We start from the raw sequence: 56,243 nt of genomic DNA, 5'->3' as shown, positions 1-56,243 counted from the left end.
GAGGTGAGTCTGTGCGGCGTCGACCTGAGGTTCCCGCGGTTCGTGAGACGGCAGGCGAGGTGGTCCGGGCACGGCTCGCTGCCGGCGACCACGTGCCGCGCTGGGAGACGCCGAACCGGGCGGCGCGCCGCCGTCCCGAGGGGGTCACCGTGCGGCGTCGCGACCGTCGCTCGAAGACGCTGCTGTGGCCGGTCCGGATCGGCGTCGCCGTGGTCTCCTGCGCCGCGATCGCGCTTTCGGGGCTGGTGTGGGCCGAGACCCATCACCTCGTCGACGGCTTCACGGTGTCGAGCGCGCTCGGCGCGGACGCCCCGCACTCGTCCGGCGGGGCGGAGAACATCCTGCTGATGGGACTGGACACGCGCAAGGATCTGAACGGGCAGGACCTGCCCGCGGACATCCTCGAAGAGCTGCACGCGGGCGACAGCAGTGACGGTGGATACAATGCTCACGCACCGCGAGCCCCGAGCCCGTAGGCAGAGGCACGGCCGAGGAGGCTGCTCGCCGCAGCGATCGGAAGAACATTGTGGCGTTCTCCATCCCGCGCGACGACCTCGTCCGGATGGACGGACTCGACGTGCCGGAGGCGAAGATCAAGGAGGCCTACGGCCGGACCAAGGCGAGGACGGAGACCGAGCTGCAGAACGAGGGCGTCACCGATCCGCACGAGCTCGAGACCCGGGGGCGCGAAGCGGGACGCGACGCGACGATCAGGACCGTTCGACGACTCACGGGCGTGCCGATCGATCGTTTCGCGGAGATCAGCCTGTTCGGCTTCTACGACGTCGCAAAGTCCCTCGGCGGGGTCGAGGTGTGTCTGAACCACGCCGTCTCCGACAGCTATTCGGGCGCGCACTTCAAGGCCGGCAGGCAGACGCTGAACGCCAAGCAGTCCCTGGCCTTCGTCCGGCAGCGGCACGGCCTCGACAACGGCGACCTCGACCGGACCCACCGGCAGCAGGCGTTCATGCTGTCGGTGCTGAACGGGCTCCGCGACGCGGGCACGTTCACCAGCCTCGACAAGGTCAACGGTCTCGTCGACGTCGCGCAGCGCAACGTGGTGCTGTCGTCCGGATGGAATCTCGTCGACTGGATCCAGGAGATGGGCACGGTGGAGGGACAGCGGATCACGTTCACCACGCTCCCCGTCGTCCGCTACAGCACCTTCGACGGCCAGGACGTCAACATCGTCGACCCGGCGGCCATCCGACAGCGGGTGCAGAAGGCGTTCGGGGTGAAGGCAACTCCTGCGGCGCCCTCGACGCGGTCCGCCGCCACCGCGGATCCGACTGTCTCGGATTCGACTGCCCCGGAGACGAACTCGACGACTGATGCGCTCACGACCGCGGCGACGGCCGACGCCCCGCAGCCCGACTCCGGGAGTCCGGTGTCGAGCAGTGCCGGTGTGCCGTGCGTCAACTGACCGGTCCGACTACGAAAGCCGCCGTCGATTCTGCGGTGTGCAGAGTCGACGGCGGCGGTTCGTCAGGCGGCCGATCGGGTACCTGTCACCAGTACCCGTCGGGATCGCTGTCGGGGGACTCGCTCGGGATGATGCCTTCGGCGACACCGTGGTCGATGCTGGCCGACAGCCGCGGGCAGGTCGGCAGCAGCGCCGCATTGCCGCCGGCGGCTCGGATCTCGCCGATGTGCGAGCACCGCGCGAGCGCATCGTCGTTCCACTGCACACTGGTGTGGTGCGCACTGGTCTTCTTCACCAGCACGTGCGCGTGGCAGGTGCGGCATTCGATCTCACTCATCCCGCCGGTCAGATAATGCCTGCGGTCCCGCGCGGTGGCATCGGCGATCGCGGCGACGCGGTCGGGATCGTCGGCCCACAGCGGGGCCTTCGCCCAGCCGGAGGCCGTGTCCCGTTCGTCGGCGCGAGTCATCAGACCGACGCGCCCTCGGAATCGTTCGCCTCGGCAGCAGCCGCGGCGGCCTCCTTCTCGGCCTTGATCCGCAGGTTCTCCTGAACCTCCTTGTTCCAGGTCTCCTGGGCCTTGGCGGTGTCGATCTCGTACTCGAAGCGGCCCGACATCTCCTCGGTGACGTCGTCGGCGTCGACGTAGAACTGCTCGTACCAGCGGCGCAGCTGGTAGACCGGGCCGTCCTCCTCGACGAGGAGCGGGTTGTCGATCCGGGTCTTGCGCTTCCAGATCGCCACGTCCTGCAGGAAGCCGACCTCGACGCCCTTGGTGATGGTCTTGACCATGCCGTCCGTCTGCTCGGGCGAGAGGCCCTCCGGGATCTTCGCCATCACGCCGTACATGAGGACGAACGAGTTGGCGTCGATCGGGTAGTGGCAGTTGGTCAGGATGGTCTCGATCGAGTACTTGCCGTAGTACTGGACCATCGGGTTCAGCATGTACGACGGGCCGTAATACGCGGCGATCGATTCCAGGCGGGTGTCGCCGTACGCCGTCGAGATGCCGACGTCCGGACGGCCGTGGCTGTTCATGTACTGCGCCGCGACCTGGCCCTCGAACACGTTCTTGAAGTAGTCCGGCAGGGCGTAGTGCACGTAGAAGAAGTGCGCCATGTCGACCACGTTGTCGATGATCTCGCGGCAGTTGGAGCCCTCGATCACGATCTTGTTCCAGCTCCACGCCGTCCACTCATCGGTGCCGAACTCGGCGAGCTCGGGAATGATGACGTCCTCCGGCGGCGGGTTGCCCTCGGGGTCGTTGTAGACGAAGACCTGCCCGTTGCGCGTCATCGTCGGCCAGGTCCGGGTCTTGGCGAGCTTGGGCTGGCGCTTGGCGTACGGCACCTCGGCGCAGCGGCCCTTGCCGTTCCACTGCCATCCGTGGAACGGGCAGGAGACGTTGTCGCCCCTGACTGTTCCCATCGACAGGTCGGCGCCCATGTGGCGGCAGAATGCGTCGAGGGTGTGGATGTCGCCCTTGCTGTCGGCCCAGACCACGAGCTTGGTGCCGAAGATCTCCAAAGCGTGGGTCTCGCCGTCGTTGTACTCGTCGATCAAGCCGATGCAGTGCCAGCCGCGCGCGAAGCGGGTCGGGGGCGTGCCGGTGTCGATCTCCCGGATGTCGGTGTCAGCCATCTTCTCGGCCTCCTCGTCGGTGTCTGTTCTGGGCGTTGGCCCTCTGGCTCGATAGTAGAACATGTTTCAGCGAAATGAGAACGTGTTCTAGTTTAAAACGAGAACGTGTTCTAATATTGGTCGTAAGTCGAGCACGACACACGAACAGGAGTGACAGATGTCAGCACAGCGGAGCGAAGCGGCACAGCAGGTTCTGGACAAGATCGATGCCCTGCTGCCGGATCTCGCGCAGCGCGCCCAGTCCACCGAGGATGCGCGCCGCATTCCCGCGGAGGTCGCGGACATGCTCCAGGAGACGGGCTTCTTCAAGCTCCTGCAGCCGTCGCAGTGGGGCGGCCACGAAGCGGACCCGGTGACCTTCTACGAGGCGGTGCGCCGACTGGCCACCGCGTGCGGTTCCACCGGCTGGGTCGCGGGCATCGTCGGTGTCCACAACTGGCATCTCGCACTGTTCACTCAGCAGGCGCAGGAAGACGTCTGGGGCGACGATCCGAACGTCCGGATCTCGTCGTCGTACGCGCCGATGGGCATGGGCGAGGTCGTCGAGGGCGGCTACAAGGTGAACGGCGCATGGGCTTGGTCGTCCGGCTGCGACATCGCGGACTGGGTGGTCGTCGGCGGTCCGGTGATCAAGGACGGTCGGCCGGTCGACTTCGTCAGCTACCTGATCCCGCGCAGCGATTACCACATCAAGGATGTCTGGAACGTCGTCGGCCTGCGCGGCACGGGCTCCAACACCATCGAGGTCAAGGACGTCTTCGTCCCGACGCACCGCGTGCTGAGCTTCGGTGCGATGAGCAAGGGCACCGCGCCCGGACTGGAGCGCAACACCGCGCCGGTCTACAAGATGCCGTGGGGCACGATTCATCCGTCCACCATCTCGACGCCGATCGTCGGCATGGCGTACGGCGCCTATGCCGCGCACGTCGAGCATCAGGGCAAGCGTGTGCGCGCCGCATACGCGGGGGAGAAGGCCAAGGACGATCCGTTCGCCAAGGTCCGGATCGCCGAGGCCGCCTCGGACATCGACGCCGCGTGGCGCCAGCTGTCGGGCAACCTGCAGGCCGAGTACGACCTGATCGTCGCCGGTGAAGAGGTGCCGATGGAGCTGCGTCTGGCTGCCCGCCGCGACCAGGTCCGCGCGACGTCGCGCGCCATCGACTCGATCGATCTCCTCTTCGAGAACTCGGGCGCGCACGCGCTGGAGAACGGCACACCGATCCAGCGTTTCTGGCGCGACGCCCACGCGGGCCGCGTCCACGCCGCGAACGATCCCGAGCGCGCCTACCAGGCGTTCGGCAACGGCGAGTTCGGCATCCCGATCACCGACACGATGGTGTGATGGTGCGGAGCACCAGGTTGAGCCGACTTCCGAGGCCGAAGGCCGAGGCGTCGGTCGAAACCAGGTGACATGCGCTGGAACCCGGTTGGGGGTTTCGCTCAACCGCCAGTGGGTTTCGACTCGCTCCGCTCGCTCAACCACCGAGTGCCTCGTTCAACCGGCGAGACTCGCTGACCCCCCAACAACAACCCAAGGAACATCGAATGACTGACGACCAGAGTCCGATCCGGTCTCTCGGCTACATGCGGATCGACGCCACCGACATGGACGCGTGGCGCGAGTACGGCTTGAAGGTCCTCGGCATGGTGGAGGGCTCGGGATCGATTCCGGGCGCGCTCTACCTGCGGATGGACGACTTTCCGGCGCGACTGGTGATCGTGCCGTCGGACCGTGATCACCTGGCCTGCTCGGGCTGGGAGTGCGCGACGGCGGCGGGCCTCCAGGAGGTCCGCGACCGGCTGTCGGCCGCGGGCGTCGAGTTCCGCGAGGGCACGGCGGACGAGATCGCCGATCGTCGGGTTGACGAGTTGATCGTCTTCGCCGACCCGGACGGCAATGTGCTGGAGGCTTTCCACGGGGTCGCGTTGCAGCATCGTCGGGTGGTGAGTCCGTACGGTCACACGTTCGTCACCGGCGAGCAGGGGCTGGGGCACGTGGTGCTGACGACCACCGACGACGCGAAGGCGCTGGCGTTCTACCGGGACGTCCTCGGGTTCCGTCTCCGCGATTCGATGCGGCTGCCGCCGCAGGTCGTCGGCCGTCAGGAGGGTGAGGAGCCGGCGTGGCTGCGCTTCTTCGGTTGCAACCCGCGCCACCATTCGCTGGCGTTCCTGCCGATCCCGAACAGCACCGGCATCGTGCATCTGATGGTCGAGGTGGAGAACTCCGACGACGTGGGCCTGGCCCACGACCGCGCGTTGCGGAAGAAGGTGCCGATGTCGGCGACCCTGGGTCGCCATGTGAACGACCTGATGCTGTCGTTCTACATGAAGACCCCGGGTGGTTTCGACGTCGAATTCGGTTGCGAGGGGCGACAGGTCGACGATGACGAGTGGATCGCTCGCGAGTCCACCGCAGTCAGCCTGTGGGGTCACGACTTCACAGTCGGATTGAAGTAGTCGCACGCTCGGGTCTGCCGAGCCCGACCGGCGGTTGAGCGAGCGGAGGGTCTCGCTCAACCGCTTTCGCGCATCACCGAATCAACGCCCGAACGCCCGCCGGAAGCGGGCGGCACAGCAACCGAAGGGAATCCGACATGACACCGCACTCCCCGTACGGGACAGACGATTTCGACTCCCGGCAGTTCCGGACCGCGATGGGGCAGTTCTGCACCGGCGTCACGGTGATCACCACGCTCGACGCGGAGGACAAGCCGGTCGGCTTCGCCTGCCAGTCGTTCGCGGCACTGTCGCTGGACCCGCCGCTGGTGCTGTTCTGCCCGCAGAAGACATCCCGGACGTGGCCGGTGATCGAGGCCCGCGGGCAGTTCTGCGTCAACGTGCTGTCGAATCGGCAGCAGGACGTCAGTGCGACCTTCGGCGCTCCCGGCGACGACAAGTTCAAGTCCATTGATTGGGACGCTTCGCCCACGGGGCTTCCGGTGTTGCGCCACAATCTGACCTGGGTCGAGTGCACGGTCGAATCCGTCACCGACGGCGGCGATCACTGGATCGTCATCGGTCGGGCACAGACCCTCGGCGATGTCCTGCAGGACAAACCGCTGCTGTTCTACCGCGGCGGCTATCTCTCGACCGAGCATCCCCGAGTGACGCCCGTGCAGGCCGAGCTCGAGAACTTCCTCACCTGGACCGGAGGCGACACGTGGCTGTGACAGACCGACCAGCGGCAGACCCGGCAGCGATGGATCAGGCCTCCGTATCGGTGACGGCGCCCTTCACCGCGGCGATCGCGGAGGCCGAGGCGCTGATCAACGGTGCGGACTTCGCCGAGACGGATGCGGAGCGAGCCGAGGGGCTCGACTACCTCGCCGGCGGGATCTCGTCGATCCTGCAGGTGGCGCGGGCGGGCGAGAAGTCGCACCCGTACTTCGTCACCTCGACCGGCCCGTACTCGAAGATGGGACTGGACAACCCGGACACCCTCTACTACCACGCCACCGTCGAGCCCGACGCGACATACGTCGTCCGCGGCGTGCGAGGCACCACCGCCGACCTCGCCTTCCAGGTGCTGCGCGGCAACTACACCGCAGACGACGTTCCAGGCGGTGAGGTGGCGTTCGACGACCGCGTGATCCCGATCGCCGACGACGGCAGCTTCGAGATCACCTTCGGGCCCGAGCGGCCCGACGCCGCACCCGGCACTCACTTCGTGCTCGGGGAGGGCGCGACGATGCTGTCGGTCCGTGAGGTCTACAGCGACTGGGCGACCGAGGTCAAGGGCTCGATCACCATCGAGCGCGTCGACGCGGTGGGCGTGCCGCCGGTCGAGCTCACGACGGCGCGGATCGCCAAGCGCTACGCGATCGCCGCCAAGATGCTCACCGCGCGCGTCAACACGTGGTTCAACTTCCCGAAGTGGTTCTATCTCGGGGAGCCGGTCAACACCTTCACCGAGCCGCGCACCACGCCCGGCGGACTGTCGACGCAGTACTCGTCGGTCGGTCACTTCGACCTGCCCGCAGGGAAGTCGATGGTGGTCACCGTGCCCCAGTCCGATGCGCCCTACCAGGGTTTCCAGCTCGGCAGCATGTGGTACATCTCGCTCGACTATGTGAACCACCAGACGTCGCTGAACTCGGCGCAGGCGCAGGTGGATCCGGACGGGATGATTCGCATGGTCATCGCCGCCGAGGATCCCGGAGTCGCCAACTGGGTGGAGACCACCCACCGGCGTCGGGGGATCCTGCAGTTCCGCTGGCAGCGCACCGATGCGCCGATCACCGCGGAGCAGGGACCGACAGCGGTGGTCGTGGACGACGCCGACGTGCCCGCACACCTGCCGTTCTACGAGACCAACAAGATCGACGCCGCCGGCTGGGCCGAGCGGATCGCAGTGCGCCAGCGGGCATTCGCGCGCCGGATGCTCGGATAGAGAGGAACCGTTCGATGACAGGACTGCTCGACGGCAAGGTCGTCGTGGTGTCGGGAGTGGGGCCGGCGCTGGGCCGCGCGGTCTGCGTGCGATCCGCGGCCGAGGGTGCGCGCGTGGTGCTCGCGGCGCGGACCGAATCGCGGCTGGACGAGATCGCGGACGAGATCCGGGCGGCGGGCGGCGAAGCGCTGACCGTGCCGACCGACATCACCGACGACGCCGCTGTCGAGAACTTGGTCGAGCGGACCGTCGCCGAGTTCGGGCGCGCCGACGCCCTGGTGAACAACGCCTTCGCGCTGCCGTCGATGAAGCCGTTGGGCCGCACCGACTTCGACCAGATCACGTCGAGCCTGGACCTCACCGTGCTCGGGACACTTCGGGTCATCAAGGCATTCACGCCGGCGCTGAGCGAGGCGAACGGGTCGATCGTCAACATCAACTCGATGGTCATCCGGCACTCGGAGCCGCGCTACGGAAGCTACAAGATGGCGAAGTCGGCCCTGCTGTCGATGTCGCAGACGCTCGCCACCGAGTTGGGCGGCGAGGGCATCCGCATCAACAGCGTCGCACCGGGTTACATCTGGGACGACCAGCTCAAGTGGTACTTCGGCGAGGTCGCCAAGAAGTACGGCATCACCCCGGAGCAGGTCTACGAGCAGACTGCGGCGCGCAGCGACCTCAAGCGGCTGCCCGAGCCCGCGGAGATCGCGGACGCGGTGCTGTTCCTCGCCTCGGACATGGCTCGCGCGATCACCGGCCACACCCTCGACGTCAACTGCGGTGAATACCATGACTGACACGCGTACTTCGATCGGTACCGCCGACGAGCTGCACGAGGCGGCGATCCGCACGGTCGGACTCGACGACTTCGGCGGCGACGACTACCGCGAGGGGCTGGAGGTCCTGCTGTCGTCGTACGCGAGCTCGGCGGAGCTGGAGCCGTTGGGCAGCAAGATGTTCCGCTACTTCCTCAAGGGCGCGCTGGTGGCCCGGCTGCTGAGCGAGGCGGGCTGGAAGGCGAACCCCGGCTACACGGACGTTCCGGTGGAGCGGCCGGTGTTCGTCACCGGGCTGCCGCGGACCGGCACGACCGCGCTGCACCGGCTGCTGGCCGCCGATCCCGCCAACCAGGGCCTCGAGATGTGGCTGACCGAGTTTCCACAGCCACGTCCGCCGCGCGACCAGTGGTCGTCGAATCCGGTGTTCCAGCAGATCGACGCCGGTCTGTCGCAGCACCACATCGAGAACCCCGAGTTCATGGGGCTGCACTACATGGGTGCCGCCGAGGTGGAGGAGTGCTGGCAACTGCTCCGGCAGTCGCTCATGTCGATCTCGTATGAGTCGCTCGCGCACATTCCGGAGTACTCGGAGTGGTTGTCGCAGCAGGATTGGACGCCCGCGTACGCCAGGCACAAGCGGAACCTGCAGCTGATCGGATCCAACGACGTCGGTCGTCGGTGGGTGCTGAAGAACCCGAGTCATCTGTTCGCCCTGGACGCCATCATGGAGGTGTATCCCGACGCGATCATCGTGCAGACGCACCGCGCGCCGGAGACCATCATCGGATCGATGTGCAGTCTGGCCGAGCAGGCGACCGCGGGCTACTCGCGCGCGTTCACCAACGAGCGGATCGGCGCGACCCAGCTCGACCTCTGGTCGCGGGGGCTGCGGTCGTTCTCCCAGGCGCGGCGCAAGTACGACCCGGCGCAGTTCGTCGACGTCGACTTCGCGGATCTGCGGTCGGATCCGTTCGGCACGGTCGCCCGTGTATACGACGCGATCGGCACCGAGTACACCGGTCAGGCCCGGGCGGCGATGGTCGCACTGGACGAGGACTCGAAGTCGGGAGACCGGCGGCCACAGCACAAGTACGCACTCGAGGACTACGGACTGTCGCCGGACCAGGTGAAAGCGGCCTTCGCTTAGACCGAGCCCTCCCGGACCCGTGCTCCGAGCGCAGTGACCGCATGGTGGTCACTGCCCTCGGAGCAAGCGTTTCTCAGAGTCCGTGGCTGTCGAGGAACTGCTCGATGGCGGCGGCGAAGACCTCGTTGTCGTCGCCTGCGACCATGTGGCCCGCGCCGCTGACGTCCGCGATCTCGGCGTGCGGGATCAGTTCGCGCATGTTGTCGACGCCCGCGTCGCTGACGACGTCCGACTTGCCGCCCCGGACGACGAGCGTGGGTGCGATGACGGTTCGTGCCGCGGCGGCGAGGCGTGCCGGGTCGGTGTGCCTGCGGGGTTCGTCGCCCTCGCCTGAGGCGATGAACGCCGGATCCCAATGCCAGTACCAGCGACCGTCGTCGTGGAGCCGGACGTTCTTGCGGAGGCCGTCGAGGTTCTTCGGGCGCCTCCGTTCCGGGTTGTACGCGGCGATCGCGTCGGCGACGTCGTCGAGGCTTGCGAAGCCGTCGACGTGGCCGGTCATGAACTCCTTGATCCGGTCGATGCCCTGCTGTTCGACGTTGACGACGACGTCGACCATCACCAACGCGGCCGCCGTCTCCGGCTGCTCGCCGACCGTGCACAGCCCGGTGATCCCGCCGAGCGAGGCGCCGATGATGACCGGCTTCGACGGCAGATCGGCGAGGACGGCGCGCAGGTCGGCGACGAAGGCCTCCAGCGCGTAGTCGCCGTGCGGCGCCCAGTCGCTGTCGCCGTGGCCGCGGGAGTCGAGGGTGTAGACGTCCCGGCCGCGAGCGGCGAGCGCCGCGGCGGTCCGGTCCCACGAATGCCGGGTCTGGCCACCGCCGTGCAGTAGCAGGACGGGTGCCTGCGCACTGACTGCGTCGTCCGCGGGCGGCCAATGGTCGCCGCGCAGGGTGACGTCGTCGGTGGTGGTCGAGAAGGACTGAGGAGCGTTGTCTGGCATGACGCGTCCCTTCTGGGGGAGGGGAGAGAACTTCTCTCTTGTGGTTACTACATATCGATACGCGGGCCGCGGCCGGGTGTCCGCGACAAGGTGTGATCCGGTGTCTCCGGAGCAGTTCACGAAATCGTTTGGTGATCAGCCGCACATCTGAATTCGGTTGACCGAATCTTTCGTGAACGCCTAGCCTCAATTCATGTTGCGAGTGGGGCGTCGACGCGCGTCGATGAGGGCTGTCGGTCTGCTGGGGCCCGCCTTCGTCGCGGCGATCGCGTACGTCGACCCCGGCAACGTCGCGGCCAACATCACGGCGGGCGCCGAGTACGGCTACCTGTTGGTCTGGGTGCTCGTGGTGGCCAATGTGATGGCAGTGATCGTCCAGTACCAATCGGCGAAGCTCGGTGTGGTGACGGGCAAGACACTGCCGCAGACACTCGGCGAACGACTGCCGCGCCGGTCGCGGCTGCTGTTCTGGGCGCAGGCCGAACTCGTTGCGGGCGCCACCGACATCGCCGAGGTGATCGGCGGGGCCATCGCGCTCAACTTGTTGTTCGGCCTGCCGCTGCCCGTCGGCGGAGTGATCGTCGGCGTGGTGTCCATGGGCATCCTCACGATGGCCGACAGTCGATGTCAGCGGCGCTTCGAGACCGTGATCGTCGGTCTCCTGGCCGTCATCGTGATCGGGTTCCTGACGGGGCTGCTGGTGACCCCGCCGGATGTGGGCGGTGTGCTCGGCGGACTGGTCCCGAGACTGGCGGGACCCGAGACGGTGCTCCTCGCCGCATCGATGCTGGGCGCCACCGTGATGCCTCATGCGATCTATCTGCACTCGTCGCTGGTGGTGGATCGGCACGGACAGCCGGTCGGGGCGGGTCGCACGCGAAGACTGCTCTCGATGACCAGGGTCGACGTCGTCGTCGCGCTGGTGATCGCCGGGACGGTGAACATCGCGCTGCTCGTACTGGCGGCGACGAGCCTCTACGGACGCGACGGGACCGACAGCATCGAGGGTGCGCACGACGCCGTCAGGGATGCGCTGGGCCCGGTGGTCGCGGGGGCGTTCGCGGTCGGCCTGCTGGCCTCGGGGATCGCGTCGACCTCGGTCGGTGCCTATGCCGGAGGCGCGATCATGGGCGGCCTGCTCCAGCGGCGGATCCCGATGCTCGTTCGGCGGTCGGTGACGCTGATCCCGGCCGTGATCATTCTGGCGACGGGTGTGAATCCGACACTCGCACTGGTCATCTCCCAGGTGGTCCTGAGCTTCGGCATCCCGTTCGCGATCATCCCGCTGCGCCGGTACACCGCCGACCGTGCGCTGATGGGGGAGTTCGCCGACGGCCGGCCGTTGCGCTGGGGGTCGGCCGCGGCCGCGATCGCGATCGTCGTGCTGAACGTGGTGCTGATCGCGCTGACGTTCGCGTAAGTGGTGGGTTCCAGCGCGACTCGTTGGGTTTCGACTCACTCCGTTCGCTCAACCAGCGGTGAGAGGCAACGCAGCGATGGGAGGCCGCCACTCGCTGGTTGAGCGAACGAAGTGAGTCGAAACCGCTGGCGGTCGGCGGGGTCGGTCTTCGTTGGGAGGCCGCCACTCGTCGGTTTCGACTCGCTTCGCTCGCTCAACCAGCGGGCTGGGGTCCGCTACAACGACACCTGGGACAGGGCCTGGTGCGGCTGACCGAACAGCTGGGCGTCGGCCTGGGCACGCTTGAAGAACAGGCCGATGTCGTGTTCCCAGGTGATGCCGATTCCACCGTGCAACTGGATGGCCTCGCCGGTCACCGACATGTAGCTCTCGGAGCAGTACACGTGGGCGGCGGCGGCGAGCTCGGCCGCGTCGTCGCGGCCGGCGACCACGGCGTCGATCGCGGCGGCCGACATCGACCGCATCGCCTCGACCTGCGCGTACATGTCGGCCATCGTGTGCTTGAGGGCCTGGAAGGAGGCGAGGGTACGGCCGAACTGCTTGCGCGCCGACGTGTGTTCCACGGTCAGTTCGAGGGCCCGTGCGGCGCCGCCGACCTGTTCGGCCGACAGCATCGCCCAGGCGAGAGTCCGAATGCGGTCGGCGATGTCGGACGGCGAGGCGATGGTCGTCGAGACGACCTCGTCGAACGTCACCCGCGCCAACGGGCGCGTCGGGTCCAGGACCGGCAGCGGGGTGACCGTGACACCCTCGGCACCGGCGTCCACCTCGTGCAACGTGTGCGACGAATCGGTGCTGCCCGGGCGGCTCGCGATCACCAGGAAGACGTCGGCGGTCTCGCCGTCGATGACGTACTCGGCGGTTCCGCTCAGCAGGCCCGCCTCGGCGGTGACGCCAGGCTTCGACCACCCGGCGGCGCTCGCCCAGCAGAGTGCGCCGATCGTCTCGCCGGAGGCGAGCCCGGGCAGCAGACGGGCGGCGGCTTCGCCGTCTCCGGAGGCCAGAACCGCACCTGCGGCCAGCACGGCCGACGAGAACACCGGGACCGGTGCCAGGGCGGCGCCGACCTCCTCGACGGCCAGCGCGGTCTCAGCGAGGCTCGCGCCGGCGCCGTCGTGCTCCTCGCCGACGGCCAGCGCGGCGACGCCGATCTCGGCGCACAGCGTCTCCCAGAGCTTGCGGTCGACGCGACCCTCGGTCGTGATCGCGGTGCGGACCGCCGCCGAGTCCGACCGCCGGCGGAGGACGTCGCGGATGGATTCGGCGAGGGCGGCGCGGTCTTCCGCGCTGATCGGCTCCGGGGTCGTCACAGCGTCTCCAGAATCAGGGCGCGGTGCTCGGCGGGGGTGCCCCAGGCCGACACCAGCGCACGGGTCTTCGTCAGGTAGAGCGACAGATCGTGCTCGGCCGTGTAGCCGATGGCGCCCAGGACCTGCAGGGCGCGACGCGATGCCAGGTAGGCGGCGTCGGCGGCGGCGACCTTGGCCGCGGAGACGTCGCGGGCCACGTTCACGTCGCGGTCGGTCGAGGCGACCGGGGACTGCCAAGAGGCGTTCCCGTCGAGTCCGACAGCGGCGCCGTGGACCAACGGACGCGCCATCTCGATTGCGATCGCCACGTCGGCCAGGTGATGCTTCACCGCCTGGTACGAGCCGATGGCACGGCCGAACTGCTTGCGCGCCTTCGCATAATCGGACGCCAGATCGAGCATCGCCGATCCGAGACCGATCAGCTGCGCGGCGGTCGCCAGAGCGCCGAACTGAGCGACGGTGGTCTCGTCCGCCGCGCCGAGCGCGGTACCCGCGGTGACGTCGGCGACGGTCCGCGTCGGGTCCACCGACTCATGCTCGGCGATGACCTTGGCGGTCGACAGGGCGCCGTCACGCAGGAGGTACACGTCGGCGTCGGCCGGGGCCGCGGCGCGGAAGGCGGTGGCCGCCGCCGCGATCGTGGCCGGGCGGCCGCTCAGCAGCGTCTCGAGGGCGGTTCCCGCGCCGGCGGCGGCGAGTGCGGCCGGGACGGCGGCGAGGGTCTCGGCGACCGGGCCGGGGAGCGCGAATCGACCGACCTGTTCGGCCGCGACCACCATCTCGGTGGCGCCGGCTCCGGAGCCGCCGAGTTCGTCGTCGACGATCAGGCCGGTGATGCCCGCCTCGGCGAGCTGACGGTAAACCGCGAGAGCCGGGGCGCGATCGCCCTCGGACCACGAGCGGGCGACGGCCGAGCCGCCGGCCTTCTCGCCGATGGCGGCGACGGTCGCCGCGAGGTCGGTGTGGATGTCGTTGAGCAGGAAGTCCATGGTTTATCGGTCTCCGCGGGGCAGGCCGAGGAGTCGCTCGGCGATCACGTTTCGCTGAATCTCATTGGTGCCGGCGTAAATCGGGCCCGACAGTGAGAAGAGGTAGCCGTCGGTCCAGGCGTCGGTGAGTTCGGCGTCCGCACCCTGGAGGTCGAGCGCCGTCTCGTGGGCGGCGATGTCCCACTGCGACCAGAACACCTTGTTGATCGACGACTCCATACCGAGCTGGCCGCCTGCGGCGAGTCGGCTGACGGTCTGGTAGGTCGACAGTTCGTAGGCGCGTGCGCCGATCCACGCGTCGACGACGCCCTTGTCGGTGGCGGCGGTCGAGCGGGCGTCGGCGCCGCGGTCCTTCCACAGGTTCACCAGGCGGGCGGTGGCGGCGAGGAAGCGCCCCGGCGACCGCAGCGAGAGGCCGCGCTCGTTGGCGGCGGTGCTCATCGCGACCTTCCAGCCGTTGTTGACCTCGCCGATGACCCCCGAGTCGCCGGGGTTCGCGGGGTCGTCGGGCACGAAGACGTTCTCCAGGAACAGCTCGGCGAACCCGGCCTCGCCGTCGAGCTGGGCGATCGGGCGCACGGTGACGCCCTCGCTGCGCAGGTCGAACATGAAGTAGGTGATCCCCTTGTGGCGCTGGGCCTCCGGGTCGGTGCGGAACAGTCCGAAGCCCCAGTCGGCGAAGCTGGAGCGCGAGCTCCAGGTCTTCTGTCCGTTCAGCAGCCAGCCGCCCTCGGTCCGGGTCGCGGTGGACCGCAGCGAGGCGAGGTCCGAGCCGGCCTCGGGCTCACTCCACGCCTGACCCCAGATGTCCTCCGACCGCGCCATGCGCGGCATGATGCGGGCCAGCTGCTCGGAATTCGCGTGCTCGAAGAGGGTCGGCGCGAGCAGGAAGATGCCGTTCTGGCTGACGCGTCCGGGCGCGCCCGAACGGTAGTACTCCTCCTCGAAGATCAGCCAGTGCAGCAGCGGCTCGTCGCGGCCGCCGAACTCCTCCGGCCAGCTCACCACCGACATGCGGTCGGCCGCCATCTCGGCCTCCCACTTGCGGTGCGCCTCAAAACCTTCGGCGGTGTCCATCGAGGGCAGCGGCTCAGCCGGCACGTGCTCGGCCAGCCAGGCCCGGACCTCGGTGCGGAACGCCTGCGCGGCGTCGTCGAACAACAGCTCCATCAGGCCTGGCCCTTCTTCTCTGCGGCGTTCTTCATGCTCTTGGCGTCCATGCCACCCAGCGAGTCACCGGAGTCGGCGTCGTTGGCGGCATGCGCGTAGTGGTGCCAGCCGAACACCGAGTCCATGGCGTTGCGCATGCCCATCTGGTCCTCGCAGATGTTCACCGCCTTCTTGCTCAGGAACAGTCCCTGCATCGGCATCTCGGTCATCTGTGCGCACAACTCGTCGACCTTGGCGCCCAACTCGTCACGCGGGACGACGTGGTTCACCATGCCCCAGTCCAGCGCCTGAGCAGCGGTGAAGCGCTGGCCGGTGAACAGGATCTCCTTGGCGCGGCGAGCCCCGAGGACGTAGGCGTGCGCGAAGTACTCGACGCCCGGGATGCCCATCCGGGCGACGGGGTCGGAGAAGAACGCGTCGTCGGAGGCGACGATGAAGTCGGCCGACCACGCCAGCATCAGTCCGCCGGCGATGCACGCGCCGTGCACCTGGGCGATGACCGGCTTCGGGATCTCCCGCCACCGGCGGCACATGCCCATGTAGACCTCGATCTCGCGGGCGAGGCGCTGATTGCTGTCGAGCGGCGCGTCGTCGTTGCGGGTGTGATCCCAGTGCAGCGTCGCAGTGTTCTCGTAGTGGACGTTGAAGTCGCGCTCGGGCGTCCCGATGTCGTGGCCGGCCGAGAAGTGCTTGCCGTTCGCCCGCAGGACGATCACCTTCACCGCGGTGTCGTCGACGGCCTTGCGGAACGCCGCGTCGAGCGAATACGTCATCACCGAGTTCTGCGCGTTCCGGTAGTCCGGGCGGTTCAGCGTGACATAGGCGACGGCCCCGGCGGTCTCATACGCGACGGGCGAGGTGTCGGGCCCGAGGTCGTCGGGCCCCAACGGGGGAGGGATGACGGCGTTGCTCATGCCTTCAGACTCTAACCTAGCAAGTGCTTGGTTGGTAGCCGGGGTCGCGGATGAGCGATGGCGTCACATGCCGAAGGCGATGTGGAATGACGTGCCCTGATGGTGCTCTATTTGATGTAGATCGTAAGCAACATCAAATAGGGAGTATTCTCATGTCACCTATCTGCTGCAAAACGCGAAGGGAGTGGGATGGCGTACCGAACTCTCAAGTCGATCTTTCATCAGCGGGACCGTGCGGGCGCGGATGTTGAGGAATCGTCCCGACGTGAGTCGCCAGCGACGATCAGTTGGGACCTGCGGATCGGCGATCACCGGATGTTCGCACTCATCACTCCCGAGGTCGCGGCCTTGATCGAACGGATCATGTCGTACGAACCCAGGATCCGGCACGAGTGGGACGGCCTGCCCGATCGTGCACGCGACGATTACCTGGACCGCATGATCGTCGACGAGATCCAGGCGACCAATGAGATCGAGCAGGTGCGATCCACGCGCAAGGAGATCAACGACGCGCTGCGAGCGCTGGCAGACGAACGGCAGACCGGCAGCAAGCGGTTCATCGAGATGGTGCGCCTCTACCTAGACATCGGGAAGCCGGAGGCGCGGGGCCCGGAGTCCTTGGACGACATCCGCTTCGTGTATGACGCGGTGACGGCGGGCGAGATCAGTGACGACGACGCACCAGACGGCGAGCGGTTCCGGAAGGGGTCGGTCTCCATCGAGTCCGGCACCAAAGTCGTGCATACGGGACTGGTGCCGGAGTCGGCGATCGACCAGGCGCTGACGTTGATGATGAGTCAAGGGCGAGACGAGTCCGTCCCGCTGTTGGTTCGAGCCGTCGTCGCGCACTTCATCTTCGAGTACACGCATCCGTTCTACGACGGCAACGGCCGCACGGGCCGGTACCTCTTGGCCTTGGATCTCCGCCAGGTACTGGCGCCGTATGCGAGTCTGGCCCTGTCGGCGACGATCGCCGACAACAAGGACCGCTATTACCGCGCATTCGCCGAAGCGGAGGACCCTTTGAATCGCGCAGATCTCACGATGCTCGTCATCTCGATTCTGGAGATCATTGCGGAGGCCCAACACCGGCTGTTGATCGACCTGTCGGATCAGCGGGCGAAGATTGATGCGCTCGGCGCGCGAATTCGGGATCTGCTGGACGACCAGTTCCCCGAAAGGCTTGGGCTCGATCCAGACTCTGACCCATCGTTGCGCCGTACGGACATCGGCGCACTGTTCTTCGTCCTGGGTCAGGCATGGTATTTCGATGCGAACCGGGCGGTCAAGCTGCAGACGCTGACTCGGGCGGCAGCTCGATCGACACAGTTCGTCCGCCGGCGGATCCAGTCGCTCGTCGACGCCGGCGTGGTCGAGACCGTGACCCGGAAGCCGCTGCGCTTCCGGTTGACTGAGGCGGGCGCGGAGCTTCTCGAGCTCGATCGGGCGACGTCGTAGTCGACGCGATCGGGCTCAGTGCGCGGCCAGTCCCATTCCGACCGGCGCACTGACGATGAGGATCGCCAGTATCGCGAGGTACGCGTAGGCGGCGAGGGTCCGTCGTCGTGCCAGCGTGCGGCCGATCCACCACGTCGTCGCCAGCACGATCAACAGCAGGACGGCGCCGACGTCGACGATCACCGTCGACGAGCTCAACGAGCCGAGCACGACGACCACGTTCGCAACCAGCCAGCCGGTGAGCTGCAGGACTTGGAGTTGAGCCGGCACGGGTGCGTCCAGTCGCTGCTGCGCAGCGCCGATCACGATCAATGCGACGCCGCACACCAGCACCAGGTAGGCGGCGAGCCAGCTGCCCTTCGCGAGGTCGAGCGGGCCGGTGACCGCGCCGACCAGACCGCCCGCGACGACGAAGGCAGCGCCGCACGCGGTGAATGCGTCGACGCGCACCGCGAGCGCGGTCACCGTGCGGCCGCGGTGATCGAGGCCAGGCAGTGGTCGCCGTCGACGAAGGCGTCGAGGCGTACCCGAGAGGCGTCGAGGCCGTGCGCGTCGAGGACGCCCTGCATGATTCCGCGGTGGATCGAACAGGTCACGCCCGGATGATCCTTCGCCAGTTCGAGAAAGGGACAGCGGTTCAGTCGGATGCCGTCGTCGACCGGTTCCGGCGCGAAGCCGAAGTCGTCCAGGACCGACATCAGGTCGTCGACCGGATCCGCCGAGCCGTGTGCGCGGCGCGCACCCCAGGATCGGCCCGCGGCGGTCGCGTGTTCGACGGCTCTCGGCAGTTCGGTGAGCGCCTGGATCGCGACTCCGGCGAGGAGCTCGTAGTTCCGGGGGCCGGATGGGTCCATCGCCGGTCGGGACTGATAGAGCAGCCGCGGTCGGCCGGGGCCGTCGTGTCTGGCGGTCTCGGTGACGACGAGACCGTCGTCGACCAACGCCCGGAGGTGGAACCGGACGGTGGTCGGCGCGATGCCAGTGGTCATCGCCAGGTCGGCGACGGTAACCGGCGCGTCGGCCTCGTGCAGGGCGGTCAATACGGCGTCGCGCATGCGGTCAGTGCTCGATGTCCTGCGGCGGCAGGGACGCGACGAGCGGTCCGTCCGAGCCGACCGGTCCGATCTTCGCCGCGCCGCCCGGAGATCCGAGCGGCGCGTCACGGCCGGGCAGTGTCGTCACGAAGAAGTCGGCGTTGTCGGTGGTGTACGGCGTCCACTCGTCGGGCAGATCGTCCTCGTAGAAGATGGCGTCCACCGGACACACCGGCTCGCAGGCACCGCAGTCGACGCATTCGTCGGGGTGGATGTACAGGCTGCGGCCACCCTCGTAGATGCAGTCCACCGGGCACTCCTCGACGCAGGCCCGATCCATCACGTCGACGCACGGCAGAGCGATCACGTAGGTCACGCGATCACCGGCCCGGACGGAAGGGCTCGATGGTGAGCGACGGTTCCCGGTGCGAATGAACGGTCAGGTAGTTCAGCCCGTCGGGCCCCGAGGTGAACGAACGATGCGAGTGATGCGGGAGCCACAGCAGGTCGCCCGCGGTGATCGCGACGTCGCCGGTCTCGGTGCCGAGCGTTCCGGATCCGGAGATCACGTGCACCAGCACGTCCACTTCGCCGCCCCGATGGGTGCCGATCGCGCCGCCCGGTGCCAGGCGGATCAGATTGGAGTCGAGGCCGCGGCCGCCGAAGTCGAGCTTCCAGGCGACGTCGGCGGCGTCGACCTCCCGCTGTGTCAGCTGGGCGGTGTTGCCGAGCTTGCGGGCCGGCGCGGCCTCGGTGGCCTTGCTGATCCGGATCCGGTAGTTCCGCTTCTCCCGAACGAGGTACTCCCAGCCGTAGCCGCCGGGCAGCTTCTCTTCGAACTCGTCGTGCAGATGCCGTGGGTCGTGATCGTTGACCAGCACGATCGCTTCGCCGATGTCGAGCGACTCGAAGATCCCGAAGATCTTCGGGTGTCGCTGGGGCTTCGGGATCTCGCGAACATCGAGGGTGACGTCGGACATCGGCTGATCCTCCCAATAAAAACAAAATGATCTTGTAAAAAATCTAGCGCGGTCGGTCTGGATGGGCAATCGCGGGTCCGGCCTCAGCGCTGTATCGCGGTGCTGACGGTGCCGGCGGCCGCACGCGCGGCGGTGCCGAGTTCGGTCAGTTCGTCGGAGCTCATCGTCGAATCGGGGCAGGCGACGATCGAGGCGATCACGGAGCGGTCGGGGCCGAAGATCGGTGCGCCGATGCTGACCGCGCCGACCTCGCCGGTCAGCTCGTCCGGCAGGTAGTCGATCGCGGACAGCTCCGACACCAGCTCCGACATCCGTGACCGCAGCTGCGCGGGCATCTCGTCCAGACTGCCCAGGGTGTCGATGATGGCGCGGTGGTGGCCGGTGGTGCGCTCGATCGAGTACCCGCGCTCGCGGACCGCGTCGAGCACCGCCTCCAGTCGTGGCCGCTGGTCGTGGGGGGCCTGTTCCAACCATCGCTCTCGCTCCTCGGCGTCGGCCCAGGCCACGAACTCCCGGCACAGCGGTGGTCGGAGGTTCATCCGTCGCAGCGGTGGCACCCAGGAGTCGGGTGACGAGTCGGGGGTGACCTGCTCGGCGACGGTGACGACGTCGGCGGCGCGCCTGGCGAGGAACGCGGGGACGCCGGTGGTCCGGACCAGCTCGCGCATCGCGGGGATCGCGGCGGCGGCGACCAGATCGAGGCGGGCGGCGCGACGACTGACGGTGAGGAACTCGGGGCCGAGGGCGAAGGAGTTGTCGCGGTGCCGGGTCAGCCAGCCGAGCGCACACAACTGCGTCGCGACCGCGTGGGCGGTTCCTCGGGGGATGCCGGTGATCCGCACGATCTCGGCCAAGGTGAGGGTCTCGTCGGCACGGTCGACGAGAATCGACATCATCTCCACCACCCGGCGGGTGGGCGGAGACGATTGACGCTCGGCGGTACCGTCGCCTACCGTATCTGTCATATTGCCAACACTAAGTGTCGAATATTCGACAGGTCAAGGGGAGTGGTGCCGATGATCACATCGCCCGACGGAACCGTCCCGGCCGCCCCCGCGGGTGCAGGCCGACGATACGAGCTGACGACGCTCGAGGAATTGGAGGCCGAAGCCGTCCACATCTTCCGTGAGGTCGCGGCGACCTTCGAGCGGCCCGCGATGCTGTTCTCCGGCGGCAAGGACTCGGTGGTCATGTTCCACCTCGCGCAGAAGGCGTTCTGGCCCGCGCCGGTTCCGTTCCCGCTGATGCACGTCGACACCGGGCACAACTTCGACGAGGTCATCGAGTACCGCGATCGGGTGGTCGAGCGGACCGGTGTGAGTCTGATCGTCAGCAGCGTGCAGGACGACATCGACGCCGGACGCGTCGTCGAGCAGACCGGACCGGGGACCTCGCGCAATCGGCTGCAGACCGCGGCCCTGCTGCGCGGGATCTCGGAGAACCGGTTCGACGCCGTGTTCGGCGGTGCACGGCGCGATGAGGAGAAGGCCCGCGCCAAGGAGCGGTTCTTCAGCTTCCGCGATTCCTTCGGCGCGTGGGATCCGCGCAATCAGCGGCCCGAACTGTGGAATCTCTACAACGGGCACTGCGCCCGCGGCGAGCACATCCGAGTGTTCCCGCTGAGCAACTGGACCGAACTCGACATCTGGAACTACATCGCGCAAGAGGCCATCGACCTGCCGTCGATCTACTACGCGCACGAACGCGAGGTGGTACCGCGCGACGGGATGCTGCTCGCCAAGACCCGGTTCCTCGAGACCTATCCCGGCGAGACGGCGCACACCGAGCGCGTCCGATTCCGCACCGTCGGCGACGCGACCTGCACCGGCTGCGTCGAGAGCGACGCGGACACGCCGGAGAAGGTGATCGCCGAGGTCGCCGCCACCCGCGTCACCGAGCGCGGCGCCACCCGCGCAGACGACCGCATCTCCGAAGCCGGGATGGAAGACCGCAAGAAGGAAGGCTACTTCTGATGAGCTCCGACACTCAGGCAGGTGCCGACGTCGTCGACGCCGAAGTGGTCGCCCCGGGTGAACTGCTGAGGATCGCGACCGCGGGCAGCGTCGACGACGGCAAGTCGACGCTCATCGGCCGGCTGCTGTACGACTCGAAGTCGATCCTCACCGACCAGCTCGAGGCGATCGAGCGCACCAGTGCCCAGCGGGGCGATGAGTACGCCGACCTCGCGCTCCTCACCGACGGGTTGCGCGCTGAGCGCGAACAGGGCATCACCATCGACGTCGCGTACCGCTACTTCGCCACGCAGGCGCGCAAGTTCATCATCGCGGACTCGCCCGGGCACGTGCAGTACACGCGCAACATGGTGACCGGGGCGTCCACCGCCGATCTCGCGATCATCCTGATCGACGCGCGGAAGGGGGTGCTGGAGCAGACCCGCAGGCACGCCTTCCTCTCGTCGCTCCTGGGCATCCCGCACCTCACGGTGTGCGTCAACAAGATGGACCTCGTCGACTACTCGCGCGAGCGGTTCGAGGAGATCTGCGACGAGGTGGTCGCGTTCGCGGCGAAGCTGAACGTCACCGACATGAGCTTCATCCCGATCTCCGCACTCCGCGGCGACAACGTCGTAGACAAGTCCGAGGAGATGCCCTGGTACACGGGCCGTCCGCTGCTGAGCCACCTGGAGAACGTCTACATCGCGTCCGACCGCAATCTGCGGGACGCGCGATTCCCGGTCCAGTACGTGATCCGGCCGCAGCGCAGCGACGGATTCGATCACCGGGCGTTCGCGGGCACCGTCGCCGGCGGGACGTTCGCCGTCGGCGACAAGGTGGTCGCGCTGCCCGGCGGCTTCGGCACCACGGTGAAGCAGATCTGGGGTCCGGGCGGCGTCGAACTGGACGAGGCCTTCGCCTCCCAGGCCGTCTCGATCGCCTTGGCGGACGAGATCGACATCGTCCGCGGCGACATGCTGGTGCGTCCCAACAACCGTCCGCACGTCGGCCGCGAACTCGACGCGATGGTCTGTTGGTTCTCCGAGTCCACCACGCTGACCGCGGGCAGCACGTACCGGATGTTGTGCGGCACGCGCGAGACGCGGGTGCGGGTGGAGGGCCTCAACTACCGTCTCGACGTCAACACCCTGCACCGTGACGAGGACGCGACAGGCCTGGCGCTCAACGAGATCGGACGACTGTCGCTGCATGCACAGCACCCGGTGATGTTCGACGAGTATCGCCGCAACCGGGCGACGGGGAGCTTCATCCTGATCGATGAGGCCACCAATGCGACGGTCGCCGCCGGAATGATCAGCGCGCCGTTGGCCCGCGACAGCCAGGTGGTCTGGCAGTCGAGCAAGGTGACTCGCGAGAACCGATCGCACCGGGGCGCGACTCTGTGGCTCACCGGACTCTCGGGCTCCGGGAAGTCGACCATCGCGACGGAGTTGGAACGGCGAATCGTCGCCGAGGGGCGACCTGCCTACCTGCTCGACGGCGACAACCTGCGCCACGGACTCAACGGCGATCTCGGTTTCAGTGACAACGACCGCCGCGAGAACATCCGCCGTACAGCCGAAGTCGCGTCGTTGTTCGCAGATTCCGGTGCGGTCGCGCTGGTGTCGCTCATCAGTCCGTTCGCCGCCGAGCGCCGCCGGGCCCGCGAGATCCACGAGGCAGCCGACCTGCCGTTCTACGAGATCTTCGTCGACACTCCGCTGGACGACTGCGAGGCCCGCGACCCGAAGGGGCTGTATGCGAAGGCCCGGTCGGGGGAGATCTCGCAGTTCACCGGCATCGACTCGCCGTACGAGGTTCCCGAGCACCCGGACCTGGTGGTGCATCCGGCGGATGGGTCGCCCGCGGCGATCGCCGAGCGGATCATGCGCGATCTGGGACTGTAGGACCTGCACCCGCGATGAGTCTGCGCCCTCCACGGGCGCAGACTCATCGCGATGCGGCGGTCAGTCCGGCAGCCTCGTCGTGCGCGTGACCTGACGGAACTCCGGGAGCACTCGCGTGCAGTGCGACAGCGTCCAGCCCGCGGCCTTCGAACGGCTCGAGGAACTGAGCTCGTAGAAGCCGGACAGGCACGGACGCGGGCTCTTCGACGACCGGATCGACCTGCCCATGCTCTGCACGGTGAACGCGGTGAACCAGGCGTCGGAGGACAGCACCGACCCGCCGGAGGTGCGCGCCAGCGACGCCGCAGCCTGCATGGGGTCGGAGGCGACCGACTGAGTCGTCACCGGATCCAAGTCGAACTCCAGCACCCGTGCGGTCCGCGTCTCGGCCTCGGCAGACGGCGCGGTGACCAGTCCCGTTCCCGCCAGTGCCGTGACTGCCGCTGCGACGGTCACGGAGATTCGCATGATCGCTTTCATCGTTTCCTCCCCTGGGCGGGTCTCCGCCTCCCCGCCGGACACTACGCGAACCCGGCATCCGCGTCAGGCACGGCGCACGGTTCGGTATCGGGTGGCGACCCGGACGAGCCTTGTTCACACTGGGACTCGGTGCTGGGTTCACAAACGATCTGCCGGAACCGGGGGATGCCGATGATCGAGGAAGTCGCTCGACCGAGTCTGCTGACATGCTGTCGGGCGGTGGCGGGGCTCCCGCTCGGCGTCGTCCGACCACGACGACCGGACCGGCGACTTCTGGCGTCGATCACCGACCATGGAATCCCGTCGCCGGGAACCGTCGTTGACATGGCCAGACTGCCGCAGCGAGCACGGTTTGTCCCGACGCTCGCGGTCGCCGAGGGTGTCTGGCGGCCCGCGAGGACGCCCAATCTGATCAATGCCTTCGTCGTGCGTCACCCGCGGGGCACGTTCCTGGTCGATCCAGGGGTCTGTGTGAACGTCCACGAACGAGCGGTCTCAGACGTTCCGTGGGCGCTGCGCGTGGCCGTCCGGCCCCGTCGCGATGTGATCGACGTCCGGCAGGCGCTGTCGGCAGTGGGCATCGAAGGCCGGTCCATCGATTTCGTGTTGCCGACTCACTTGCACTGGGATCACGTCGCCGGACTTCTCGACCTGCCAGGACTGGCAGTCCACCTTCATCGCCAGGAGCATTCGTGGATGACGAGAGGACCGGTGGCTCCGCAGGGCGGTGTCCGTCCTGCGCTGCGCGACCGCCCGCTCAGCCTCTACGACCTGGACGGCCCGCCGGTCCTGTCCTTTCCGCGCAGCCACGATCTGTTCGGCGACCGATCAGTGCTCCTTGTCGACCTCGCCGGTCACACTCCGGGAAGCATCGGGATTCTGCTGCAGACCGAGTCCGGGCCCACGTTGCTGGCCGGTGACGCCGTATGGGGCCGAATCCAAGTGGATCGGTTGCGGCAGAAGGCCTCCTATCCGGCGTTGCTGGCAGATGCCGACCGCGACATCGCCTGGGAGACGCTGCATCGCCTGCATGTCGTGCGGCACCGGGTCGCGATCGTTCCGAGTCACGATGCCGGTGACGCACAACCTGGCATCCGCGTCAGATCGACGCCGCCCGGGCCGCCCGCACGTCGTCACCCGTGATCGTCATCAGGTCGGCGTCGGTGAGCGTGTCGAGATCGGAGGTTCTGGCGAGCCGCAGTTCCCGCTCCTCTTCGGCGGCTTCGACGATGTTGCGGACGAACCGTCCGTTGCCCGCGACGTCTGAGGCTCTGCGGCCGCCGGAGACGTCGTCGTAGAGGTCGGCGAACAACTGCTCGAGTTCGGCGGCGGCGTCCGCGGACAGCCGGGCGTCGCGACGGCCGGCGATCGACTCCGCGATTCGGATGAGCTCGCCGGGCGTGTACGAGGTGAACTTGATCCGCCGCGCGAAGCGAGAGGCGAGGCCTTCGTTGGACGCCATGAGCCGGTCGATCTCGTCGTCGTAACCGGCGACGATCACGACGAGGCGGTCCCGGTCGTTCTCCATCCGCGCGAGCAGGGTGTCGACGGCTTCGCGGCCGAAGGCGTCGCCGCCCGCGAGGCCCTCCTGGATCAGGGTGTACGCCTCGTCGATGAAGAGGACGCCGTCGAGCGCGGAGTCGATGACGGCGGAGGTCTTCGGAGCCGTCGACCCGAGATGCTGGCCGACCAGATCGCGCCTGCTCACCTCCACCACGGTGTCTGTGGCGAGGAGGCCGAGCGCGCGGTACAGCCGGGCCACCAGTCGTGCGATCGTGGTCTTGCCCGTTCCCGGTGGCCCGGTGAAGGCCAGATGCAGGCTGCGCGACTGCGTACGCAAACCCTTCTCCGCCCGCAACTGAGCGAGCGTGACGGCGGCGCGCAGTCGTTCGACCTGGTCCTTGACCGGCCCGAGTCCGATCTGCGCGCCGAGTTCGTCGGCGACCGCCCGCAACGCCGACTCGTCGACACCCGACTGCGGCACGACCGCCGTCGCGGGCGCGGTCTCGTCGACGCGCTCGATCGTCAGCTGCAGCGTCGGATCGGCCAGGGCCCTGGCGGCATCGGTCAGGCCGGAGTCGAGGGCGTAAGCCTCCTCCAGGCACGCGCGGGCCGACGGCTCGTCGCCTCGCGCTCGATGAGCGAGTCCGATGGTGAACAGCGCGTGCGGTCGGCAGGTGGTCAGTACCGACGCCTCGGCATTGCCGAGTCGGCGCAGCCCCTCGTCGAACATGCCGAGCTGGACGCATGCTGTGCCGAGCATGAAATCGGCTGCCGCGCACAGGTACTCATCGGTCCAGTCGGAAGACGGCGCCAATGTGCTCAGGACTGCTCGCCATCGGCGTCTGCGCACTTCGAGGATGCCGCGGCAGAACGCCGCGGTCGGTCCGCAGTCTCCGGACTCGTTCAGGACCTGTTCGGCACCGTCCACGTCGCCGCCGGCCAGCAGCGAGGCCGCATAACCCGCGGCGACGTCGGTGGACGTCGTGATCGGCAGGTCGATGAACATGCCGCTCGCCAGGTGGCCCACCAAGGCGCCCGCGGGCATCCCGAGCCGGCGCTGCTCCGCCCCGATGGACTCGCGCGCCCGGTACAGGCCGAGAAGCACCGGACCGGAGCGGTCGCCCGCGGATACCCGGCCGAGCCACGCGTCGCCGAGCGTCGGATCGAACTCGGTGGCGCGAGCGAAGGCGGCTCGCGCTCGATGCGGGTCCGGCGGTGGACCTCCGGTCAGCAGCCCGGCCGCGGTCAGCCCGGCGACGAAGTACTCGCGTGCGCGCTGCCGGGCCTCACCCGGCGCACGTCGCGAAAGAATGTTCCCCTCGATCATGTGGTCCCCCCGAACCTGTTGTGCGCCGACTGTATCCGCCGCCTCCGACAATCGCGGGCGGACCGGGAGAACTCGGTCCGCGGTCCGTCTCGGACGGACGTGCGGGTGGCGTGGCGCACCCCGGTCGGAGGCGTGACCATCCAGCGGCGAAACCTCGCATAGAATGGTCGCCGTGAGCGCTCAGGTCGATACCGTTTCCAACGCCGCCGATACCCCCGATCAGCCCCAGCCGTTTGCTGAGCTCGGTCTCAAAGACGACGAGTACGCGCGGATCCGGGAGATCCTCGGCCGCCGTCCCACCGACGCCGAGCTGGCGATGTACTCGGTGATGTGGTCCGAGCACTGCAGCTACAAGTCGTCGAAGGTCCACCTCCGATACTTCGGCGAGACCACCACCGACGAGATGCGGGCGGGCATGCTCGCGGGCATCGGCGAGAACGCAGGCGTGGTCGACGTCGGCGACGGCTGGGCGGTGACCTTCAAGGTGGAGTCGCACAACCACCCGAGCTACGTCGAGCCGTACCAGGGCGCCGCGACCGGCGTCGGCGGCATCGTCCGCGACATCATGGCCATGGGCGCGCGACCGATCGCCGTCATGGACCAGCTGCGGTTCGGTGCGGCCGATCACCCGGACACCCGACGCGTAGTGGACGGCGTGGTCCGCGGTGTCGGCGGCTACGGCAATTCGCTCGGCCTGCCGAACATCGGCGGGGAGACCGTCTTCGATGCCAGCTACCAGGGAAATCCGCTGGTCAACGCGCTCTGCGCCGGCGTGCTCCGGACCGAGGACCTGCACCTCGCGTTCGCGTCGGGTACCGGAAACAAGATCATCCTGTTCGGCGCGCGCACCGGACTCGACGGCATCGGCGGCGTCTCCGTCCTCGCGTCGGAGACCTTCGACGACGACGGCGGCCCCAGCCGGAAGAAGCTCCCCAGCGTTCAGGTCGGCGACCCCTTCACCGAGAAGGTGCTCATCGAGTGCTGTCTGGACCTCTACCGCGAGAAGCTCGTCGTTGGCATCCAGGACCTCGGCGGAGCGGGGCTGTCGTGCGCGACCTCGGAACTGGCCGCGGCAGGTGACGGCGGCATGCACATCGCGCTCGAACAGGTGCCGATGCGCGCCGAGGGCATGACGCCCGCGGAGGTGCTGTCGTCGGAGTCGCAGGAGCGCATGTGCGCCGTCGTGCGGCCCGAGGACGTCGACGAGTTCATGGCGGTCTGCCGCAAGTGGGACGTCCTGGCGACCGTCATCGGTGAGGTCACCGACGGCGAGAACCTCGAGGTCACCTGGCACGGCGAGACCGTCGTCGACGTCCCGCCGAAGACCGTCGCCCTCGAGGGCCCGGTGTACAACCGCCCCGTGCAGCGTCCCGACTGGCAGGACGAGGTGATCGCCTCGACCACCGCCGGACTGAAGCGCCCGGAGACCTCGGACGAGCTCCGAGAGACGTTCCTCAAGCTGCTCGCCAGTCCCGCGCTGTGCAGCCGGAAGTTCATCACCGAGCAGTACGACCGCTACGTGCGCGGCAACACCGTCTTGGCCGAGCACGCCGACTCCGGCGTCATCCGCATCGATGAGGAGACCGGCCGTGGCATCGCGCTCTCGACCGACACCTCGGGGCGGTACACCTACCTCGATCCGTATACCGGCGTGCAGCTCGCGCTCGCCGAGGCGTACCGCAACGTCGCGGTCACCGGCGCCGTGCCGCGCGCGGTCTCCAACTGCCTCAACTTCGGCTCGCCCGAGGACCCGGCCGTGATGTGGCAGTTCAGTCAGGCCGTGCGCGGTCTCGCCGACGGCTGCGCGAAGCTCGGCATCCCGGTGACCGGCGGCAACGTCAGTTTCTACAATCAGACCGGATCGACCGCGATCCTCCCGACCCCGGTGGTCGCGGTCCTCGGCGTGATCGACGACGTCCGTCGGCGCACCCCGACCGACATCGGCACCGAGCCCGGCGAGACGCTGATCCTGCTCGGCGACACCCGCGACGAGTTCGACGGCTCGATCTGGGCGCAGGTGGAGCACGACCACCTCGGCGGTGTGCCGCCGAAGGTCGACCTCGACCGCGAACGGCTGCTCGGCGAGATCCTGGTCGCGGCATCGCGTGACGGGCTCGTCTCGGCGGCGCACGACATCTCCGAGGGTGGCCTGATCCAGGCCGTCGCGGAGGCCGCGCTGGCCGGTGAGACCGGCTGGCGCATCCTCCTCCCCGGGGGGGCGGGGCGGCCCGGCTGCCGCATCCTCCTCCCGGAGGGCGCGGACCCGTTCGTCACCCTGTTCTCCGAGTCGGCGGGCCGCGTGCTGGTCGCCGTCCCGCGGACCGAGGAGTCGCGGTTCTGCGCGATGCTCGACGCCCGGCAGATGCCGTGGACGCGGATCGGCGTCGTCGACCAGGGCAGCGATGCGCTGGAGGTTCAGGACCACTTCGAGGTGAAGCTCGACGAACTCCGCGAGGTTCACGAGGGAACTCTGCCCGCGTTGTTCGGGTAGCCGTTGGTCGACGGAGAGCAGCTGACGCCGGCGGTGTCGCGGAGGAGTCCGCGCGCCGCCGTTCGTCATTCGTCGATGTGGTTCGGTTCCGCCGTCACCAGGGTGATGCGTGTGCTCCGGATCGATCCGCCCGGACTGGTCGTGGGCACGGTGTTCTACATCTGGTCGCTGACCCCGTCGCTGCTGCCGCGGCACTGGGCGTTTCAGGGGCTGATCGGCGGCATCGCGGGCGCCATCGGCTACGCCGTCGGCGCGGTGTCGGCCGTCGCGGTGCAACGCCTGGTTCTCACTCGCGCGGCATGGTGGCCGCCGCCGGTCCGGGTCCGCCGGGCCCTCCGCATCGGTGTCCCGGTGATCTGCGTCGCGGTCTCGCTGGTCGCGCTGTACTTCGCCGTCGACTGGCAGGATCAGCTGGCGGAGCTGATGGGCACCGAGTCGCCGACCTACCTCGGCTATCTGCGGGCACCCGTCCTCAGCGTGCTGATCGCGATCGCCGTCGTCGGCGTCTTCCGGATCCTGCGCGACGTCGGCGGCTGGCTGGCCCGCAAGCTCAACCGCGTCTTCCGCATTCCGCGGCGGGCCGCGACCGCTCTGTCGCTGGTCGTGATGCTCGTCGTGATCTACACGCTGATCGACGGCGTCGCGGTCCGCGGCAGCTACGCGGCGATGAACGCGATCTTCAGTGCGTCCAACGACACCACCCGGGACGGCGCCGAACAGCCGACGCTGCCGGAGAAGTCGGGCAGCACGGCGTCCGCGGCACGGTGGGAGACCCTGGGTTTCGAGGGCCGCAACTTCGTCTCCGGCGGCATCCGCGCCGCGCAGCTCGCGGAGTACAACGGCAAGCCCGCGAAGGAGCCGATCCGCGTGTACGCGGGGCTGGAGTCCGCGGACGGTCCCGACGCGCAGATGCGGCTCGTGGTCGACGAACTGGAACGCACCGGGGCGTTCGACCGCAAGGTCCTGGTCGTCATTCCGACGACCGGTACCGGTTGGGTGAATCCGACCGCCGCACAGACCTTCGAACTCGTCGCGAACGGCGACAGCGCCCTCGTCGCCGCGCAGTATTCGTATCTGCCGAGCTGGGTGTCGTTCCTGGCCGATCGGGAGAAGGCGGCGGAGGCCGGACGCCGACTGATCGACGCCGTTCGCGCCCGGTGGTCGACCAAGCCACCCGGGCACCGACCGAAGCTCTACGTCTACGGGGAGAGCCTCGGCACGCAGGCCGGGGAGGGGGCCTTCGACGACCTGAACGCGATCCGATCGACGGTCGACGGAGTGCTGTGGGTGGGTCCGCCCAACTCCAATCCGCTGTGGCGGGCGCTCGTCGACCGGCGTGATCCGGGCAGTCCGGAGGCCGAGCCGACGTATGCGAACGGTCTGGTGGTGCGGTTCGCCAACGATGCGGAGGGGATCGCGCGCAATCCAGACCCGTGGCTCTCCCCACGAGTGCTCTACGTCCAGCATCGGACCGATCCGGTGGTGTGGTGGTCGCCGGAGCTGCTCTACCGGAAACCGGCCTGGCTCTCCGAGCCCGCGGCCGGCGATCGCACGCCGGCGATGCGCTGGTACCCGATCGTCACCTTCTGGCAGGTCAGTGCCGATCTCGGCAACGCCGCCGGAGTCCCGGACGGGCACGGACACAATTACGGAACGGTCATCCTCGACGGGTGGGTGGCGGTCACGCAGCCCGACGGATGGACGGCTGCGGACACCGAACGCGTGCGAGGGGCGCTCGAGGACCTGCGCGGGCACGACGGACCGGAGAAGTAGCCGCCGACCGAATGACGCCGTGTCGCCGGGCCGGACCGTCGATTTGTACTATGACGCGGCGGGCGCGCGGTGCGCCCGGGAGGGGCAGAAGAAGACATCATGACGAACACGCCGGGCGACGCGCAGCCGGACCGCCAGCCGGACCCGTTCGCACAGACGCAGGTCGGGCCGGCGATGCCCGCATCCGAGCCGCTGCCGCCCGCCGTCGACCAGTTCACCCCCAATCCCTTCGGGACCGAGCCGTCCGCGGCCGGTCAGTACCGCGACAGCGCTTCTCCGCAGAACTCGTACGCGGCGCCGCAGTTCGGACCGGCACAGTACGCCTCGCAGCCCGGCGGCTGGACCGCGATGCCCGACTCGGCGTACGCGCCCGGCTACCCGCCGCTGGCGGGCCTCGGCAACGGAGATCTCGTCAGCGCCGGTCGAGTCCGGCCTGCGACCATCGGCCAGCGGTTCCTGGCGCGGCTCATCGACTGCGTGATCTACGGCATCGTCTTCGCAGTCTGCGTCATCCTCGGACTCGGCGCCGTCTCCGCGAGCTCCGATTGCCGCACCAACGAGTTCGGCGTCGAACACTGCCAGACCTCCGCGGCCGGTGCGGCGGGCATGTTCATCGCGGTCGGAATCGTGTTGCTCTTCGGCCTGCTGTACGAGTGGCTGATGATCGGCCTGGTGGGCGCGACGCTCGGCAAGATGGCGATGAAGATCAAGGTCGTCGATCAGGTGAGCGGAGCGACGATCGGTCTGGGATCGGCTTTCGTCCGACAGATCATCCCGTTCATCGGCGGCTTCTTCTGCGGCGTCGGACAGCTCGTCGTCTACCTGTCGCCGCTGTTCGACAACTCCGACCGAATGCAGGGCTGGCACGACAAGGCCGCGAACGATCTGGTGATCGTGCAGCCGTGACGACTCGGCGATGATGGTGCCGTGATGACTCGTTGGGACGACGGTCCACAAGCGTCATCGACCACTCGGAAACGGTCGTCGACGCTCCTTCGGCATCGGGTGCTGACGCCACTCGCGGGGCTCGCCGGTGCAGCGGCTGTCTGTACGGTCGTCTGGATCGGCGATCCGACGACGCCCGGCGGATTCCTGCCGCCGTGCCCGACCAGGCTCCTGCTGCACATCGACTGTCCCGGATGCGGATCGACCCGGGCGCTGTATTCACTGGTGCACGGCGACGTTCCGGTCGCTCTCGGCTACAACGCGCTCGGTGTGGTCGCGTTCGTCCTGATCGCGATCGCCTTCGTGATGTACACCGTGGGCCTGTGGCGCGGCCGCCGCATCCGGAGCCTCCGGCATCGTCGACTGGCTCTCGTGATCGGCCTCGCCGTCGTGACCGTCTGGTTCGTGATCCGGAACATCCCGGTCGAACCGTTCGCCGGACTCAAGGTGTGAGTGACTGTCCGTCGGATTGTCGGACATGATCTTCGCCGGATCCGTGCGTGACGGAGACCGTCGCGTCCCCCGATAGCTCTCGGCGTCACCCGGCGGCATCGGACCTGACATGAAGGGTGACCCTACGGGCGTTGCCCGATATCGGTCATTCGCCGCGCCGCGTCGTCGAATGCGCGCTCGGCCGCGTCGCGCGATGTGCCGCCACCGACCGCCAGCGAAATCAATGCGGCGCGGGCGACGAGGTCGTGCGCGCCGCTCAGGTGGCCCGCGATGGAGAGCATCGCGAGTCCGTGGACGGTGCTCCAGGCGACTCCGGAGCGGATGAGGATGTCGCCCTCGTCGGTACCGGGCTCAGTGACTCGGCGCACCGCGTCGGCCATCACCTGGAAGGCCGCGCGTCCGGCCGCCGAGTCAGTCGGATTCCCGTGCTGTAGAAGCGATTTCCGCTGAGATCCGACCCATTCGGGCGAGGTGTATTGGAACATCAGGGTGTACAGCAGCGGGTGCCCGGTGGCGAACTTCAGATAGGCCAGGCCCTGGCACATCAAATCGACGACCGGGTCGTCGGACCCGCCGACATCCGCCAGCGCCGCACCGAACTCGGCGAAGCCCCGCTCGCACACCTCGCCGGCGACCGCGCCGATGCTGCCGAATCTCGAGTACACCGCCATCGTCGACGTTCCCGCAGCCTCGGCCAGCCGACGGACCGTCAAGGCTTCCACACCCTGCTCGGTGACCAGTCGATACGCGGAATCGGCGAGGGTCGTGCGCACCGGATCCGGTCGCGGCTCTTCACGTTCACTCATAACGGCGTTATTCTCACCCTATAACATTGTTATAGGCAATCCGGAGGTGAGCGGAATGAGTACCAATCGATTCCTGGCCGGCGAGTTCGAGCCGGTCCGCGCCGAATACACCGAACACGACCTCGCGGTCACCGGGACACTTCCCGACTGGCTCGACGGGCGCTATCTGCGCAACGGACCGAACCCGATCGCGGACGTGGACCCCGACACGTACAACTGGTTCACCGGGGACGGGATGGTCCACGGCATCCGGCTCGCGGGCGGCGAGGCGCTCTGGTATCGCAACCGCTGGGTCGATTCGGAGTCGACGCAGCGGCGTCTGAATCGGCAGGCACCCGACGTCGCGGGCCGGTCGATCATGCGCGGCATCGGGGCCAACACCAACGTCATCGGCTTCGGCGGGCGCACGCTGGCGCTGGTGGAAGCCGGTCTGCCCTGCGCGGAACTGTCCGACGAACTCGAGACGCTCGACGTCTGGGACTTCGACGGAACCGTTCGCGGCGGCTACACCGCGCACCCGCTGGAAGATCCGGTGACGTGTGAACTGCACGCGGTGAGTTACCACTTCGGCATGGGGGACAAAGTCCGGTACTCCGTGATCGGGACCGACGGACGACTCCGGCGGCACGTCGACATCACGGTCGGCGGCAGCCCGATGATGCATGCGTTCTCGCTCACCGAATCGACCGTCGTCGTCTACGACCTCCCGGTCACCTTCGATGCGGAAGCGGCGACGACGGCGACCGTGCCGCGCGGCGTGCGACCGCTCGCCAGGCTGGCGATGTCGGCGCTCGTCGGCCGGGTGCCGACGCCGCACGCGATCGCCTCGCGCCTCCCGCCCGGTCGGCCGGGCGCATTGCCGTACCGCTGGGACCCGGACTATCGCGCGCGGGTGGGGCTGATGCCGCGGGAGGGTGACGACGCCGACGTCGTCTGGATCGACGTCGATCCCTGCTACGTGTACCACCCGCTGAACGCGCATGACGTCGTCGGCGGCGTCGTCGTGGATCTGGTCGTGCACGACCGCACGTTCGACCGCGACCGGACCGGGCCGTCCGAGGGCAGGCAGCATCTGGAGCGGTGGACGATCGACCGCGAGCGACGCACGTGCAGGCGAGAACGACTGTGGGATGCGGCGGTCGAGTTCCCGCGCATGGACGACCGCTTCACCGGCCGCGCGCACGACTCGGGCTGGCTGGTCGGCAGTGAAGACGGCGGAATGTTCGGCTCACTGCTCGCACGAGTGGCCGCAAGCGGCGGTGGGCCGGTCGTCCGACGATTCGCCGACGGTGTCACGCTCGGCGAGTTCACCTTCGTCCCGCGGGCCGACGACGCGGTGCAGGGCGACGGCGCCGTCGTCGGGTTCGTCACCGATCTCGCGGCGAACTCGACCAGCTTGGCCGTGCTCGACGCACAGACCCTGGAGGACATCGCTTCGGTACGACTGCCGCATCGGGTTCCCGCCGGGTTCCACGGCAATTGGCTGCCGACGACCTCGCAGTGAACCGCCGCGCGCCGGGCGGTGGACCCGATAGCGTGGCGCGCATGACGCTGAAGGTCGTGGAGTGGTCGACGGGCACGGTGGGCAGGCATGCGATCGCGGGGATCGACGCCCATCCCGAGCTGGAGTTGGTCGGCGTGTGGGTGTCGGATCCCGCGAAGGTGGGCCGGGACGCCGGGCGTCTCGCCGGGCTGGACCGCGACCTCGGGGTGATCGCCACCGACGATCGGGAGGCGCTGATCGAACTGCGGCCCGACGCCATCGTGCACACGGCGATGACAGACGACCGGGTCGCGGAGGCGATCGCCGACCTCACGGCGTTCGTCGCGGCAGGCATCAACGTGGTGTCGTCGGGCCCGGTGATCCTGCAGTATCCGTACGGGGTGCTGCCCGACGAGATGGTCGAACCGATCCGCGACGCGGCCGTCGCCGGTGGCGCGAGCCTGCACGTCAACGGGATCGATCCGGGCTTCGCCAACGACGTCCTCCCGTTGTCGCTGACCAGCCTGTCGCAGGAGATCGACGAGGTCCGCTGCCTGGAGATCGCCGACTACTCCACCTACTACCAGCCCGTGGTGATGGGTGAGATCTTCGGATTCGGCAAGCCGATGGACCACCAGCCGATGCTTCTGATGCCGGGCGTGCTGTCGCTCGCGTGGGGGAGCGTGGTCCGCCAGATCGGTGCGGGCCTGGGTCTGACGTTCGACGAGCCGCTCGTCGAACGCCACGAGCGCGTGGCCGCCGACCGGGACTACGAGACGGTGTCGGTGCCGATCCCCGAGGGTGCGATGGCGGCACTGCACTTCGAAGTGGTGGGACAGGTGGACGGTGTCGATCGCGTGGTGCTCGAGCACTACACCCGGACTCATCCCGAGCAGTGCCCCGACTGGCCGCGGCCGAACGAGGGCGACGGCTGCTATCGCGTCGTCGTCACCGGCGAGCCGACGATGACGGTGGAGATGTCCCACCACGGCCGCGACGGCGACCACAACGTGTCCGGGATGATCGTGACAGCCATGCGGCTGGTCAATTCGGTGCCCGCTGTGGTGGCCGCCGATCCTGGTCTGGTGACCGCGCTCGACATGCCGCTCGTGACGGGCCGCGGCCTCGTCGGCGGGGCGTGAGCGGCGGCTACACCGACCATGCGTGCACGGGTTCGCCCTCGTGCATCAACGTCGCGTAGTCGTTCACCATGCCGCGTAGAGCCTGCGTTCGCGATTCGCCCGCGTCCTCGCGCGCCTGAACCGCTCGCCGCTGCCACACCGAGCCGGATTGCCTTGTGGCGCAACGCCCTTCGATGACACCGAGGTATCGGCGCTTGGCCTGCTCAGACAGTCCGTACGCCGTCAGTCCGCGTTCGGCGATCGGCAGCAGACGACGCAGGACCAGCTCGTCGGGCCGGATCCAGCCGATGTTCGGCCAGTACAGCTGCGCGCCGAAACCCCACCGGGCGCCTGCCGACAGATTCTCGTGGGCGGCGTCGAACGACATCTGCGACCACACCGGGAGGTCGCTCTCGACGAGGCCGCGCAGCAGACCGTAGTAGAACGCCGCGTTGGCCATCACGTCGACCACCGTGGGACCGGCGGGCAGCACGCGGTTCTCCACGCGGAGGTGGGCGTGTCCGTCGACGACGTCGTACACGGGCCGGTTCCATCGGTACACGGTGCCGTTGTGCAGTCGCAGCTCCTCGAGGTCCGGAGTGCGTCCGGCGTCCAGCTCGGCGAGTGGATCGACCTCGGTGGACACCGGCAGCAGGGCGGGGAAGTACCGGGTGTTCTCCTCGAAGAGGTCGAAGATCGTGTTGATCCACCGCTCGCCGAACCACACGCGCGGTCGTACGCCTTGGTTCTTCAGTTCCAGCGGCCGGGTGTCCGTGGCCTGCTCGAAGACGGGGATGCGGGTCTCGTGCCAGAGAGCCTTGCCGTCCAGGAACGGCGAATTGCCCGCGATGGCGACCTGCACTCCGGAGATCGCCTGAGCCGCATTCCAGTGCGCCGCGAAGTCTTCGGGAGCCACCCGCAGATGCAGTTGCAACGACGTGCAGGCGGCCTCGGGGAGGATCGAGTCACTGGTGGTCGTCAGGCGTTCGGCGGGCCCGCCCGGCGACATCGGGATCCCGGTGATGTCGAGTTCGAGGTCCTCGCCCCGGGCGGCGAAGATCTGTTCGTTCAGCAGTGCGTAGCGCGGATTGGTGGAGATCCACTGATGTGCGAAGTGCTCGCTCCCGAGTGTCGGCAGCATGCCCACCATGATCAGGTGGTTCCCGGTCGACGCCGCCCGGGCCTCGGCACGGTTCAACGAGCTCCGCAGGGCCTGCTCCAGTCCGACGGTGTCGGCGCCGACGAACGGACGCGGCGAGACGTTGATCTCGATGTTGAACTGGCCGAGCTCGGTCTGATAGGCCGGATCGGCGATGGCGTCGAGGACCTCGGTGTTCGCCATCGCGGGTTCGGCGTCCGAGTCGATCAGATTGAGCTCGACCTCCATGCCGAGCAGCGGTTCCGGAGGCCGGCCGTGATCGGTGAACACTCCGTCGGCGAGCATGCGCGCGATGGCTTCGGTGCCGCGGGACACCTGCGACCGGAAGCGCACCCGATCGGCTCCGCTGAACTTCTGGTGGCTCACTTCGGCGCCCATGGAGTCATCGTGCCCTGACCACTCACCGGCACGGGCCGGTTCGAGTCATTCGGCGTCGTGATTACAGTGTTCGCATGGCGCTCCCGATGACTGCTGACCTGCACACCCACACGGCGTTCTCCGACGGGACGGACTCACCGGCGCAACTGCTGGCGGCCGCGCGCGAGGCCGGTCTGACGACCATCGCACTCACCGACCATGACACCGCGGGCGGCTGGGACGAGACCGCTGCGCAGGTGCCCACGGGGATGCGCGTGCTCCCGGGGGCCGAGTTCTCCACCAAGCATCCGGACGCCGACGGCGCCCTGGTCTCGGTGCATCTGCTCGGCTACCTGTTCGACCGTCACGACGAGGGCGTCGCCGGCGAGTGGAAGCGGATGAAGGATGAGCGCGCGGGTCGCGGGGCGCGGATCGTCGAGAACCTCATCGACGGCGGATACCCGATCACGCTGGAACGGGTTCGGGAGATCGCCGGCGTCAGCAGCATCAGTCGCCCACATATCGCACGAGCGCTCATGGAGGCGGGAGCGGTCGAGTCGGTGGGGGCGGCCTTCGACGACCTGCTGCACGACGGCAGCCCCTATTACACGGCGCTGCGCTCCACGAGCCTCGCCGAGGGCGTCGCGATGATCTCCGCGGCGGGCGGCGTGCCGGTGATCGCACACCCGCGTGCGCGGGTGGCGGCTCGAGTGCTGACCGCCGACGTGATCGAGTCGCTGATCCCCGCCGGTCTCGCCGGTCTCGAGGTGCGTCACCCCGACCACGATGAGGCCGCCCGTTCGGAGCTGGCGGACATCGCATCGAATCTCGGTCTCCTGCAGACGGGGTCGAGTGACTATCACGGCGCCAACAAGGTGCTTCGCATCGGCCAGGAGCGGACGCCGGACGATGTCGTCGACCGGATCGTCGAGCTCGGCGCGGTGGCGCCGTTCACCGGATGAGTCCGGGCGGGGAATGGTGACCGGTCCGGTGACGTTGTCCCCTCCGTGGCACCACGAGACAAAGCTGATCCGGCGCAGACGCGGGCGGCCGTGCTGGCCGTCGCCGACTGGCTGCGCGACGACACCGCACCGACGCCGGGGCGGGCGGCGCTCGCGGCGGCCGTCCGGCTGACGGCGAGGACAGTCGCGCAGGACGCACCGGGGAACTCGGTGGAGCTGCGGGTGCCGCCGTTCGTCGCGGTGCAGTGCATCGAGGGGGTGCGGCACACTCGCGGCACACCGCCGAACGTCGTCGAGCTGGCGCCGCGCGACTGGCTGCTGCTGGCGACCGGCCTGCTCGACTTCGATGAGGCGCTGTCGGCGCACCGGGTCAGTGTGTCCGGTCACCGGGCGGGCGACGTCGCGGGCCTGCTGCCGGTGGTGCCGCTGAGCATGTGACCTGCGCGGCTTCGGCCGCGATGGATTTCGAGTTGTCCCGAGCGAAGCCGTAGACTGTGGTAACGGTAACGCCCGCCGAGCCCATGAAACCGGAGCGTCTTACGTGACCGAGATGTCGATTCACTCGCCGAACCTGCTCAATCAGACCGGATGTGGCGGATCGTCGCACCCGATTCCCGATGCGGATCAACCCGAGAACGAGCCCCGCGAAGAGTGCGGTGTGTTCGGTGTCTGGGCGCCGGGCGAAGAAGTCTCGAAGCTGACCTATTACGGCCTCTACGCGCTGCAGCATCGCGGGCAGGAAGCCGCGGGCATCTCCGTCGGCGACGGATCCCAGGTGCTGGTGTTCAAGGACTTGGGCCTGGTCAGCCAGGTGTTCGACGAGCAGACCCTCGCCTCGATGGTGGGGCATGTCGCCGTCGGCCACTGCCGCTACTCGACCACCGGTTCCACCACCTGGGAGAACTCCCAGCCGATCTTCCGCAACACCGCGGCGGGCAGCGGTGTGGCACTCGGTCACAACGGCAATCTGGTGAACACCGCCGAGCTGGCCGACCGCGCGCGTGCCCTCGGTATCTACGGGAACGGCGCGCACGGTGCTGCGACCTCCGACTCGGACATCCTCGGTGCGCTGCTGGCGCACGGCGCCGCGGACAAGACGCTCGAGCAGTCGGCGATGGATCTGCTGCCGACCGTCAAGGGAGCGTTCTGTCTCACGTTCCAGGACGAGAACACGCTGTACGCCGCCCGTGACCCGCACGGGGTCCGGCCGCTCTCGCTCGGGCGACTGGACCGCGGCTGGGTGGTCGCGTCCGAGACGGCGGCGTTCGACATCGTCGGCGCCTCGTTCGTCCGCGACATCGAGCCCGGCGAGCTTCTCGCCATCGACGCCGACGGCGTTCGCAGTCAACGGTTCGCCGAGCCGACGCCGGCGGGTTGCGTGTTCGAATACGTCTACCTGGCTCGTCCCGACAGCGTGATCCACGGTCGTTCGGTGCACTCGACGCGCGTGGAGATCGGCCGCAGGCTGGCCCGCGAGCAGCCTGCCGAAGGTGACCTGGTGATTCCGGTTCCGGAGTCCGGCACACCCGCGGCGGTCGGCTACGCCCAGGAGTCGGGCATCCCCTACGGGCAGGGTCTGATGAAGAACGCCTACGTCGGCCGCACCTTCATTCAGCCCTCGCAGACCATTCGTCAGCTCGGCATCCGGCTGAAGCTGAACCCGCTCCGCGAGGTGATCCGCGGCAAGCGGCTGGTGGTGGTCGACGACTCGATCGTGCGCGGCAACACCCAGCGCGCGCTGATCCGGATGCTCCGCGAGGCCGGCGCCGCCGAGGTCCACGTGCGGATCGCCTCAGCGCCGGTGAAGTGGCCGTGCTTCTACGGCATCGACTTCGCGTCGCCCGCCGAACTGATCGCGAACGGGTCGGACTCGGCCGAGGCGATGGTGGAGAGCGTGCGTCAGGCCATCGACGCCGATTCGCTCGGCTACATCAGCGTCGACGAGATGATCAACGCGACCGAGCAGCCGCGCGCGAACCTGTGCGCCGCCTGCTTCGACGGGAAGTACCCGATCGATCTCCCCGAGGAGACGACGATGGGCAAGGCCGTTCTTGAGAGCATGCTCAAGGGGTCGGTGACCGGCACTGATCCGTTGACGGCGGCCAACGACAACGTCAGCGCCGTGATGCGTCCTTAGTCCCTTTCCCGTCGCGTAGCGTGCCCGGATCCACCCCGCACTCAGGTACCGTGAGTGCGTCCCACCGCCCGAACGGCTGACCTTCAGCTGTCCAATTTCAGGAGAATCAAGAATATGACCGACGGGTCTGTCGACAAGCCGACGACCGGCGCATCCTATGCGGCAGCGGGCGTGGACATCGATGCCGGTGAACGTGCCGTCGAGCTCTTCGCACCGCATGCGAAGCGCGCGACCCGTCCGGAGGTTCTCGGCGGGCTCGGCGGTTTCGCCGGACTGTTCTCCCTCAAGGGCGACTACCGCGAGCCGGTCCTGGCGTCCTCGAGCGACGGCGTCGGCACCAAGCTGGTGATCGCGCAGGCGATGGACAAGCACGACACCGTCGGCCGGGACCTCGTCGCCATGGTGGTCGACGATCTCGTGGTGTGCGGCGCCGAGCCACTCTTCCTGCAGGACTACATCGCCATCGGCAAGGTGATCCCGGAGATGGTGGCAGACATCGTCAAGGGCATCGCCGACGGCTGTGTGGACGCCGGCTGCGCGCTGCTGGGCGGCGAGACCGCCGAGCACCCCGGTGTGATGGAGGACGGTCACTACGACATCTCGGCGACCGGTGTCGGCGTCGTCGAGGCGGACTCGATTCTCGGACCCGATCGGGTGCGCGCCGGAGACGTCGTCATCGCGATGGGCTCGTCGGGCCTGCACTCGAACGGCTACTCGCTGGCCCGCAAGGTGCTGCTCGACTGGGGCCACATGGATCTGTCGGGTCACGTGGAGGAGTTCGGCCGCAGCCTCGGTGAGGAGCTGCTCGAGCCGACGCGCATCTACGCGAAGGACTGCCTCGCGCTCGCCGCGGAGAGCGATGTCCGGACGTTCGCGCACGTGACCGGTGGCGGTCTGGCCGACAACCTGTCGCGCGTGCTCCCCAAGGGACTGTCGGCCGAACTGGAACGCAACACCTGGACGCCGGCGCCGATCTTCTCGCTGATCGCGCAGCGCGGCCGCGTGGAGCGCGTCGAGATGGAGCGCACCTTCAACATGGGCGTCGGCATGGTCGCGATCGTCGCACCCGAGGACACCGACCGCGCACAGGCGATCCTCACCGCGCGGCACGTCGACAACTGGGTGCTCGGCACCATCAAGCGCGGCGAGCCGGGCGCTCCCAGCGCCGCGACCCTGGTCGGAGATCACCCGCGCTTCTGAGCGCATAGACCTTCGAGCCGAACCCGGGCAGGTGCATCTCACCGGTCCGGGTTCGGCTCGTTCCAGCCTCCGGCGGAAATAGATCAAGGCTGTCGTTTGGTGCATCCTGGTGACACCGAACGACAGCCTTAGTCCTGGAGTCCCTTCCCGGGTTGGTCGAGCGGACCGTGCGCACTCGGCTGCGAACTGCGCGGGAGCAACACGAGAACCCCGCGTCGGCTAGGACGCGGGGTTCTTACGTATGTCAGGCATCATTCTCGGCGCGAGCGCCTGGGCTGATCGCCTGTACGAGCGGGCGTGTGCGACAGCGCCGTCAGGCGTGTCGCCACTCCTCTTCACTGTTCCAGCTCTTTTCGTCCGACCACGAGTCGTGTGACGACTCGTCGCTGCCACCAGAGAGTTCACGCTGGAGACTGTCGAAGTCAGTACTCGGAGCGGAGTACTTCAGCTGACGAGCAACCTTCGTCTGCTTTGCCTTTGCCCGGCCGCGGCCCATGTGGGACCCCCTCGCACAGTGACGGGGCGGCCAACGTCGTGGCGGCCCCGTTCTATTCGTTAATAGTTTTCGTACTGACAGTCTAGCGCGCAGTCCCGATTAAGTCTCATCGCCTGACCGTCCGAAATGGAAAACTCTTCTACCAGGTGCTTCCGTGGCGGCTCGGGTGTCGCTCAGCCGCGTCCGCGCAGACGATCGACGGCGGCGCGCCCCGGTGGCACCTGATCGTCCGAGGTGTACAGGTCGGCGTCGATGCGGGCGGTGGCCGAGGTGTCGGGCGAGTCGGCGTCCCCGACCACGAGTTCGGCGTCGACCGGCACGTTTCGCTTCACCAGGGCGAGCGCGATGGGTCCGTTCTCGAAGTGATCGATCACGGTGCCGACCCGGCCGACGGTACGACCGCCCGCGGTGACCGCGACTCCGGTGATCGGACGGTAGGCCGAGCTGCCGTCGAGGTGGAGGAGGACGAGCCGTCGCGGTGGTCGGCCGAGGTTCGCGACGCGCGCGACGGTCTCCTGCCCGCGGTAGCAGCCCTTGTCGAGGTGCACCGCGCCGCCTTCGTCGGGCCCGCCGATCCAGTCCACCTCGTGAGGGATGGTCCGCTCGTCGGTGTCGAGGTGCAGGCGTGGCCGGAGCGCGTTGACGCGCAGCGCCTCGTAGGCCCACATGCCCGCCGGTGCGGCGCCGGCGTCGGTCAGCAGTCGCCACCATTCGCGGAGATCCGGTTCAGGGACGACGAGGTCGACGACGGGCGTCGCGCCGTGCTCGCCGATGCCGGGCATCACGCGCCAGAAGCCGAGGGGCTCGTCGTCGTGGCGCAGTTCCGGAAGGTCCCCCGCCTGGTACGGCATCGCATCGGACGGCAGTGCGATGATCTCGGCGATCGGTCCGGTCAGCGCGTCGGGGCCGAGCAGGGTCAGCACGGCCATGTCGGGGCGAGCGGTCGGGGTGACCTTCGCCCAGAACACCATCTTCGTCAGGAAGTCGGCGAGCGACTGCCCGCGGGAGGCCTCCGTGTCGATCCAGGTGGTCTCGTCGATGTCGGTGAGGACGAAGTGGTCCTCGATCCGCCCGTTGCCGTCGAGAGACAGGTTCTCTGCGCTGCGCCGGTCGGCGAGATGGGTGAGGTGCTGCGACGAGATGGTGTGCAGCCACGTCAGTCGCTCGGGGCCCGACAGCTCGATCACCGCACGGTCGGACCGGTCGACGATCGCGGCTCGCGTCGTGGCGCTGCGTTGTTCCCCGAGCGGGTCGCCGTAGTGCCAGGCGACTCCCGGGCTCGGGTCGCCTTCAGGCGTGGCGACGGCGGTGGGGTGGGCGAGCAGGATCGGCGACTCGGCGGTCATGTCATCGAGTGTACGAGCCGGTTCGGACACGGGCGTCGGTGCTTTGCCGCGGCAGTCACCGGAGGATGAAATGAGCGACGTCCGGGGTCCGGTGCTGGTGCCACACGTCCACCAGCCGCCACGGACATGCGACGACGACCCGGCCGGTCTCGTTCCGGTAATAGGTGTGCGCGGTGGGGGTGTGCCGCCACACGGTGTCCTCCATCGACCGGTCGATCTGCGCGACGTAGTCGTCGTACGCCTGCGGTGTCACCTCGATGCTCCGCGCTCCGTGCACCTTCATCAGGTGCAGGCATTCGATCAGGTAGTGGACGGCGACCTCGATGCCGAAGTTGTTGCCCGCACCGTGACTCGGATTGGCGTTGGGCGCGGAGGTGATGAAGAGATTGGGGAAGCCCGGGACGGTGCCGCCCCGGTAGGCGCGCGGATTCCCCGACCACTCGTCGTTGAGGGTCCGGCCGTCGCGGCCGTGGATGTCCAGAGTCGAGAGGAAGTCGAGGTGGTATCCCGTCGCATAGACGATCGCGTCGAGTTCGACGAGGGTCCCGTCGGCGGTGACGATGCCCTCGGGCACCACCTCGGCGGGTTCGCCGGCCACCAGGTCCACGTGGTCGCGAGTGAGCGCGGGATAGTAGCCGCCGGGGTCGCGGATGATGCGCTTGCCGAACGGCGCGAAGTCGGGCGTGACGGCGTCGGCCAGCGCCGAGCCCGCTCCGAAGGTTCGGTCGATGTAGGCCAGGCAGTCGCGGAGCAGGAAGTCGTTGGCGGGGGAGATCGACAGGTGCGAAGCCGCCCAGTCCGGGTCGACGATCACCACCGGATAGGCGCTGTCGGCAGAGCCCCAGAACGCTTTCAGCCGCAGCCAGTTCGCGTAGTAGGGGAGCTCGCGGCACAGGATGCGCTGATAGTCGGGCACGTCGTCGGACTCCCGCTTCCGCGGCGCCACCCAGTGCGGCTGTCGCTGGAACTGCGTCAGATGCGCCACCTCGGGGGCGAGCGAGTCCACGAGCTGCGCCGCGGTGCAGCCCGCGCCGATCACCGCCACACGCTTGCCGGCCAGATCGATGGACGGATCCCAGTCGCCCGAGTGAATGCTCAGGCCGGCGAAGTCGTCGCGCCCGGGCACGTCCGGGAACTTGGCGCGATTGAGATAGCCGAGCGCGGTCATCACGACGGTGGCGCGCGCCGTTCCGGTGTTCCCGTTGTGGTCAACGAAGCCCACGGTCCAGAGTGCGGCGTCGTCGTCCCAGGTCAGTGATGTCACCTCGGTGCCGAATCGGGTGTGGTCGCCGATGGCGTACTTGCGGCCGAGCGCCAGCAGATAGTCGTGGTACTCGCCGCCCTTGGGGTAGTAACTCGACCAGTCGGGGTTGAGTTCGGAGGAGAGTGAGTAGTACGACGACGGCGTGTCGACGCCGACGCCCGGATACGTCTGCGTGGCCCAGGTGCCGCCGAGTCGGTCGCCTCGCTCGAAGAGCTCGTAGTCGAGACCCTCGTGTGTTGCGGCGATGGCCGCGGCGATCCCGGCGAGTCCGCCGCCGATGATCGCCAGACTCAGCGTCTCGGGCAGTGGTTCCGCCCGCGACACCACCGGGCGGGCCCGGTGGAACCCGCCCTGTTCGGAGAGCATCGGGAGGAACTCCTCGCCGACGGGAACGCCGAGGGCCAGCGGTGCGAGCCGGGCGAAGAGGGCGGTATCGCACTCGGTCGGCAGGTCGTCCGCGGCGTCCAGGGCGTCGAGCAGGTCATCGATGATCGCGGCGGCGGTCGTCGCGTCGGTGACGCCGGCCATCTCGGGCGCGGCAGGCACGTGCGTGACTGCGTCGCCGTAGCGGTCGAGTGGATCGGCGCTGCCGGTCAGCTGGGCGAGCACGGCGAGCAGTACGGCCGGATCGGCGGACTGCAGGTGTGTGCGCAGTGCTTCGGCAGCCGGAGCGGCGCCGGGGACGGTGTCGAAAGCCATCTCGAATCCTTGTCGGGGAGGTGCAGGTGGAGCCAGATTACAAAAACTGAACTATCAGTCTGGTTTTTACCTGAAAAGTCCACGACGTGGTCGGCGAATCGGTTAGGTTCCGTGGCGACGGGGCCGCGCAGTCGGCGCGTGCCCGGCAGACGAGAGGATTGTCGTCGAATGGATGAGCTGCGGTTCGACGGTCAGGTGGCGCTGGTCACCGGGGTGTCGACGTTCGGATTGGGATTGGCGTATGCGCGACGGCTCGCCGAGCGCGGGTGCGCGATCGTCGTCAACGACCTCGGTCGGGACTGGACGGGAGCGGCCAACGAGCCCGGGACCGTCGAAGCGGTCCGCATCCTGCGCGACGAGGGTGCGACGGTCATCGGTGTCACCGGCGACGTGGTGACCGAGGCCGATTCGATCGTGGCCGCCGCTGTCGACGAGTTCGGCCGGCTGGACGTGGTCGTCAACAACGCGGGTGCCGGCGGCTCGTTCGACACCCTGGTCGACGTGCACCTGCGCGGGGCGCATCGCATCGCCGAGGCGGCCTGGCCGCATCTCGCGGCGACCGGCGGGCGGATCCTGAACATCTCGTCCAACGGCAGTTTCGCGGCGCCGGCGATGCCCGGATACGCGGCGGCGAAGGGCGCGATCCAGTCGTTGACTCGCACTCAGGCGATCCTCGGCCGCGCCGACGGCATCCGCTCGAATGCGATCCTGCCCGCCGCCTGGACGCGGTCCACGGCCGGAATCGAGCAGCCCGGGTTCGGGGAGTTCCTGCAGAAGCACTTCCCGCCCGAGGCGGTCGCCGCGTTCGCGGCGTACCTGCTGCACGCCGCGACCGACGTGACCGGTGAGTGCTTCGCCGTCGGCGGCGGACTGGTGACGCGGGTGGTCCTGGCCGAGTCCGCGGGCGCGCTCGCCGCGGCCCCGACGCCCGAGGCGTGGCCCGCTCTGATCGAGCAGGTGCTCGATGACTCGGAGCTGACGGTGCACCACTCCATGTGGGAGCAACTCGACTATTTCGTCGGCCGGATGAGCCCCGACACGCGAGCGGACTGGGACGCCGTCCGGGTCAGTCCCGACACGGCGGCGAAGGTGACGGCATGACGGATCAGCAGACCGCTCCCGCCTGGCCGGGACTCGATGCGGACGTGGCGGCGTACCTGGGCGACCGCAAGATGGTGCCGATGCACGTGGCAGGAGTCGAGGCGGCCCGGGCCGCGTTCGAGGCACTGCCGCAGGCGCGCGGCCCCGAGATGCACAGCGTCGACGATCGGACGGTCGACGGGCCGCACGGTCGGCTGCGACTGCGGATCTATCGTCCCCTCGACGAACCGGCGCTGCCCGCTCTGGTGTATCTGCACGGTGGCGGGATGGTGATCGGCAGCATCGAGACCTTCGATCGAATGGCCCGACTGCTCGCGGAGGCGTCGTCGGCGGTGGTGGTCTCCGTCGACTACCGGCTGGCGCCCGAGCATCGGTATCCCGTCGCCAGCGACGAGGCGTACTTCGCGATGCAGTGGACCGTGGAGAACGCGGCCACGCTGGGCATCGATGCGCGACGGGTCGCGATCGGCGGCGACAGTGCGGGCGCCGCATTGGCCGCCGGGACCGCGCTGCGGACGCGCGACGAGGGCGGCGCGGCGATCGCCTTCCAACTGCACATCTACGCCGGCATGGGGCGCGACGACGATCACGACTCGATCCGCGAGTTCGCCGACGGGCCGATCATCACCGCGGGCGACTTCGCCTGGACCAAGGGCTTGTACCTGGGCGACGATCCGTCGACCGATCATCCGTACGGGGTGCCGTCGTTGGCGGAGGATCTGTCGGGGCTGCCGCCGGCGATCGTGGTGACGGCCTCGCACGATCCGACCCGTGACGGCTCGGAGAAGTTCGGCGAGCGGTTGCGGGCCGCCGGGGTGCAGACGGCCCTGCTGCGATACCCGGGCGTCTTCCACGGCTTCATCGCCCACACCCGCACGCAGTCGCGGGCACGACTGGCGATGGCCGAGGTCGGCGGGCTGATGCGAGCCAAGTTCGCGGTCGGACCCGGTTCCGCGGAGTGGACGCTCGACGGCGCTTAGTCCGTCGCCGGCGCGATCACTCCACGCGCAGGATCGCACACCATGAGTCGGTGAGCGTGGTGATCGCGCCCGCCCGGTCCATCGGCCACCCGCGCACCATCCAGGTGTTGAGGAACAGCTCGAGTCCGCTGATCAGCAGCAGCGCTCGGCGCTGCTGCTCGTCGTCGTCGAACCGCGACCAGAGGTCGGAGTTCGCGGTCAGGGCGGCGATGAACCGGCCGTGGTACTCGAGGTAGAACTCGTCGAACGGTACGGCTCCCGACGACTGGACGCGGAGGCCGCTGCCGCTCTGCTCCCACGTCCGGACGACGCGCTCGAGCCAGCCGGCGATCGCGTCGGTTGACCATTCGTCGAGGGCGCCGAAGTCCGCGTAGAGGGCCTCCGCGGCGTCCCAGACCTGGGTGACGATGGCCTTGACGATGGCGTCCTTGCCGGGGAAGTACGAGTACAGGGTGGCCCGACTCGCGCCTGCCGCCGCGGCGATGTCGTCGATCGTGGTGCCGCGATACCCGCGCTCGGCGAACAACTCCGCGGCGATACTCAAGAAGTGCGCCCGGCTGTTCCGCTTCTGCATCTCGCGGAGCGACACGCGGCCGGTGTCCTCGGTGCTTTCAGTTTCCATACTGAGAGTTCAGGTTACCGACTCGCCGAGCACAGCGCGCAAAACGCTTGTGCCGTTGGTTGTGACCACCTGACGGTCACAACCAACGGCACAAGCGTTCCCCGGCCTCTCGCCGGGTCAGTCGATCACGGCGGCGGAGAACACCGGCGGATCGCCGAGGAACGGCCGGTGCGACGGCGGCTGGTTGCCCTCGATGTCGGTGATCTCGTACTCCTGGGCGAGTTCGGCTCCGACCAGGACCTGGCCCGACCGCTCCATGCGCTTCGGGTCCCGCGACAGCGCGTCGATCACGCGCCCCGGGAACTCCACCGACTCCGCGGTGGCGACGAGGCCGTCGTACATGTCGGGGTCGGCGTTGAACGCCGCCATGTTGACCTCGGTCTTCAGCAGGCCCATCCACAGGGAGACGACGGCGACGTCGAACGGCTTGAAGTCGACGGCCATATCGTGCGCCATCTTGTCGACGGCGGCCTTGCCCGAACCGTACGCAGGTCCGTGCATGTAGCAGCTGCCGCCGAACGACGAGGTGTTCACGACGAGTCCGCCGCCGGTCTCCGACAGCAGCGGTGCCGCGTAGTACGTGGTCACGTAGGTGGACCGCAGGCCGACGCCGTGCAGGTCCAACAGACCGAGGCCCTTGTTCCAGAACGGGCCCTTGTCGGTGAGGCCTGCGGGGAGGGCGATGGCGTTGTTGACCAGGATGTCGAGACGGCCGTGCTCGTTGCGGATCCGCTCGAACAGGGCCTCCACCTGTGCGTCGTCGTTGTGGTCGACGGCCACGGCGACACCGGTTCCGCCGCGCGCGTCGATCTCGGCGGCCGTCTGGGTGATGGTGCCGGGCAGATCGGTCTGGCCGGCGGCGGTGGTCCGTCCGGTCACGTAGACGGTGGTTCCGGGCTGTGCGAGGGCGAGGGCGATCCCCTTGCCCGCTCCGCGGCTGGCTCCGGTGACGACGGCGATACGTTCGTTGCTCATCCCTCACGTGGTACCCGGTGCGGGCCGGTATCGGGACAGTTTTTCCCGATGGGTGGAATCCGGGCGCAGGATTGTCGGCAGCTTCGGCGTCGATCCATGACATCGTTAGTGCATGTCGTTCGTGCTGGTGTCGGCGGAAGCGCGGGTCCTGGAACCGGATTCGCCGATCCTGCACGCGGACGACCGCGGAATCGTCCACGGGGACGGGCTTTTCGAGACCATGCTGGTGCGCGACGGCCGGGTGTGCGGGCTGGACCGGCATCTGGACCGCCTCGCGCGGAGCGCGCCGATCGCCGGGCTCGCGGTACCGGACCGCGCACAGCTGATCGCGATGGTCGATGCGGGTCTGAGTCGTTGGCGTGAATCGTACGACGGCGAGGGGATGCTGCGTCTGGTGGTGACGAAGGGGCGAGAGCACGATCCTCGCGCAGAGCCGACCCGGTACCTGACGATCGCGCCGGTGCCCGAACGGGTCGCGGCCGCCCGGCGTGACGGTGTGCGCGCGGTGACGCTCCCGACGGCGTACGAGCCGGGTCTGGCCGCGCGGGCGCCCTGGCTGCTCGCCGACGTCAAGTCGCTGAGCTACGCGGTCAACATGGCCGCGCTCCGGCACGTCCGCGAGATCGGCGTCGACGACGCCATCTTCGTCTCGACGACCGGCACCGTGCTCGAGGGACCACGAGGGTCGGTGGTCGCCGTGATCGACGGGGGTCTGGTGACCCCGATGCGCGACGACGGCGTGCTCCCGGGGACCACTCAGGCGGCGCTCTTCGATCTGGCGGCACGCGAGGGGATCAAGACGTCCGAGCGTGTGCTCACCGTGCCGGAACTGTATGCGGCGGACGAGGTCTGGTTGGTCTCGTCGGTCACGCTCGCCGCGCGCGTCCGGCAGCTCGACGGCCGGGAGCTCGACTGCCGCAACGTGATCGGAGTCGCCGACTGGGTGCGGAGGTCGGCGGGGTCATAGGTCCAAGGGCCGTTGCCTCGGTCACGGGACCTTTACAACTGAATATCCGCTACTACCGTGTGTAGTAACGCCCAACCCTCGTGACGAATTGAGGTCGTAGTGAGTGTTGTAGACATATCCAGATGGCAGTTCGGTATCACCACCGTCTACCACTTCATCCTGGTGCCGCTGACGATCGGACTGGCTCCGCTCATCGCCGTCATGCAGACGGTCTGGCACCGAACGGGCAATGAGCAGTGGCTGCGAGCCACCAAGTTCTTCGGCAAGATCTTCCTCATCAACTTCGCGCTCGGTGTCGCGACCGGCATCGTGCAGGAGTTCCAGTTCGGCATGAACTGGAGCGAGTACAGCCGGTACGTCGCGGACGTGTTCGGCGCGCCGCTGGCGCTCGAGGCGCTGATGGCCTTCTTCCTGGAGTCGACCTTCATCGGTCTGTGGATGTTCGGCTGGGGTCGACTGCCGCGTCGCGTGCATCTGGCCTGCATCTGGCTCGTCGCGATCGGCGTCAACGCCTCGGCCTACTTCATCGTCGCCGCGAACTCGTGGATGCAGCATCCCGTCGGCGTCGAGTGGGATCCCGAGCGCGGCAGGCCCGCGATGAACAACTTCATCGCGGTGATCACCAACAACACCACTCTGGTCGCGTTCCCGCACGTCATCATGGGCGCATTCCTGACGGCGTCGACGGTGGTCGCGATCGTCGGGCTCTGGTGGATGGCACGCAACACCTACCGGGCGTCCAAGATCGAGGAGGCCGCCAAGCTCGGCGACGAGTCGATCATCCCGGACACCTCATCGCCCAGCCAGGTGGGCGCGTCGCCCGCACAGCTCCGGCACGACAACGCCACCCTGTGGAGACCGGTCAGCATCTTCGCGCTCTGGGTGGTGATCGGATCCGGGCTCGGTCTGTTCGTCACCGGCGACATGCAGGCGCAGATCATGTTCAAGCAGCAGCCGATGAAGATGGCCGCCGCGGAGTCGCTGTGCGAGACCGAGACCGGCGCGTCGTTCTCCGTGCTCAGCGTCGGCAGGCAGAACAACTGCGACAACATCGAGCACATCATCACGATCCCGAACATGCTCTCGTTCCTGGCCGACCACAATTTCAACTCGACGGTCCAGGGCGTCAACGAACTGCAGAAGCAGTACGAGGAGGCCCTGAACATGCCGGGCCAGAACTTCGCGCCCAACCTCTTCGTGACCTACTGGAGTTTCCGCGCCATGATCACCTGGGCTCTCGGCTCGGTGGTCGTCGCCTTCGGCGGGCTCTGGTTCCTCCGGAAGAAGCGGTCGGATGTGCCGAGATGGTTCGGCCGCCTGGTCCTGTGGATGCTGCCGACGCCGTTCCTGGCGAATGCCTCCGGCTGGATCTTCACGGAGATGGGTCGCCAGCCGTGGGTGGTGGTCCCGAACTGGGCCGACGCCGACGGTGATCCGCTTCGGATCCACATGCTCGTGCAGGACGGCGTCTCGAACCACACCTCACCCATGGTGTGGACCACGCTGATCGGTTTCACGCTCCTGTACGGCGCACTCGGTGTCGTCTGGTTCTACCTGGAGCGGCGCTACGTGATCGAAGGTCCGAGCGACAAGGACGCCGCCGCGCCCGACGTCGGGTCGGACGACGACGAATCCGCCGAACTCTCGTTCGCGTACTGAGGAGGAATCCGATGAGTCTTGAGAACTTCTGGTTTCTGGTCATCGCCGTCCTGTTCACGATGTACTTCGTCCTCGAGGGCTTCGACTTCGGCGTCGGAATGCTCATGTCGTTCCTCGGCAGGCACTCGGAACCGGACGGCGACAAGCGGCGACGGGTGCTGTTGAACACGATCGGCCCGGTCTGGGACGGCAACGAGGTTTGGCTGCTGACCGGCGGCGGAGCGCTCTTCGCCGCGTTCGGCGGCTGGTACGCGACGATGTTCTCCGCGTTCTACCTGCCGCTGTTCCTGATCTTGATCGGACTGATCGTCCGCGTCGTCGCCATCGAGTGGCGCGGCAAGATCAACGATGTGCGGTGGCGCCGGTGGTGCGACGTCGGCATCGGCCTCGGCTCCTGGATCCCCGCGATCCTGTGGGGTGTGGCCTTCGCCAACGTGGTCCGCGGTCTGCCCATCGACGCCGACCATCAGTACACGGGCGGCTTCTTCAACCTGCTGAACCCGTACGCCCTGCTCGGCGGCGCGACGACCTTGCTGGCGTTCCTCACGCACGGCGCCGTGTTCGTGGCACTCAAGACGTCCGGGCAGATGCGCGACGACGCCCAGACGTTCGCCGCGCGGCTCGCGATCCCGACCGCCGTGGTCGCCGCGGCGTTCCTGATCTGGACGCAGTTGGCGTACGGCGAGGCGTGGACCTGGGCGATCGTCGTGATCGCGGCCGTCGCCGCGGTCGGCATGGTGGTCGCCACCGCGGCGCGTCGTGAGGGCTGGGCGTTCGTCGCGACCTGCATCGCGATCGCCGGCACGATCGCCATGCTCTTCGGCTCGCTGTTCCCGGACGTGCTGCCGTCGACCACCGACGCCGCGTACGACCTGACGGTCGCGAACACGTCGTCGAGCCATTACACGCTCGTCATCATGACGTGGGCCGCGGCGATCATGACGCCGGTCGTGATCGCGTACCAGGGCTACAGCTACTGGATCTTCCGCAAGCGGTTGTCCGTGGATCAGATCCCGCCCTCGATCGGCCTGCCGCTGCAGAGCACCCGTAAGTGACCGAGGGGACGGACTCGCCACGTCGCCGGCCGCCGCTCGATCCGCGACTGCTCCGAGCATCGCGATCGGCGCGGCGGCACGTGGTCGCGACCGCCGCGTTCGCGGTCGGCAACGTGGTCGCCGTCGTGGTATCCGCGATCGCGCTCGCGGGACTGCTGTCGGAGCTGATCGTCGACCCCGCCCGCCGGAACTTCGGCGATCAGGCGGTGCACCTGACAGTCCTGGCGGTGGCGCTCACGGCGCGTGCGGCGATGACCTACTTCGGCGACCGCGTGGCGCGCCGGTCGGCGCACGCCACGATCGACGAGCTCCGGGTCGCCGCTCTCGACCGGCTCACCGATCCCGCACACACCAGTCCGCGCCGACTGCTCGCCGAGCGCGAGTCCGCGTTGACCGTGACCCTGCGCGGACTCGACCGGCTCTCGGACTATCTCTCCGGCTATCTACCAGCGTTGCTGGCGACCGCCGTGATCACCCCGATCATCGTCGTCGTCGAACTCTGGACGGACTGGATCTCCGGGGTCATCATCATCGTCACGCTTCCACTCATCCCGATCTTCATGGTGTTGATCGGGCTGGTCACGCGCGACCGCACGCGGCGCAAGCTCGAGGCGATGAGCAGGCAGAACGCGCAGCTCGTCGATCTGATGACCGGGCTGCCGACACTCCGCGCCCTGGGACGGGCGCAGGGGCCCGCCGGTCAGGTCGCCGAACTCGGCGAACGCCTCCGGCGCAGCACTATGGGCTCCTTGCGGATCGCGTTCCTCTCCGGTGCGGTCCTCGAACTACTCGCGACGCTGAGCGTCGCCCTGGTCGCCGTCAGCATCGGCCTGCGCCTCGTCTTCGGCGAGATGAGTCTGTACGCGGGCGTGCTCGCGCTGGTGCTGGCACCGGAGGCGTACCTGCCGCTGCGCCAAATCGGCGCACAGTTCCACAACGCCGAGGACGGGGTCGCGGCGTCCGACGACGTACTCGACCTGATCGACTCCGATCGCGATGATTCACGTGGAACCGCCGACGCCGCGCCGGTAGTCGTGCGCGGGGTGCCGGTGGAATTGGACGGACTCGGAGTGCGCGGCCGCGACGGATGGGCCCCGCGGGGGCTGTCCGCGACGATCCGGCCCGGCGAGCTCACCGTCGTCCGCGGGCCCAACGGGGCGGGGAAGTCGACGATCTTCGCCGCGTTGCTCGGTCTGCAGTCGCCCGACGAGGGGCGGGTGCTGATCGGCGGTCGCGACATCACGACGGTCGACCTCGACGACTACCACCGGCAGGTCGCCTGGCTGCCGCAGCATCCGGCGATCGTGCCGGGGACCGTCGCGGAGAACATCGAGTTGTTCGGCGGGCGAGAGTCGGCGGCGGTCGACGAAGCGATGCGCGCAGCGGCCTTCGAAGAGGTTCTCGCCGAACTCCCCGACGGGCTCGACACGATGCTCGGGTCGGGGGGAGCGGGCCTGTCGGCCGGCCAACGACAGCGTCTCGCACTGGCGCGGACACTGGCTTCACCCGCGCCCCTGCTGTTGCTCGACGAACCCACCGCGCACCTGGACGACGTGACCGCGGACCGGGTCCTCGACGCCCTGATCGGGCGGGCTCGATCCGGTGCCGCGGTGGTCGTCGTCTCCCATCGGGCCGCGGTCGTGGACGCGGCGGACCACGTCGTCGACGTCGTGAAGGAGGCCGAGGGTGTCCGCTGACCGTTCGCGCGATCCGATGCTCGCCGCACTCGCCTTCACCGGCATGCGCGGCCGGGCCCTGGTGGTCCCGGTGCTGCTCGGCGTCGCCGGCGCCCTGTCCGCGCTCGGACTCGCCGCGCTGTCGGCGTGGCTGATCACCCGTGCCTGGCAGATGCCGCCCGTGCTCTATCTGTCCGTCGCTGTGACCGGCGTCCGTGCGCTCGGCATCTCCCGCGGAGTGTTCCGGTACCTCGAGCGCCTCGCGACCCACGACGTCGCCCTGCGCGCCATGGCCGACGCTCGCACCCGGGTGTACCGCGCACTGTCCCAGGGGACCGCGGGCTACACCGTCGCGCTGCGGCAGTCGGAGCTGATGGCGCGGACCGCCGACGACGTCGACGAGATCGGGAACGCGGTGATCCGCGGGTTGATCCCGATGGTGGTCGGTGCGGTGACCTCGCTGGCGGCGGTCGCGATCATGGCGGCCGTGTCGGTGCCGGCCGCGGTCGTGCTCGCGGTCGCACTGCTGGTCAGCGGTGTCCTCGCACCATGGCTGGCCGCACGCGGCGCGTCGAAGAAGGTCGCCGACGCTGCGCGGGCCCGCGAAGAGGTCGCTGCGGCGGCGTCGTCCCTCCTCTGGCACGGCCCCGAGCTGGCGGTCGGCGGGGTGCGGGGACGTGTGCTCGCCGCGGTCGCGGATGCGGACGGTCGTACCGCACGTGCGGAGAACGGTGGCATGCGCTGGCAGGCGGCGGCTCAGGCGGTCACGCCGATCTCGATGGGCGCCAGCCTGATCGGTGCGGCGATCATCGCCGTCCAGCTCGCTTCGGGGCTGTCGGGTTCACTGTCTGACGTCGCCTCCGGCACCGGCGTGACGCCGATGGTGTTCGGCATCCTGCTGCTCCTGCCGCTGTCGTCGTTCGAGACCACCGCGCCGCTCACCGAAGCGGGCATGGCGTGGGAGAGCGGCAGGCAGGCGGCGCGGCGGGTGCTGGCGCTCGTCGACGGCGCGTCGGACGGTCGGGACCGGTGGCCGGGCGAGCAGCGGGATCCGGCGATCGACCGTCGGCCGCGGACGCTGACCGCGGAGTCGCTGGTGTGGGGATGGACCAAGCCGCTGGGCGAGATCGACCTGCGCGTCGCGCCCGGTGAGCGGCAGGTGATCGTCGGACCGAGCGGTGTCGGCAAGTCGACGCTGCTGATGACGCTCGCCGGGCTGCTGCCGCCGCTAGCGGGGACAGTCGACGTCGACGGCGCTGAACTGCGTTCCGGCGTGTGCTATTTCGCCGACGACGCGCACGTCTTCTCGACGACGCTCCGGGAGAATCTCCGCGTCGCGCGCGGTGACGCCACCGATGATGAGCTGATCGCGGCATTGGAGTGCGTCGGTCTGGGGGAGTGGCTGGGGGGCCTGCCCGAGGGGCTGGACGAGAGACTGACCGGTGGCGCCGGCGCGTTGTCGGGCGGTCAGCGCAGGCGACTGCTGGTCGCTCGCGCCCTGTTGCATCCGGCACCGGTGGTGCTGCTCGACGAGCCGACCGAGCACCTCGACGCCCCTGACGCGCACCGTCTGCTCGGGCTGATCTGCGGTGACCTCTTCGGCGACCGAGCGGTGGTCGTCGTGACGCACCAGGACGTCTCGTCAGTCGACGTGCCCGTCGTGCGGTTGTAGGCCAGTGCGCCCACCCTCCGCTCGTTGAGCCCGGATCCATCGATTGTTGGGGTGGCGGCTCGGGGATG

Annotated in this window: 51 protein-coding genes; 30 read left to right on the top strand and 21 right to left on the bottom strand. The window is 68.4% G+C overall.

Annotation, left to right across the window (positions count from 1 at the left end; genetic code table 11):
* Window positions 1–11: 11 nt before the first annotated feature.
* Together SCNU_RS20905 and SCNU_RS16410 are read left to right on the top strand one after the other, a co-directional pair.
* A complete protein-coding gene (locus SCNU_RS20905; RefSeq protein ID WP_009680525.1) occupies window positions 12–476 on the top strand; it encodes a hypothetical protein in 465 nt (154 codons plus the stop codon).
* Window positions 477–526: 50 nt separating this feature from the next.
* A complete protein-coding gene (locus SCNU_RS16410) occupies window positions 527–1,423 on the top strand; it encodes an LCP family protein (RefSeq protein WP_009680524.1) in 897 nt (298 codons plus the stop codon).
* Window positions 1,424–1,508: 85 nt separating this feature from the next.
* Here the strand turns inward: SCNU_RS16410 and SCNU_RS16405 are convergent, their stop codons facing one another.
* Together SCNU_RS16405 and SCNU_RS16400 are read right to left on the bottom strand one after the other, a co-directional pair.
* On the bottom strand, window positions 1,509–1,892 hold the full coding sequence (locus tag SCNU_RS16405; protein WP_009680523.1) for a hypothetical protein: 384 nt from the start codon (window positions 1,890–1,892) through the stop codon (window positions 1,509–1,511).
* Complete coding sequence (locus SCNU_RS16400; protein ID WP_009680522.1) at window positions 1,892–3,064, bottom strand: 3-ketosteroid-9-alpha-monooxygenase, oxygenase component; 1,173 nt, start codon at window positions 3,062–3,064, stop codon at window positions 1,892–1,894. Before SCNU_RS16400 ends, SCNU_RS16405 begins: the two co-directional genes overlap by 1 nt.
* A 157-nt stretch (window positions 3,065–3,221) precedes the next feature.
* Between SCNU_RS16400 and hsaA the strand changes: the two genes are divergently transcribed.
* From hsaA to SCNU_RS16370, 6 genes are all read left to right on the top strand, one after another.
* Window positions 3,222–4,406 carry a 3-hydroxy-9,10-secoandrosta-1,3,5(10)-triene-9,17-dione monooxygenase oxygenase subunit gene (gene hsaA, locus SCNU_RS16395; RefSeq protein ID WP_009680521.1) on the top strand — a complete coding sequence of 395 codons (1,185 nt, stop codon included), beginning with the start codon at window positions 3,222–3,224 and terminating at the stop codon, window positions 4,404–4,406.
* A gap of 203 nt (window positions 4,407–4,609) precedes the next feature.
* Window positions 4,610–5,524, top strand: coding sequence for an iron-dependent extradiol dioxygenase HsaC (gene hsaC, locus SCNU_RS16390; protein ID WP_009680520.1), 915 nt, complete (start codon window positions 4,610–4,612; stop codon window positions 5,522–5,524).
* 137 nt (window positions 5,525–5,661) lie between these two features.
* Complete coding sequence (hsaB, locus tag SCNU_RS16385) at window positions 5,662–6,237, top strand: 3-hydroxy-9,10-secoandrosta-1,3,5(10)-triene-9,17-dione monooxygenase reductase subunit (RefSeq protein ID WP_009680519.1); 576 nt, start codon at window positions 5,662–5,664, stop codon at window positions 6,235–6,237.
* A gap of 29 nt (window positions 6,238–6,266) precedes the next feature.
* The gene (locus SCNU_RS16380; protein WP_009680518.1) at window positions 6,267–7,457 is read left to right on the top strand and encodes a hypothetical protein; all 1,191 of its coding nucleotides are present in this window, start codon (window positions 6,267–6,269) and stop codon (window positions 7,455–7,457) included.
* Window positions 7,458–7,471: 14 nt separating this feature from the next.
* Window positions 7,472–8,254, top strand: coding sequence for an SDR family oxidoreductase (locus tag SCNU_RS16375; RefSeq protein ID WP_009680517.1), 783 nt, complete (start codon window positions 7,472–7,474; stop codon window positions 8,252–8,254).
* Window positions 8,247–9,383 carry a sulfotransferase family protein gene (locus SCNU_RS16370; RefSeq protein ID WP_009680516.1) on the top strand — a complete coding sequence of 379 codons (1,137 nt, stop codon included), beginning with the start codon at window positions 8,247–8,249 and terminating at the stop codon, window positions 9,381–9,383. The genes SCNU_RS16375 and SCNU_RS16370 overlap by 8 nt, the downstream gene beginning before the upstream one ends.
* 73 nt (window positions 9,384–9,456) lie before the next feature.
* Here the strand turns inward: SCNU_RS16370 and SCNU_RS16365 are convergent, their stop codons facing one another.
* On the bottom strand, window positions 9,457–10,329 hold the full coding sequence (locus SCNU_RS16365) for an alpha/beta fold hydrolase (protein ID WP_009680515.1): 873 nt from the start codon (window positions 10,327–10,329) through the stop codon (window positions 9,457–9,459).
* A 193-nt stretch (window positions 10,330–10,522) separates the two neighbouring features.
* On the opposite strand from SCNU_RS16365, the gene SCNU_RS16360 reads away from it, so the two are divergent.
* Window positions 10,523–11,749 carry an Nramp family divalent metal transporter gene (locus SCNU_RS16360; RefSeq protein WP_040518672.1) on the top strand — a complete coding sequence of 409 codons (1,227 nt, stop codon included), beginning with the start codon at window positions 10,523–10,525 and terminating at the stop codon, window positions 11,747–11,749.
* Between the two features lie 215 nt (window positions 11,750–11,964).
* Here SCNU_RS16360 and SCNU_RS16355 read toward each other — a convergent pair whose 3' ends face one another.
* From SCNU_RS16355 to SCNU_RS16340, 4 genes are read right to left on the bottom strand one after another with little or no spacing between them, the layout of a single operon-like run.
* Entirely contained in the window at window positions 11,965–13,059 is a 1,095-nt protein-coding gene (locus tag SCNU_RS16355) for an acyl-CoA dehydrogenase family protein (RefSeq protein WP_009680513.1), read from the bottom strand.
* Window positions 13,056–14,048, bottom strand: coding sequence for an acyl-CoA dehydrogenase family protein (locus tag SCNU_RS16350; RefSeq protein WP_009680512.1), 993 nt, complete (start codon window positions 14,046–14,048; stop codon window positions 13,056–13,058). Before SCNU_RS16350 ends, SCNU_RS16355 begins: the two co-directional genes overlap by 4 nt.
* A 3-nt stretch (window positions 14,049–14,051) precedes the next feature.
* Entirely contained in the window at window positions 14,052–15,218 is a 1,167-nt protein-coding gene (locus SCNU_RS16345) for an acyl-CoA dehydrogenase family protein (protein WP_009680511.1), read from the bottom strand.
* The gene (locus SCNU_RS16340) at window positions 15,218–16,132 is read right to left on the bottom strand and encodes an enoyl-CoA hydratase (protein ID WP_009680510.1); all 915 of its coding nucleotides are present in this window, start codon (window positions 16,130–16,132) and stop codon (window positions 15,218–15,220) included. The genes SCNU_RS16345 and SCNU_RS16340 overlap by 1 nt, the downstream gene beginning before the upstream one ends.
* A 189-nt stretch (window positions 16,133–16,321) precedes the next feature.
* Here SCNU_RS16340 and SCNU_RS16335 point away from each other — a divergent pair, with 189 nt between their 5' ends.
* Window positions 16,322–17,590 (top strand): Fic family protein, encoded by a 1,269-nt coding sequence (locus SCNU_RS16335; protein ID WP_009680509.1) that lies wholly within the window; start codon window positions 16,322–16,324, stop codon window positions 17,588–17,590.
* A 15-nt stretch (window positions 17,591–17,605) separates the two neighbouring features.
* Here the strand turns inward: SCNU_RS16335 and SCNU_RS16330 are convergent, their stop codons facing one another.
* The 5 genes from SCNU_RS16330 to SCNU_RS16310 form a co-directional block, all read right to left on the bottom strand.
* Complete coding sequence (locus SCNU_RS16330) at window positions 17,606–18,055, bottom strand: hypothetical protein (RefSeq protein WP_009680508.1); 450 nt, start codon at window positions 18,053–18,055, stop codon at window positions 17,606–17,608.
* Window positions 18,052–18,645 carry a helix-turn-helix transcriptional regulator gene (locus tag SCNU_RS16325; RefSeq protein WP_009680507.1) on the bottom strand — a complete coding sequence of 198 codons (594 nt, stop codon included), beginning with the start codon at window positions 18,643–18,645 and terminating at the stop codon, window positions 18,052–18,054. The genes SCNU_RS16330 and SCNU_RS16325 overlap by 4 nt, the downstream gene beginning before the upstream one ends.
* Before the next feature lie 4 nt (window positions 18,646–18,649).
* A complete protein-coding gene (fdxA, locus tag SCNU_RS16320) occupies window positions 18,650–19,000 on the bottom strand; it encodes a ferredoxin (protein WP_009680506.1) in 351 nt (116 codons plus the stop codon).
* A 4-nt stretch (window positions 19,001–19,004) separates the two neighbouring features.
* Window positions 19,005–19,604, bottom strand: coding sequence for a DUF2249 domain-containing protein (locus SCNU_RS16315; protein ID WP_009680505.1), 600 nt, complete (start codon window positions 19,602–19,604; stop codon window positions 19,005–19,007).
* Between the two features lie 83 nt (window positions 19,605–19,687).
* Window positions 19,688–20,569: an IclR family transcriptional regulator gene (locus tag SCNU_RS16310; protein ID WP_040518671.1), complete on the bottom strand. Its 882-nt coding sequence runs from the start codon at window positions 20,567–20,569 to the stop codon at window positions 19,688–19,690.
* Window positions 20,570–20,620: 51 nt separating this feature from the next.
* Here SCNU_RS16310 and cysD point away from each other — a divergent pair, with 51 nt between their 5' ends.
* The gene (gene cysD / locus SCNU_RS16305; RefSeq protein ID WP_050792854.1) at window positions 20,621–21,577 is read left to right on the top strand and encodes a sulfate adenylyltransferase subunit CysD; all 957 of its coding nucleotides are present in this window, start codon (window positions 20,621–20,623) and stop codon (window positions 21,575–21,577) included.
* Entirely contained in the window at window positions 21,577–23,466 is a 1,890-nt protein-coding gene (gene cysC, locus SCNU_RS16300; protein ID WP_009680502.1) for an adenylyl-sulfate kinase, read from the top strand. Before cysD ends, cysC begins: the two co-directional genes overlap by 1 nt.
* Before the next feature lie 60 nt (window positions 23,467–23,526).
* Here cysC and SCNU_RS16295 read toward each other — a convergent pair whose 3' ends face one another.
* Complete coding sequence (locus tag SCNU_RS16295; RefSeq protein ID WP_139026075.1) at window positions 23,527–23,934, bottom strand: hypothetical protein; 408 nt, start codon at window positions 23,932–23,934, stop codon at window positions 23,527–23,529.
* A 336-nt stretch (window positions 23,935–24,270) separates the two neighbouring features.
* On the opposite strand from SCNU_RS16295, the gene SCNU_RS16290 reads away from it, so the two are divergent.
* Complete coding sequence (locus tag SCNU_RS16290; RefSeq protein ID WP_238526468.1) at window positions 24,271–25,089, top strand: MBL fold metallo-hydrolase; 819 nt, start codon at window positions 24,271–24,273, stop codon at window positions 25,087–25,089.
* On the opposite strand, the gene eccA is transcribed toward SCNU_RS16290, so the two are convergent.
* Window positions 25,046–26,776 carry a type VII secretion AAA-ATPase EccA gene (gene eccA / locus SCNU_RS16285; protein WP_009680499.1) on the bottom strand — a complete coding sequence of 577 codons (1,731 nt, stop codon included), beginning with the start codon at window positions 26,774–26,776 and terminating at the stop codon, window positions 25,046–25,048. The genes SCNU_RS16290 and eccA overlap by 44 nt on opposite strands.
* 163 nt (window positions 26,777–26,939) lie before the next feature.
* On the opposite strand from eccA, the gene purL reads away from it, so the two are divergent.
* The 4 genes from purL (at window position 26,940) to SCNU_RS16265 (ending at window position 32,438) form a co-directional block, all read left to right on the top strand.
* Window positions 26,940–29,267: a phosphoribosylformylglycinamidine synthase subunit PurL gene (gene purL / locus SCNU_RS16280; RefSeq protein WP_040518670.1), complete on the top strand. Its 2,328-nt coding sequence runs from the start codon at window positions 26,940–26,942 to the stop codon at window positions 29,265–29,267.
* A 75-nt stretch (window positions 29,268–29,342) separates the two neighbouring features.
* A complete protein-coding gene (locus tag SCNU_RS16275; protein ID WP_050792853.1) occupies window positions 29,343–31,040 on the top strand; it encodes an alpha/beta hydrolase in 1,698 nt (565 codons plus the stop codon).
* A gap of 99 nt (window positions 31,041–31,139) precedes the next feature.
* A complete protein-coding gene (locus tag SCNU_RS20060) occupies window positions 31,140–31,946 on the top strand; it encodes an RDD family protein (protein ID WP_009680496.1) in 807 nt (268 codons plus the stop codon).
* Between the two features lie 99 nt (window positions 31,947–32,045).
* A complete protein-coding gene (locus SCNU_RS16265; RefSeq protein ID WP_009680495.1) occupies window positions 32,046–32,438 on the top strand; it encodes a DUF2752 domain-containing protein in 393 nt (130 codons plus the stop codon).
* Window positions 32,439–32,560: 122 nt separating this feature from the next.
* Here SCNU_RS16265 and SCNU_RS20055 read toward each other — a convergent pair whose 3' ends face one another.
* The gene (locus SCNU_RS20055) at window positions 32,561–33,244 is read right to left on the bottom strand and encodes a TetR/AcrR family transcriptional regulator (protein ID WP_009680494.1); all 684 of its coding nucleotides are present in this window, start codon (window positions 33,242–33,244) and stop codon (window positions 32,561–32,563) included.
* Window positions 33,245–33,299: 55 nt separating this feature from the next.
* Here SCNU_RS20055 and SCNU_RS16255 point away from each other — a divergent pair, with 55 nt between their 5' ends.
* The gene (locus tag SCNU_RS16255; protein WP_009680493.1) at window positions 33,300–34,748 is read left to right on the top strand and encodes a carotenoid oxygenase family protein; all 1,449 of its coding nucleotides are present in this window, start codon (window positions 33,300–33,302) and stop codon (window positions 34,746–34,748) included.
* 41 nt (window positions 34,749–34,789) lie between these two features.
* Entirely contained in the window at window positions 34,790–35,869 is a 1,080-nt protein-coding gene (locus SCNU_RS16250) for an NAD(P)H-dependent amine dehydrogenase family protein (protein ID WP_009680492.1), read from the top strand.
* Between the two features lie 7 nt (window positions 35,870–35,876).
* Here the strand turns inward: SCNU_RS16250 and SCNU_RS16245 are convergent, their stop codons facing one another.
* On the bottom strand, window positions 35,877–37,385 hold the full coding sequence (locus tag SCNU_RS16245) for a glutamate-cysteine ligase family protein (RefSeq protein WP_009680491.1): 1,509 nt from the start codon (window positions 37,383–37,385) through the stop codon (window positions 35,877–35,879).
* Window positions 37,386–37,459: 74 nt separating this feature from the next.
* On the opposite strand from SCNU_RS16245, the gene SCNU_RS16240 reads away from it, so the two are divergent.
* The 4 genes from SCNU_RS16240 (at window position 37,460) to purM (ending at window position 41,663) form a co-directional block, all read left to right on the top strand.
* The gene (locus SCNU_RS16240) at window positions 37,460–38,326 is read left to right on the top strand and encodes a PHP domain-containing protein (RefSeq protein WP_009680490.1); all 867 of its coding nucleotides are present in this window, start codon (window positions 37,460–37,462) and stop codon (window positions 38,324–38,326) included.
* Between the two features lie 45 nt (window positions 38,327–38,371).
* Window positions 38,372–38,764 (top strand): sterol carrier family protein, encoded by a 393-nt coding sequence (locus SCNU_RS16235; protein WP_040518669.1) that lies wholly within the window; start codon window positions 38,372–38,374, stop codon window positions 38,762–38,764.
* Between the two features lie 112 nt (window positions 38,765–38,876).
* Entirely contained in the window at window positions 38,877–40,463 is a 1,587-nt protein-coding gene (gene purF / locus SCNU_RS16230; protein ID WP_420795027.1) for an amidophosphoribosyltransferase, read from the top strand.
* Window positions 40,464–40,577: 114 nt separating this feature from the next.
* The gene (gene purM / locus SCNU_RS16225; protein ID WP_009680487.1) at window positions 40,578–41,663 is read left to right on the top strand and encodes a phosphoribosylformylglycinamidine cyclo-ligase; all 1,086 of its coding nucleotides are present in this window, start codon (window positions 40,578–40,580) and stop codon (window positions 41,661–41,663) included.
* Between the two features lie 313 nt (window positions 41,664–41,976).
* Here the strand turns inward: purM and SCNU_RS20240 are convergent, their stop codons facing one another.
* The 3 genes from SCNU_RS20240 to SCNU_RS16215 all read right to left on the bottom strand — a co-directional run bounded on the left by SCNU_RS20240 (window position 41,977) and on the right by SCNU_RS16215 (window position 45,468).
* Window positions 41,977–42,159, bottom strand: coding sequence for a DUF3073 domain-containing protein (locus tag SCNU_RS20240; protein WP_009680486.1), 183 nt, complete (start codon window positions 42,157–42,159; stop codon window positions 41,977–41,979).
* A gap of 173 nt (window positions 42,160–42,332) precedes the next feature.
* On the bottom strand, window positions 42,333–43,505 hold the full coding sequence (ygfZ, locus tag SCNU_RS16220) for a CAF17-like 4Fe-4S cluster assembly/insertion protein YgfZ (protein WP_009680485.1): 1,173 nt from the start codon (window positions 43,503–43,505) through the stop codon (window positions 42,333–42,335).
* Window positions 43,506–43,560: 55 nt separating this feature from the next.
* The gene (locus SCNU_RS16215; RefSeq protein WP_009680484.1) at window positions 43,561–45,468 is read right to left on the bottom strand and encodes a flavin-containing monooxygenase; all 1,908 of its coding nucleotides are present in this window, start codon (window positions 45,466–45,468) and stop codon (window positions 43,561–43,563) included.
* Window positions 45,469–45,636: 168 nt separating this feature from the next.
* On the opposite strand from SCNU_RS16215, the gene SCNU_RS16210 reads away from it, so the two are divergent.
* Together SCNU_RS16210 and SCNU_RS16205 are read left to right on the top strand one after the other, a co-directional pair.
* Window positions 45,637–46,569 carry an SDR family oxidoreductase gene (locus tag SCNU_RS16210; protein WP_009680483.1) on the top strand — a complete coding sequence of 311 codons (933 nt, stop codon included), beginning with the start codon at window positions 45,637–45,639 and terminating at the stop codon, window positions 46,567–46,569.
* The gene (locus SCNU_RS16205) at window positions 46,566–47,549 is read left to right on the top strand and encodes an alpha/beta hydrolase (RefSeq protein WP_009680482.1); all 984 of its coding nucleotides are present in this window, start codon (window positions 46,566–46,568) and stop codon (window positions 47,547–47,549) included. The genes SCNU_RS16210 and SCNU_RS16205 overlap by 4 nt, the downstream gene beginning before the upstream one ends.
* A gap of 16 nt (window positions 47,550–47,565) precedes the next feature.
* Here SCNU_RS16205 and SCNU_RS16200 read toward each other — a convergent pair whose 3' ends face one another.
* Window positions 47,566–48,171, bottom strand: a complete 606-nt coding sequence (locus SCNU_RS16200) for a TetR/AcrR family transcriptional regulator (protein ID WP_040518668.1) — start codon at window positions 48,169–48,171, stop codon at window positions 47,566–47,568.
* A 117-nt stretch (window positions 48,172–48,288) separates the two neighbouring features.
* On the bottom strand, window positions 48,289–49,146 hold the full coding sequence (locus tag SCNU_RS16195; protein WP_009680480.1) for an SDR family NAD(P)-dependent oxidoreductase: 858 nt from the start codon (window positions 49,144–49,146) through the stop codon (window positions 48,289–48,291).
* Window positions 49,147–49,258: 112 nt separating this feature from the next.
* On the opposite strand from SCNU_RS16195, the gene SCNU_RS16190 reads away from it, so the two are divergent.
* From SCNU_RS16190 to cydC, 5 genes are all read left to right on the top strand, one after another.
* Window positions 49,259–50,113 (top strand): aminodeoxychorismate lyase, encoded by an 855-nt coding sequence (locus SCNU_RS16190; RefSeq protein WP_009680479.1) that lies wholly within the window; start codon window positions 49,259–49,261, stop codon window positions 50,111–50,113.
* 99 nt (window positions 50,114–50,212) lie between these two features.
* Window positions 50,213–51,772 carry a cytochrome ubiquinol oxidase subunit I gene (locus SCNU_RS16185; RefSeq protein ID WP_009680478.1) on the top strand — a complete coding sequence of 520 codons (1,560 nt, stop codon included), beginning with the start codon at window positions 50,213–50,215 and terminating at the stop codon, window positions 51,770–51,772.
* 11 nt (window positions 51,773–51,783) lie between these two features.
* Window positions 51,784–52,827 carry a cytochrome d ubiquinol oxidase subunit II gene (gene cydB, locus SCNU_RS16180; protein WP_009680477.1) on the top strand — a complete coding sequence of 348 codons (1,044 nt, stop codon included), beginning with the start codon at window positions 51,784–51,786 and terminating at the stop codon, window positions 52,825–52,827.
* The gene (gene cydD / locus SCNU_RS16175; protein WP_009680476.1) at window positions 52,824–54,524 is read left to right on the top strand and encodes a thiol reductant ABC exporter subunit CydD; all 1,701 of its coding nucleotides are present in this window, start codon (window positions 52,824–52,826) and stop codon (window positions 54,522–54,524) included. The genes cydB and cydD overlap by 4 nt, the downstream gene beginning before the upstream one ends.
* 16 nt (window positions 54,525–54,540) lie before the next feature.
* A complete protein-coding gene (gene cydC, locus SCNU_RS16170; RefSeq protein WP_040518682.1) occupies window positions 54,541–56,175 on the top strand; it encodes a thiol reductant ABC exporter subunit CydC in 1,635 nt (544 codons plus the stop codon).
* Window positions 56,176–56,243: the final 68 nt, after the last annotated feature.

Origin of the sequence: Gordonia neofelifaecis NRRL B-59395 (genome assembly GCF_000192435.1) — a bacterium.
Classification (GTDB): domain Bacteria; phylum Actinomycetota; class Actinomycetes; order Mycobacteriales; family Mycobacteriaceae; genus Gordonia; species Gordonia neofelifaecis.
This window is presented reverse-complemented; position numbering and strand designations above follow the sequence as displayed.

Excerpts from the sequence above, each read along its gene's own strand:
- SCNU_RS16405 (WP_009680523.1), bottom strand. The coding sequence starts at position 1,892 with ATGACTCGCGCCGACGAACGGGACACGGCCTCCGGCTGGGCGAAGGCC.
- SCNU_RS16400 (WP_009680522.1), bottom strand. The coding sequence starts at position 3,064 with ATGGCTGACACCGACATCCGGGAGATCGACACCGGCACGCCCCCGACC.
- hsaA (WP_009680521.1), top strand. The coding sequence starts at position 3,222 with ATGTCAGCACAGCGGAGCGAAGCGGCACAGCAGGTTCTGGACAAGATC.
- hsaC (WP_009680520.1), top strand. The coding sequence starts at position 4,610 with ATGACTGACGACCAGAGTCCGATCCGGTCTCTCGGCTACATGCGGATC.
- hsaB (WP_009680519.1), top strand. The coding sequence starts at position 5,662 with ATGACACCGCACTCCCCGTACGGGACAGACGATTTCGACTCCCGGCAG.
- SCNU_RS16380 (WP_009680518.1), top strand. The coding sequence starts at position 6,267 with ATGGATCAGGCCTCCGTATCGGTGACGGCGCCCTTCACCGCGGCGATC.
- SCNU_RS16375 (WP_009680517.1), top strand. The coding sequence starts at position 7,472 with ATGACAGGACTGCTCGACGGCAAGGTCGTCGTGGTGTCGGGAGTGGGG.
- SCNU_RS16370 (WP_009680516.1), top strand. The coding sequence starts at position 8,247 with ATGACTGACACGCGTACTTCGATCGGTACCGCCGACGAGCTGCACGAG.
- SCNU_RS16365 (WP_009680515.1), bottom strand. The coding sequence starts at position 10,329 with ATGCCAGACAACGCTCCTCAGTCCTTCTCGACCACCACCGACGACGTC.
- SCNU_RS16360 (WP_040518672.1), top strand. The coding sequence starts at position 10,523 with ATGTTGCGAGTGGGGCGTCGACGCGCGTCGATGAGGGCTGTCGGTCTG.
- SCNU_RS16350 (WP_009680512.1), bottom strand. The coding sequence starts at position 14,048 with ATGGACTTCCTGCTCAACGACATCCACACCGACCTCGCGGCGACCGTC.
- SCNU_RS16345 (WP_009680511.1), bottom strand. The coding sequence starts at position 15,218 with ATGGAGCTGTTGTTCGACGACGCCGCGCAGGCGTTCCGCACCGAGGTC.
- SCNU_RS16340 (WP_009680510.1), bottom strand. The coding sequence starts at position 16,132 with ATGAGCAACGCCGTCATCCCTCCCCCGTTGGGGCCCGACGACCTCGGG.
- SCNU_RS16335 (WP_009680509.1), top strand. The coding sequence starts at position 16,322 with ATGGCGTACCGAACTCTCAAGTCGATCTTTCATCAGCGGGACCGTGCG.
- SCNU_RS16325 (WP_009680507.1), bottom strand. The coding sequence starts at position 18,645 with ATGCGCGACGCCGTATTGACCGCCCTGCACGAGGCCGACGCGCCGGTT.
- SCNU_RS16315 (WP_009680505.1), bottom strand. The coding sequence starts at position 19,604 with ATGTCCGACGTCACCCTCGATGTTCGCGAGATCCCGAAGCCCCAGCGA.
- SCNU_RS16310 (WP_040518671.1), bottom strand. The coding sequence starts at position 20,569 with ATGACAGATACGGTAGGCGACGGTACCGCCGAGCGTCAATCGTCTCCG.
- cysD (WP_050792854.1), top strand. The coding sequence starts at position 20,621 with ATGATCACATCGCCCGACGGAACCGTCCCGGCCGCCCCCGCGGGTGCA.
- cysC (WP_009680502.1), top strand. The coding sequence starts at position 21,577 with ATGAGCTCCGACACTCAGGCAGGTGCCGACGTCGTCGACGCCGAAGTG.
- SCNU_RS16295 (WP_139026075.1), bottom strand. The coding sequence starts at position 23,934 with ATGCGAATCTCCGTGACCGTCGCAGCGGCAGTCACGGCACTGGCGGGA.
- SCNU_RS16290 (WP_238526468.1), top strand. The coding sequence starts at position 24,271 with ATGGCCAGACTGCCGCAGCGAGCACGGTTTGTCCCGACGCTCGCGGTC.
- eccA (WP_009680499.1), bottom strand. The coding sequence starts at position 26,776 with ATGATCGAGGGGAACATTCTTTCGCGACGTGCGCCGGGTGAGGCCCGG.
- purL (WP_040518670.1), top strand. The coding sequence starts at position 26,940 with ATGGTCGCCGTGAGCGCTCAGGTCGATACCGTTTCCAACGCCGCCGAT.
- SCNU_RS16275 (WP_050792853.1), top strand. The coding sequence starts at position 29,343 with ATGTGGTTCGGTTCCGCCGTCACCAGGGTGATGCGTGTGCTCCGGATC.
- SCNU_RS20060 (WP_009680496.1), top strand. The coding sequence starts at position 31,140 with ATGACGAACACGCCGGGCGACGCGCAGCCGGACCGCCAGCCGGACCCG.
- SCNU_RS20055 (WP_009680494.1), bottom strand. The coding sequence starts at position 33,244 with ATGAGTGAACGTGAAGAGCCGCGACCGGATCCGGTGCGCACGACCCTC.
- SCNU_RS16255 (WP_009680493.1), top strand. The coding sequence starts at position 33,300 with ATGAGTACCAATCGATTCCTGGCCGGCGAGTTCGAGCCGGTCCGCGCC.
- SCNU_RS16250 (WP_009680492.1), top strand. The coding sequence starts at position 34,790 with ATGACGCTGAAGGTCGTGGAGTGGTCGACGGGCACGGTGGGCAGGCAT.
- SCNU_RS16245 (WP_009680491.1), bottom strand. The coding sequence starts at position 37,385 with ATGGGCGCCGAAGTGAGCCACCAGAAGTTCAGCGGAGCCGATCGGGTG.
- SCNU_RS16240 (WP_009680490.1), top strand. The coding sequence starts at position 37,460 with ATGGCGCTCCCGATGACTGCTGACCTGCACACCCACACGGCGTTCTCC.
- purF (WP_420795027.1), top strand. The coding sequence starts at position 38,877 with ATGTCGATTCACTCGCCGAACCTGCTCAATCAGACCGGATGTGGCGGA.
- purM (WP_009680487.1), top strand. The coding sequence starts at position 40,578 with ATGACCGACGGGTCTGTCGACAAGCCGACGACCGGCGCATCCTATGCG.
- SCNU_RS20240 (WP_009680486.1), bottom strand. The coding sequence starts at position 42,159 with ATGGGCCGCGGCCGGGCAAAGGCAAAGCAGACGAAGGTTGCTCGTCAG.
- ygfZ (WP_009680485.1), bottom strand. The coding sequence starts at position 43,505 with ATGACCGCCGAGTCGCCGATCCTGCTCGCCCACCCCACCGCCGTCGCC.
- SCNU_RS16215 (WP_009680484.1), bottom strand. The coding sequence starts at position 45,468 with ATGGCTTTCGACACCGTCCCCGGCGCCGCTCCGGCTGCCGAAGCACTG.
- SCNU_RS16210 (WP_009680483.1), top strand. The coding sequence starts at position 45,637 with ATGGATGAGCTGCGGTTCGACGGTCAGGTGGCGCTGGTCACCGGGGTG.
- SCNU_RS16205 (WP_009680482.1), top strand. The coding sequence starts at position 46,566 with ATGACGGATCAGCAGACCGCTCCCGCCTGGCCGGGACTCGATGCGGAC.
- SCNU_RS16200 (WP_040518668.1), bottom strand. The coding sequence starts at position 48,171 with ATGGAAACTGAAAGCACCGAGGACACCGGCCGCGTGTCGCTCCGCGAG.
- SCNU_RS16195 (WP_009680480.1), bottom strand. The coding sequence starts at position 49,146 with ATGAGCAACGAACGTATCGCCGTCGTCACCGGAGCCAGCCGCGGAGCG.
- SCNU_RS16190 (WP_009680479.1), top strand. The coding sequence starts at position 49,259 with ATGTCGTTCGTGCTGGTGTCGGCGGAAGCGCGGGTCCTGGAACCGGAT.
- cydB (WP_009680477.1), top strand. The coding sequence starts at position 51,784 with ATGAGTCTTGAGAACTTCTGGTTTCTGGTCATCGCCGTCCTGTTCACG.
- cydC (WP_040518682.1), top strand. The coding sequence starts at position 54,541 with ATGCTCGCCGCACTCGCCTTCACCGGCATGCGCGGCCGGGCCCTGGTG.